At 61.3% G+C, this 57,671-nt stretch carries 36 protein-coding genes and 2 pseudogenes (1 of these 38 running past the window's edge); 12 read left to right on the forward strand and 26 right to left on the reverse strand.

Going from position 1 to position 57,671, the window contains the following annotated elements; all coding sequences use genetic code 11:
• Nucleotides 1-275: 275 nt before the first annotated feature.
• Nucleotides 276-512 carry a glutaredoxin family protein gene (locus AC1AX7_RS04365; RefSeq protein ID WP_117759002.1) on the forward strand — a complete coding sequence of 79 codons (237 nt, stop codon included), beginning with the start codon at nt 276-278 and terminating at the stop codon, nt 510-512.
• A 112-nt stretch (nt 513-624) separates the two neighbouring features.
• Here the strand turns inward: AC1AX7_RS04365 and AC1AX7_RS04370 are convergent, their stop codons facing one another.
• From AC1AX7_RS04370 to AC1AX7_RS04395, 6 genes are all read right to left on the reverse strand, one after another.
• On the reverse strand, nt 625-1,329 hold the full coding sequence (locus AC1AX7_RS04370; protein WP_476508884.1) for a response regulator transcription factor: 705 nt from the start codon (nt 1,327-1,329) through the stop codon (nt 625-627).
• Between the two features lie 4 nt (nt 1,330-1,333).
• Nucleotides 1,334-4,177: an ATP-binding protein gene (locus AC1AX7_RS04375; protein ID WP_476508885.1), complete on the reverse strand. Its 2,844-nt coding sequence runs from the start codon at nt 4,175-4,177 to the stop codon at nt 1,334-1,336.
• Nucleotides 4,178-4,364: 187 nt separating this feature from the next.
• The gene (gene kdpC, locus AC1AX7_RS04380; RefSeq protein WP_476508886.1) at nt 4,365-4,973 is read right to left on the reverse strand and encodes a K(+)-transporting ATPase subunit C; all 609 of its coding nucleotides are present in this window, start codon (nt 4,971-4,973) and stop codon (nt 4,365-4,367) included.
• 24 nt (nt 4,974-4,997) lie between these two features.
• Nucleotides 4,998-7,136: a potassium-transporting ATPase subunit KdpB gene (kdpB, locus tag AC1AX7_RS04385; RefSeq protein ID WP_476508887.1), complete on the reverse strand. Its 2,139-nt coding sequence runs from the start codon at nt 7,134-7,136 to the stop codon at nt 4,998-5,000.
• A 1-nt stretch (nt 7,137) separates the two neighbouring features.
• Nucleotides 7,138-8,811: a potassium-transporting ATPase subunit KdpA gene (gene kdpA, locus AC1AX7_RS04390; protein ID WP_476508888.1), complete on the reverse strand. Its 1,674-nt coding sequence runs from the start codon at nt 8,809-8,811 to the stop codon at nt 7,138-7,140.
• A gap of 402 nt (nt 8,812-9,213) precedes the next feature.
• A complete protein-coding gene (locus AC1AX7_RS04395; RefSeq protein WP_476509029.1) occupies nt 9,214-10,515 on the reverse strand; it encodes a putative ABC transporter permease in 1,302 nt (433 codons plus the stop codon).
• Between the two features lie 281 nt (nt 10,516-10,796).
• On the opposite strand from AC1AX7_RS04395, the gene AC1AX7_RS04400 reads away from it, so the two are divergent.
• Nucleotides 10,797-13,556: a YhgE/Pip family protein gene (locus AC1AX7_RS04400; RefSeq protein WP_476508889.1), complete on the forward strand. Its 2,760-nt coding sequence runs from the start codon at nt 10,797-10,799 to the stop codon at nt 13,554-13,556.
• Nucleotides 13,553-15,721: a YhgE/Pip family protein gene (locus tag AC1AX7_RS04405; RefSeq protein ID WP_476508890.1), complete on the forward strand. Its 2,169-nt coding sequence runs from the start codon at nt 13,553-13,555 to the stop codon at nt 15,719-15,721. The genes AC1AX7_RS04400 and AC1AX7_RS04405 overlap by 4 nt, the downstream gene beginning before the upstream one ends.
• Nucleotides 15,722-15,749: 28 nt before the next feature.
• Here the strand turns inward: AC1AX7_RS04405 and AC1AX7_RS04410 are convergent, their stop codons facing one another.
• Nucleotides 15,750-16,790: a LacI family DNA-binding transcriptional regulator gene (locus tag AC1AX7_RS04410; protein WP_476508891.1), complete on the reverse strand. Its 1,041-nt coding sequence runs from the start codon at nt 16,788-16,790 to the stop codon at nt 15,750-15,752.
• A gap of 126 nt (nt 16,791-16,916) precedes the next feature.
• On the opposite strand from AC1AX7_RS04410, the pseudogene AC1AX7_RS04415 reads away from it, so the two are divergent.
• Nucleotides 16,917-18,105, forward strand: a pseudogene (locus AC1AX7_RS04415) (IS30 family transposase).
• Nucleotides 18,106-18,343: 238 nt separating this feature from the next.
• On the opposite strand, the gene AC1AX7_RS04420 reads toward AC1AX7_RS04415, so the two are convergent.
• From AC1AX7_RS04420 to AC1AX7_RS04435, 4 genes are all read right to left on the reverse strand, one after another.
• Nucleotides 18,344-20,191 carry an ABC transporter ATP-binding protein gene (locus AC1AX7_RS04420; protein WP_476508892.1) on the reverse strand — a complete coding sequence of 616 codons (1,848 nt, stop codon included), beginning with the start codon at nt 20,189-20,191 and terminating at the stop codon, nt 18,344-18,346.
• Nucleotides 20,192-20,204: 13 nt separating this feature from the next.
• Nucleotides 20,205-22,058 carry an ABC transporter ATP-binding protein gene (locus AC1AX7_RS04425; protein WP_476508893.1) on the reverse strand — a complete coding sequence of 618 codons (1,854 nt, stop codon included), beginning with the start codon at nt 22,056-22,058 and terminating at the stop codon, nt 20,205-20,207.
• Between the two features lie 135 nt (nt 22,059-22,193).
• Nucleotides 22,194-22,667, reverse strand: a complete 474-nt coding sequence (locus AC1AX7_RS04430; protein WP_476508894.1) for a MarR family winged helix-turn-helix transcriptional regulator — start codon at nt 22,665-22,667, stop codon at nt 22,194-22,196.
• Nucleotides 22,668-22,826: 159 nt separating this feature from the next.
• Nucleotides 22,827-24,371 carry an amino acid permease gene (locus tag AC1AX7_RS04435; protein ID WP_476508895.1) on the reverse strand — a complete coding sequence of 515 codons (1,545 nt, stop codon included), beginning with the start codon at nt 24,369-24,371 and terminating at the stop codon, nt 22,827-22,829.
• A 750-nt stretch (nt 24,372-25,121) separates the two neighbouring features.
• Between AC1AX7_RS04435 and AC1AX7_RS04440 the strand changes: the two genes are divergently transcribed.
• Nucleotides 25,122-25,841, forward strand: coding sequence for an ATP-binding protein (locus AC1AX7_RS04440; RefSeq protein WP_476508896.1), 720 nt, complete (start codon nt 25,122-25,124; stop codon nt 25,839-25,841).
• 79 nt (nt 25,842-25,920) lie between these two features.
• On the opposite strand, the gene AC1AX7_RS04445 is transcribed toward AC1AX7_RS04440, so the two are convergent.
• Together AC1AX7_RS04445 and AC1AX7_RS04450 are read right to left on the reverse strand one after the other, a co-directional pair.
• On the reverse strand, nt 25,921-29,595 hold the full coding sequence (locus tag AC1AX7_RS04445) for an FtsX-like permease family protein (RefSeq protein WP_476509030.1): 3,675 nt from the start codon (nt 29,593-29,595) through the stop codon (nt 25,921-25,923).
• A gap of 9 nt (nt 29,596-29,604) precedes the next feature.
• Nucleotides 29,605-30,306, reverse strand: a complete 702-nt coding sequence (locus tag AC1AX7_RS04450) for an ABC transporter ATP-binding protein (RefSeq protein WP_476508897.1) — start codon at nt 30,304-30,306, stop codon at nt 29,605-29,607.
• 335 nt (nt 30,307-30,641) lie between these two features.
• On the opposite strand from AC1AX7_RS04450, the gene AC1AX7_RS04455 reads away from it, so the two are divergent.
• Both AC1AX7_RS04455 and AC1AX7_RS04460 read left to right on the forward strand, forming a co-directional pair.
• The gene (locus AC1AX7_RS04455; protein ID WP_476508898.1) at nt 30,642-32,147 is read left to right on the forward strand and encodes an amino acid permease; all 1,506 of its coding nucleotides are present in this window, start codon (nt 30,642-30,644) and stop codon (nt 32,145-32,147) included.
• 291 nt (nt 32,148-32,438) lie between these two features.
• Nucleotides 32,439-33,038: a DUF1648 domain-containing protein gene (locus AC1AX7_RS04460; RefSeq protein ID WP_476508899.1), complete on the forward strand. Its 600-nt coding sequence runs from the start codon at nt 32,439-32,441 to the stop codon at nt 33,036-33,038.
• A 79-nt stretch (nt 33,039-33,117) separates the two neighbouring features.
• Here the strand turns inward: AC1AX7_RS04460 and AC1AX7_RS04465 are convergent, their stop codons facing one another.
• The 4 genes from AC1AX7_RS04465 to AC1AX7_RS04480 all read right to left on the reverse strand — a co-directional run bounded on the left by AC1AX7_RS04465 (nt 33,118) and on the right by AC1AX7_RS04480 (nt 38,823).
• Nucleotides 33,118-34,041 carry a DUF4928 family protein gene (locus AC1AX7_RS04465; RefSeq protein WP_476508900.1) on the reverse strand — a complete coding sequence of 308 codons (924 nt, stop codon included), beginning with the start codon at nt 34,039-34,041 and terminating at the stop codon, nt 33,118-33,120.
• 12 nt (nt 34,042-34,053) lie between these two features.
• Nucleotides 34,054-35,232 carry a DNA cytosine methyltransferase gene (locus tag AC1AX7_RS04470; protein ID WP_476508901.1) on the reverse strand — a complete coding sequence of 393 codons (1,179 nt, stop codon included), beginning with the start codon at nt 35,230-35,232 and terminating at the stop codon, nt 34,054-34,056.
• A 242-nt stretch (nt 35,233-35,474) separates the two neighbouring features.
• A complete protein-coding gene (locus AC1AX7_RS04475; protein ID WP_476508902.1) occupies nt 35,475-36,620 on the reverse strand; it encodes a glycosyl hydrolase in 1,146 nt (381 codons plus the stop codon).
• 88 nt (nt 36,621-36,708) lie between these two features.
• Nucleotides 36,709-38,823: an alpha-galactosidase gene (locus AC1AX7_RS04480; protein ID WP_476508903.1), complete on the reverse strand. Its 2,115-nt coding sequence runs from the start codon at nt 38,821-38,823 to the stop codon at nt 36,709-36,711.
• 230 nt (nt 38,824-39,053) lie between these two features.
• Here AC1AX7_RS04480 and AC1AX7_RS04485 point away from each other — a divergent pair, with 230 nt between their 5' ends.
• Nucleotides 39,054-39,830, forward strand: a complete 777-nt coding sequence (locus tag AC1AX7_RS04485) for a hypothetical protein (protein WP_476508904.1) — start codon at nt 39,054-39,056, stop codon at nt 39,828-39,830.
• A gap of 61 nt (nt 39,831-39,891) precedes the next feature.
• Nucleotides 39,892-40,524, forward strand: a complete 633-nt coding sequence (locus AC1AX7_RS04490; protein ID WP_476508905.1) for a YesL family protein — start codon at nt 39,892-39,894, stop codon at nt 40,522-40,524.
• On the opposite strand, the gene AC1AX7_RS04495 is transcribed toward AC1AX7_RS04490, so the two are convergent.
• The 6 genes and pseudogenes from AC1AX7_RS04495 to AC1AX7_RS04520 all read right to left on the reverse strand — a co-directional run bounded on the left by AC1AX7_RS04495 (nt 40,502) and on the right by AC1AX7_RS04520 (nt 47,904).
• Nucleotides 40,502-41,329, reverse strand: coding sequence for a LacI family DNA-binding transcriptional regulator (locus AC1AX7_RS04495; protein ID WP_476509031.1), 828 nt, complete (start codon nt 41,327-41,329; stop codon nt 40,502-40,504). The two genes, AC1AX7_RS04490 and AC1AX7_RS04495, sit on opposite strands and share 23 nt — an antisense overlap.
• A 117-nt stretch (nt 41,330-41,446) precedes the next feature.
• A pseudogene (locus tag AC1AX7_RS04500) lies at nt 41,447-41,545 on the reverse strand (LacI family DNA-binding transcriptional regulator); the annotation flags it as partial.
• A 111-nt stretch (nt 41,546-41,656) separates the two neighbouring features.
• Nucleotides 41,657-44,335: a glycoside hydrolase family 2 protein gene (locus AC1AX7_RS04505; RefSeq protein ID WP_476508906.1), complete on the reverse strand. Its 2,679-nt coding sequence runs from the start codon at nt 44,333-44,335 to the stop codon at nt 41,657-41,659.
• Nucleotides 44,336-44,428: 93 nt separating this feature from the next.
• Nucleotides 44,429-45,325 carry a carbohydrate ABC transporter permease gene (locus AC1AX7_RS04510; protein ID WP_476508907.1) on the reverse strand — a complete coding sequence of 299 codons (897 nt, stop codon included), beginning with the start codon at nt 45,323-45,325 and terminating at the stop codon, nt 44,429-44,431.
• Nucleotides 45,322-46,371, reverse strand: a complete 1,050-nt coding sequence (locus AC1AX7_RS04515; RefSeq protein WP_476508908.1) for a carbohydrate ABC transporter permease — start codon at nt 46,369-46,371, stop codon at nt 45,322-45,324. The genes AC1AX7_RS04510 and AC1AX7_RS04515 overlap by 4 nt, the downstream gene beginning before the upstream one ends.
• 141 nt (nt 46,372-46,512) lie before the next feature.
• A complete protein-coding gene (locus AC1AX7_RS04520; protein ID WP_476508909.1) occupies nt 46,513-47,904 on the reverse strand; it encodes an ABC transporter substrate-binding protein in 1,392 nt (463 codons plus the stop codon).
• A 400-nt stretch (nt 47,905-48,304) separates the two neighbouring features.
• Between AC1AX7_RS04520 and AC1AX7_RS04525 the strand changes: the two genes are divergently transcribed.
• Nucleotides 48,305-50,131 (forward strand): ABC transporter ATP-binding protein, encoded by a 1,827-nt coding sequence (locus AC1AX7_RS04525; protein ID WP_476508910.1) that lies wholly within the window; start codon nt 48,305-48,307, stop codon nt 50,129-50,131.
• 166 nt (nt 50,132-50,297) lie between these two features.
• Here the strand turns inward: AC1AX7_RS04525 and AC1AX7_RS04530 are convergent, their stop codons facing one another.
• The gene (locus tag AC1AX7_RS04530; RefSeq protein ID WP_476508911.1) at nt 50,298-51,665 is read right to left on the reverse strand and encodes a GH1 family beta-glucosidase; all 1,368 of its coding nucleotides are present in this window, start codon (nt 51,663-51,665) and stop codon (nt 50,298-50,300) included.
• A 287-nt stretch (nt 51,666-51,952) separates the two neighbouring features.
• Here AC1AX7_RS04530 and AC1AX7_RS04535 point away from each other — a divergent pair, with 287 nt between their 5' ends.
• Nucleotides 51,953-53,011, forward strand: a complete 1,059-nt coding sequence (locus tag AC1AX7_RS04535; protein WP_476509032.1) for an electron transporter RnfD — start codon at nt 51,953-51,955, stop codon at nt 53,009-53,011.
• Between the two features lie 160 nt (nt 53,012-53,171).
• Complete coding sequence (locus AC1AX7_RS04540; protein WP_476508912.1) at nt 53,172-55,019, forward strand: sialate O-acetylesterase family protein; 1,848 nt, start codon at nt 53,172-53,174, stop codon at nt 55,017-55,019.
• A 366-nt stretch (nt 55,020-55,385) separates the two neighbouring features.
• Here AC1AX7_RS04540 and ilvC read toward each other — a convergent pair whose 3' ends face one another.
• Together ilvC and AC1AX7_RS04550 are read right to left on the reverse strand one after the other, a co-directional pair.
• Entirely contained in the window at nt 55,386-56,456 is a 1,071-nt protein-coding gene (gene ilvC / locus AC1AX7_RS04545; RefSeq protein ID WP_476509033.1) for a ketol-acid reductoisomerase, read from the reverse strand.
• Between the two features lie 212 nt (nt 56,457-56,668).
• Nucleotides 56,669-57,671: the 3' portion of an MFS transporter gene (locus tag AC1AX7_RS04550; RefSeq protein WP_476508913.1), read on the reverse strand. 350 nt of this gene lie beyond the right edge of the window; 1,003 of the gene's 1,353 nt are visible here — the last part of the coding sequence; its start codon lies beyond the right edge, outside the window; the stop codon is at nt 56,669-56,671.

Raw genomic sequence — 57,671 nt, forward strand, 5'->3', positions numbered from 1 at the left:
GAGGGGGGGGGGGGGGGGGGGGGGGGGGGGGAGAAGACTGACCGACAGGTGAGACGAAGGATGTGGTTTAGGTCACATCCGGACGGTCCGCAAAGGTGCTAGAATGGTCGAACATGTGTTCGAATAGCTTGAATTCGAGGCGTGTCGAACACTACATCTAGTGAATAGCCCTACGACACACCACTACAAACAGTGGGTACACTAGAGGGAGCGGATTTTACGCCCACGCCGACTGACAACCGCATATCGACTACGCGCTTTAAGGAGGATGCCCGATGACGGTCACGGTCTTCACGAATCCCAGCAATCCACAGTGCGAAGCCACCGAACAGGAACTCACCCGTTTGGGCGTGCGATATGTCGCCGTCGACCTGACGCAGAACCCGTCCACCTTCGAGCAGATCAAGGACGCTGGATTCAAGCAGATTCCTGTCGTCATCTCCCCGAACGCATCATGGAGCGGCCACCAGCCGGACAAGATCCGTCAGCTTGCGCAAAACCTCGCGGCCTGAATCCGGTACCGGACCCCACCCGCAGGCGCAGACCCCGCCCGCAGATGCAGGTTCCGAACGGATTAGACGCAGGTTCCGGACGGACGCCTCCGCCCGCCCGGAAGACCTATTCCTATTCGCCGCCGCCCGCAGACGGCAGGTCCAGACGGTACCCCATGCCCTGCTCCGTTTTCAGATACTTCGGATGCGACGGGTCGTCCTCTATCTTCTTGCGCAGCTGCGAGACATACAGCCGCAGATAGCCGGAGTCGTTCACGTGCTCCGCGCCCCAAATGCCGGTCAACAGATCCTTACGGGTCACGAGCCGCCCGGCGTTGCGCACCAGGATCTCCAGAACCTTCCACTCCGTCGGCGTCAGGCGCACACGCACCTTCCGCCCGTGGTACACGCGGAACACGGCATGCGCGGACAGGTCGACGGTCACGTTCCCGAACGAGACCATCGGAGTCTCCGTCTCCTGCGGGATACGGCGGGCCAGCGCACGGATACGCGCCAGCAGCTCGTCGATCGACACCGGTTTGGTCACATAATCGTCGGCGCCGGCGTCCAGGGCCGCGACCTTCTCGCGCGCATCGGTGCGCCCCGACACCACCAGGATGGGCGCGTCCGTCCAGCCGCGCACGCCCTGGATCACGCCCATGCCGTCCATTTTCGGCATGCCCAGATCCAACACCATCAGATCGGGATGATGCTCCACCGCCGCCGAAATGCACTGCACGCCATCCGATGCGGTCACGATCTCGTAGCCCTGCGAGCGCAGAGTGATACGCAACGCCTTCAGGAACTGCGGGTCATCATCGGCAATCAGGATTTTCATGCGTCTATTCTCCCCTCTCAGCAGCCGTCACGTCGGCGACGTCGGTATGCTCGTCCGCGGCGGCCGTGTCATCGGCGACCGCGATATCGGATTCGGCGTCGGCGAAGCGCCCCAATTCGCCGTCACGCGATTCGTCCACGCTCAGGGGCAGCATCACGCCGCTGACTGCGGCGGTCACGTCCCACATGTCCGAGTCCAATGCGGTGGCGCAGGCGCGCGCGTCCTCTTCGGACAACGGCTCCCCGATCGTATAACGCTCGTCCGCCGCACGCAGCGTGATCACCATGGTCAGGCCGCCGCCCGGAGTGTCCTCCGCGTCGATGGCACCGCCCATCGATTCGATGAATCCCTTCGACAGCGCCATTCCCAGGCCGAGGCCCGTGGTGTTGTCCGTGTCGCCCAGACGGTGGAACGGCGCGAACAGCTCGTCCTTGCGGTCGTCGGGCACGCCCGGGCCGTAGTCCACGACGCGGATCTGCACGACGGAACGGAACGTGGAGACCGCGATGCGGATGCGATGGTCCGGCGGATTGTAGCGTTGCGCGTTGGCAAGCACATTGTGTATCGCGCGACGCAGCAACGGCGGGTCGGCGACCGCCAGCGGCAGGTCCACGGGCAGGTCAAGGTTGATGGAATTCGGTCCGGCATGCAGCTCGTCCAGCGTCTGCATCACGGCTTCCGCCACGTCGGCCGCCACCAGCGATATCGGCAGCGCGCGTTCGTGCAGACGGGACACGTCGAGCAGGTCGGTGACCAGTCGGGTCAGATCGCGCAGGCCGACGTCGGCGACGTCGAGCAGGTCGCGTCGGCCTTCTGGGCCGAGGGCGTCGCCGACCTGTTTCAGGCCGGACACCGCAGCCGTGGCGGAGGCCAGCGGACGGCGCAGGTCATGGCTGACCGCGTTGAGCAGGGCCGTGCGCAGCTTCTCCGCGGCGGCCAGCGGCTTGACTTCGTCGGCCTTGCGCTGCAGCACGTCGTGTTCCAGCACGGTCTGCACCTGGGAGACGATGGCCTGCAGCAACCGCTGGTCGGCCGCGTCGATTTCGCTGCCGTACAGTTCAAGGTGGATCGGCTCCGTTTTCCGCGGCGTTCCGGAGGATGCGGCATCACGGGAGGCGGAGGCCTGCCCGTCATGGGATTCGCCGTTCTGATCGATGCCGTCGGACGGCGGCGTGATGACCGCGTCAAGGTCGATGACGTCCGGCTCCTCCCCGGTGGGACATACGCCGCTGACCGCGACGTCGACGCCGTCATGGGTGAGGCGCACGCAGGTGAAGCCGAACGCCTCGCGGGTGCGGTCAAGAATCGCCTGCAACGGATTGGAGCTGCGCAGCACCGCGTCGGATACGCTGGCGAGCACTTCCGATTCCGCGGTCGCGCGTTGGGCCTGCCGCGCCTTCTCGTCGGCCCGGTCGACGACGAAGGACACGATGATGCCTATGAGGATGTACAGCACGATGGTCATCACGTCCTGCGCCCTGAGCATGTGCAGCGACCCCACCGGCTGGATGTAGACGTAGTCGAGCACCAGGCCGCTCAGCAACGCGCACAGCGTGGCCGACGAGACGCCGCCGATCAGCGCGGCGATGACGACGAGCAGCTGGAAGAACAGGGAATCGCGGGACAACGCGTCCACGCCGCTGTATTGCATGAGCAGCCAGCCCAGAAGAGGCACCGACAGCAGTGCGAATATGCAGCCCGCGACGCGCCGGCGTATCGTCATGGTGCGTTTCATGCGCGGCAGGCGCATGCCTTTCGCCGCGAACGTGTGGGTGACGACGTGCACGTCGATGTCGCCTGAATTCGCGATGATGCCGTTCGCAGACGACGGCCGGCCCAGCCACCGGGCGAGGGGCGGGCGCCGGGAGACGCCCACGATGATCTGCGTCGCGTTGTTGGCGCGGGCGAAGGAGATCAGCGCGTCGGAGATGTCTTCGCCGACGATCTGATGGTATGTGCCGCCCAGTTTTTCGACGAGTTCGCGTTGCTGCACCAGCAGCCCCGGGCTGGATCCATGCAGCCCGTCCTCGGCCGTGACATGCACCGCGATCAGATCGCCGCCGCCGGACGCCCTGGCGACCCTTGCGCCGCGCCGCAGGAGCTGTTCGCCTTCAGGACCGCCCGACAGCGCGACGACGACGCGTTCGCGGGCCTCCCATTTCGCGTTGATATGGTGTTCGTTACGGTATTCCTGCAACGCTTCGTCGACGTTGCCCGCCAGCCAGAGCAACGCCAGCTCGCGCAATGCGGTCAGGTTTCCCACACGGAAGTAGTTGCTCAACGCGGCGTCCACGCGGTCCGCCGAATAGATGAGGCCGGCGGAAAGTCGTTCGCGCAGGTTCTTCGGCGGCAGGTCGATCAATTCGATGCTGTCGGCGGAACGCAGCACCTTGTCGGGAACGGTTTCGCGCTGTTCGCTGTTCGTGATGGACCGCACGACGTCGTTCAACGATTCGATATGCTGCACGTTGATGGTGGTGATGACGTCGATTCCCGCATCCAGCAGGTCGACCACATCCTGCCAGCGTTTTTCGTGCGTGCATCCGGGAATGTTCGTATGGGCCAGCTCGTCGACGAGGGCGACCTGCGGACGGCGCGCGATGACGGCGAACAGGTCCATTTCGCTGAACCACATGCCGCGGTACTTCATGCAGCGCCGAGGCACCGTCTCCAGGCCTTTGGCGGCGTTCTGCGTGGCTTTGCGGCCATGGGTCTCCAACAGGGCGATGACGACGTCCTTGCCCTCTTCGACCAGCCGTCTGCCTTCGGACAGCATTGCGTACGTCTTGCCCACGCCGGGCGCCGCACCGAGCAGAACCCTCAGCGTCCCCCGCTTCGCCACCGCCATATTCCCTCCATTCCGATGTTCCGGCGCATGTCCACGCATTCCGCGGCCGCGTGCCATACGGATGCGGCACCGCCGCGCACGACGATGCCGCATCCGTCCGGGATGTCCTTCACCTATGGATTATCCCAGTTTTTGGCCTGATGACATCTGAGGCGCACCGTATCCGATGCGCCCCCAGAGTCCGGATTCACTCCATGTCGTCCAACGCCAGGTTCAGGGTGACGACGTTGACCACGGGCTCTCCGATGAAGCCCAGACCGCGGCCGGTGGTGTGCTCCTTGACAAGCTGTTCGACGTCTTCGACGTCCATGCCACGGGCTTCAGCCACACGCTCGACCTGGATGGCCGCATATTCGGGACTGATGTGCGGATCCAGTCCGGAGGAGGAGGCGGTCGCCGCGTCGGCGGGGACCTGCTTCGCGTCCACGCCTTCGCGTTCGGCGATGGCGTCGCGACGTTCTTCGATGGTCTTGAGATATTCCTCATCGGAATGTCCCTTGTTGGCGCCGCCGGACGCCGCCGCGTCGTATCCGTCGCCGGCGGCGGACGGACGGGGCTGGAAATACTTGTCGATGGCTTCGCCGTCGGCGTCGGAGAAGGACTGTCCGATCAGGGACGATCCGACGATCTGCCCTTCGGAGTTCGTGATCATCGAGCCGTTGGCCTGCTCGGGGAATCCCAGAGCGCCGATGCCGGTCATCAACGCCGTGTACACGATCACGGCGAGCGTGCAGACCAGCACGGCCTTCAGGCCGGCCCAGTAGCTGCGCAGATTCAACGACAATGCGGATTTCATAATCGTTTCCCTTACCTAATTTCCTTAGAATCCCGGAATCAGACGCACGAACAGGTCGATGATCCAGATGCCGATGAACGGGGCGACCACGCCGCCCAGACCGTACACGGACAGGTTCCTGGACAGGATCTTGTCGCTGGACTCGGCGCGGTACTGCACGCCCTTGAGGGCCAGCGGGATCAGGATCACGATGATGATGGCGTTGAAGATGATGGCGGACAGCACCGCGGACAACGGACTGTGCAGTCCCATGATGTTCAGCGTGGCAAGACCGGGGAACTTGTCCATGAACATGGCCGGGATGATCGCGAAGTACTTCGCGATGTCGTTGGCGATGGAGAAGGTGGTCAGCGCGCCGCGGGTGATGAGCAGCTGCTTGCCGATGCGGACGATGTCGATCAGCTTGGTCGGGTCGGAGTCGAGGTCGACCATGTTGCCGGCTTCCTTCGCCGCGGCGGTGCCGGAGTTCATGGCGACGCCGACATCGGACTGGGCCAGGGCGGGGGCGTCGTTCGTGCCGTCGCCGGTCATGGCGACCAGCTGTCCCTTGGCCTGTTCGGCCTTGATGTAGGCGAGCTTGTCTTCCGGCTTGGCTTCGGCGATGAAATCGTCGACGCCGGCCTCTTCCGCGATGGCCTTCGCGGTCAGCGGGTTGTCGCCGGTGACCATGACGGTGCGGATGCCCATCCTGCGCAGGTCGGCGAAGCGTTCGCGCAGGCCTTCCTTGACGACGTCCTTGAGCTGGACGACGCCCAGCACCTTGACTTCGCCGGAGGACAGCTGTTCGGCCACGACCAGCGGGGTGCCGCCTTGCGCGGAGATGGTGTCGACACGGTCATGCAGGGCGTCGCGCACTTCGATGCTCATGACGCCGCCTTCGCGTTCGATCCAGGCTTCCACCGCGGAGGTGGCGCCCTTGCGGATGCGGTCGCCGTTGGGCAGGTCCAGGCCGGGCATGCGGGTCTCGGCGGTGAATTCCACCGCTTCCGCCCCTGGCATCATGTCGAAGTGATGGCCTTCGCGTTCGGCCAGGGCGATGATCGACTGGCCTTCCGGCGTGGAGTCGGCCAGGGAGCTCAGCGCCGCGGCGCGGACCATGTCGTCATGGTCGATGCCCGGCAGCGCATGGAATTCGGATGCCTGACGGTTGCCGTACGTGATGGTGCCGGTCTTGTCGAGCAGCAGCGTGGTCACGTCGCCGGCCGCTTCGATGGCGCGGCCCGACGTGGCGAGCACGTTGCGCTGGACCAGACGGTCCATGCCGGCGATGCCGATGGCGCTCAGCAGGGCGCCGATGGTCGTCGGGATCAGGCAGACGAGCAGCGCCACCAGCACGGTGAGGCTGACGGAGGTGCCGACCGCGCCGGCCTGCGGGTTGAGGCACATCACGACGATCAGGAAGATGATGGTCAGCGAGCTCAGCAGCACGTCGAGGGCGATTTCGTTCGGGGTCTTCTGACGGTTCGCGCCTTCGACCAGCGCGATCATCTTGTCGACGAAGGATTCGCCCGGCTTCTGGGTGATGCGCACGACGATGCGGTCGGACAGCACGCGGGTGCCGCCGGTCACCGCGGAGCGGTCGCCGCCGGATTCGCGGATGACCGGGGCGGATTCGCCGGTGATGGCGGATTCGTCCACGGAGGCGATGCCGGAGATGATGTCGCCGTCGCCGGGGATGAGCTGTCCGGCTTCGACGACGACCACGTCGCCGAGTTTGAGGTCGGAGGACGGGACTTCGATGATGGCGACGGACGACGAGCGTGCGTCGGGATCGCCTTTTTCATCGTATCCGTGGACCAGGTGGGCCGGCGTGGCGGTGCGGGTCTTGCGCAGCGCGTCGGCCTGGGCCTTGCCGCGCCCTTCGGCGACGGCTTCGGCGAGGTTCGCGAACAGCACCGTGGCCCACAGGCATACGGCGATGATCCAGGTGAAATACACCGGTTCGCCCGCGCGCAGTTCCGGAATGAACAGCTGGAACACGCCGAGGAGCGTCAGGAACGCGGCGCCCACCCACACCACGAACATGACGGGGTTGTGCCGCATCTTGGCGGGACTGAATTTCTTGAACGCCGCCGGCAGACTCTTGCCCAGCATCGCCGGCAACGATGCGTTGTTGCTGGTACGCACGTCGTTGATGACGTCGTTTGCGGTCGCGGAAGACATGTTATGCCACCAAACCTTCTGCCAACGGTCCCAGAGCAAGCGTCGGGAAGAACGTCAGCGCGGAAATAATGAAAATGACGAAAACGAGCAGGCCAACGAACAGCTTGTTGTCGGTCTTCATCGTGCCGGCGGTCTCCGGCACCACATCCTGCTTGGCCAGCGAGCCGGCCAGACCCAGCACCAGCATGATCGGCAGGAATCGTCCGATGAGCATGGCCAGGCCGATCATCGTGTCGAACCACGGGGTGTCGGCGGACAGGCCCGCGAATGCGGAGCCGTTGTTGTTGGCGCCGGACACGAACGCGTAGACCACTTCGGACAAACCATGGTTTCCGCTGTTGTTCAGGGCCGCGAACGTGTCTTCGCGGATGCCCGGGACGGCGAAGCTCAAAGCCACGAACAGCACCACGGTGACCGGCATGACGAGGAAGTACAGCGAGGCCATCTTCATCTCGCGCGGGCCGATCTTCTTGCCGAGGTATTCCGGCGTGCGGCCGACCATGAGGCCTGCGATGAACACGGCCACGACGGCCATGACGAGGATGCCGTACAGGCCTGCGCCGACGCCGCCCGGGGAGACTTCGCCCAGCATCATGTTGAACATGTACATCATGCCGCCGAGCGCGGTGTAGGAATCATGCATGGAGTTGACCGCGCCGGTGGACGTGCTTGTGGACGTGGTGCCGAACAGCGTGGACCAGACGATGCCGAAGCGATCCTCCTTGCCTTCCATGGAGCCTCCGGTGAGGGAGGTGAGCGGATCGTCCATGAAGGATTCGAAGCTCACGACGGCGAAGAAGGAGATGCCGAACAGGACGACCATGGCGCCGAGCAGCGCGTAGCCCTGACGGATGTTGCCGATCATGCGGCCGAACGTGCGGGTCAGCGCGACGGGGATGGCCAGCATCAGCAGGATCTCGATGAGGTTGGTCCATATGTTCGGGTTCTCGTACGGATGGGACGAATTGGCGTTGAAGAAGCCGCCGCCGTTGGTGCCCAGTTCCTTGATGACCTCCTGGGAGGCCACCGGGCCGCCCATGATGGTCTGTTCGCCGCCCGCCACGGTGGTGACGGTGGTGAAGCCCGAGAAGTTCTGTGCGACGCCCAGCGCGATGAGGATGGTGCCCATCACGATGGCCAGAGGCATGAGGATGCGGAACGTGCCACGGACCAGGTCGACCCAGAAATTGCCGATCGTGTCGGAACGGCGCAGCATGAAGCCGCGCACCAGCGCGATGGATACGGCGATGCCGACCGCGGCGGAAACGAAGTTCTGCACGCACAGGCCTGCGATCTGGACGGAATAGCCCAACGTCTGGTCAGGCGAATAGGACTGCCAGTTCGTGTTCGTCACGAAGGACGCAGCCGTGTTGAACGCCAGCGGAGCCGGCACGTTGTCGAAGCCCAGCGAGAACGGCAGCCAGGACTGCACGCGCTGCAGCAGGTACAGGACCAGCAGGCTCATCACGGAGAAGCCGAGCACTCCGCGGAAATACGCCTTCCAGGACTGTCCCTTCGAGGAATCCACGCCGATGATGCGATAGATCCACTTTTCGAAGAACAGATCCTTATCGGTCGTGTACACGCGATACATGTAATCGCCCAGCGGCCGGTATATGGCCGCCAGGATCAAGGCGATCAGACCGAACGCCATAAAAGCATAGAGATATACCATTTCGGAACCTTAAGACTCTTCCCCAGCCCTCAGAACTTCTCCGGGCGGCACAGGGCGACCCCCATATACACCACACCGGCGATTCCCAATACGACGCCGATGGCGCAGAAAACAGCCGTCATAGACGATCCACCGCCTTCGCAATCAGGTCGAAGACGATGAACAGCGCCACTACGCCCACAACATAGGCGGCATCAACCCACCAAGGCATGTTGCTCTTCTCCAATCATCAGATGCACGGCCCGGCCGCCGCCGCGTTCGCGGGCATGGACGGACCGATTTCCAATAAGCATCTTGATGATATGGCCCTGGGCGAAGTCATGCCCCGAACCTAACGGAACACATACGCCCGCAGACGGATTGTTAACGGTTTCCTAACACAGGGCGCGGCCGTCCCGAACGTCACGCGCGGCCGGCCTTGCCCGGATCCAGCGACATCGTCTGGAAACGTTCCGCCATGAAGTCATCGTTGAAATACGTGTTGAAGAACGACATCACCGGTGAGTCCGGCTCGAGGCCGGCCATGCGCGAATACCATGCGTCCAGCGCCATCAGGGTCATCGTCGCGTCGACCAGCATCAGCACCAGGCACACGGCGGTCAGCGAATAGCGGATCTTCCACGGGATGCGCTGGATCAGACGCAGCAGCCATGGCAGCATGAGCTTGACCCATGCCAGGCCGAGCACGCCCCAGAAGAACATGTATTTGCCGGAGGTCCGTCCGTCGATGGACAGCCACTGCCCCGTGTAGTCCCATGCGGTGATGCCGAACGCGACTTCCATGAACCAGCTGGTGAAGTATTCGAACGCGCCGCCGATCATCGCGCTGGCGCAGAAGATCAGCAGCCAATGCGAGCGCCACAGGCGGTTGAGGCAGGCGGTCAGGATGACCGCGCCGCAGCCGTAGATCGGCGAGAACGGGCCCCACAGCAGGCCGGCGCGATCCTGATATTCGCCGTAGACGATGAAATGGTAGATGGTTTCGATGACGAGGCCGAAGACGCATCCGACCATGAACAGCCAGAACACATTGAACACGTCCAGTTCGATGTATCCTTTGCCGCTCATGTCGCGGCCGGCCATTCCCTTGGAAAGCGCCGCCTCATAGTCGCTGCGCTCGTCCATGCGTTTGAGCGCGCGATGCAGCGCACGCTCCTGCGCCAGCGTCGGATCGGCGGTGATGGACAATGCGATGACGATGACGAGCTGGATGGCCGGTTCGATCAGGTTCATGCCCAGGCCGTTCAGCGCGAGCGACAGCATGCCGCCCATAAGGGTGAGCGGAATCAGCCGGTATGCCCATCGGGCGGTGTTGCGGCGGTGATTGCCGATCAGCGCGATGCCGAACACGATCAGATATATGGCGTTCAGGAAGTATACGGCGACCTGCAACGCGGTCAGGATGGCGGTCAGATTCAGCGGGTTGTCGCCGAGACGGCCCTGCATGAACGCGGTGAACCCGTGGACGCCGTTCAACGCCGACGAGACCAGCGTGGCGATGCCGTCGATGAGGATGATCGCGCCGTAGATGCGCGCGATCAGCGGGAAACGCCACTGGGCGGAATCATTGCCGTCGGGGGTCTGCGGATCCGGCGAGACGCGGGAAGCGGCGTCCGGGGACTGGACCGAAGATGGATCCGCCGCCGAACGCGACGCGGAGTTCGGCTGACCGTCCGGCCAGGGCGGCCCGAATCGTTCGGCCATCGGGGGGCACGTCGCTTCGTTGTCTGTCTTTTCGGCCATATGACCGCTCCTTCATTCGGGGTCACAGCGCATTCACACCGTGGACACCCCACCTTACCAGCACGACGGGTAATGCCGCGGCATATGCGGGAACCTGCCCGATATCGCCATACCACGGCCATGCATATGCTGTCCGCGCAATATTGACAGCATGACAAATTCTTGTCCGAATGCGGGTATTAGGCTGGATTCATCACAATGCCGATCCATTCACACCGTGCCGAGCATAATCGAGGAATCACATGGCCAATGTGTGCAGAATCCTGCGCCGCGACATACTACGACTGCTGAGGGTCCCCGTCTCATGGGTCATCATCATCGCACTGATGGTCCTGCCATCGTTCTACGCGTGGGTGAACATCCTGGGATTCTGGGACCCGTACGGCAACACCGGCGGAGTGCGCGTATCCGTGGCCAACGCCGACAAGGGGGTCGACGACGGTCCGCTCGGAGCCCTGAACCTCGGCGACCAGATAGAGGACCAGCTGCACGAAAACCACGACATCGGCTGGACGTTCACCACCTCCGACCAGGCGATGGAAGACGTGCGCTCCGGCGACAGCTACGCGGCGATCATCATTCCGGCCGATTTCAGCGGCGACCTCGTGCGCATGCTTTCCGGCGACGGCGACCGTCCGACGCTGGAATACTACGTGAACGAGAAAGCCAGCCCGATCGCGCCGAAAGTCACCGACACCGCCGCATCCACCGTCGAACGCGAAGTGAACTCCACCTTCGTCTCCACCGTCAGCGAAGTCGTATCGCAGGCGTTCAACCAGACCAACGCCGACCTCTCCGGCGCCGCATCGGAAGAACAGCGGCGGACGCTGGACGCCCTCCGACAAGTCGGCGACGGCATCGCCGACGCGACCGACCTCATCGACGGATTGGCCGCCGACCTGGGCGACGTGCCCGACACCACGCAGCAGGCCCGCCAGACATTGCGCAACGTGCGTCAGGTCGCCACCGACGCCAGCAGCGGCCTGGCCGACATGTCAGGCATCATCGATTCGGCGCGGACCGGATTGGACACGTTCATCCGCAATACATCATCCTCCCTGGATGCCGGCTCGTCGCTGATATCGCAATCCACGGCGCAGGCGGCCACCGGCATCGCCGACGCCGGCAGCGCCATCATCACCGCCAACGGGCACGTATCCGGCGCACTGGCCAATCTGCAGGGCATCAACACCGCCACCGACGGCATCATCGGCCAACTCGACGAATTGGCCAAGCAGAATCCCGCCATCGCCGACATCATCGGCGACGACATCAATACCATACAGAACATCAACCAATCCCTGGGAACCGTCATCGACGACCTGACGCAGCTCAACAGCGGGCTCACCCAGACCGCCGACGACACCAGCGCGCTGGCCGGCGGCATCAACACCGCCACCCAGCAGTCGCTGGCCTCCATCGACGACGCCCGGCACGCCATCAGCGACCAGGCGCTGCCGCAGATCAACGCGTCGCTCAACGGCCTGGCCGTGACCGGAAGCACCCTGTCAGGATTCATCACCTCGCAGGGCATGCTCATCGACCAGGCCGACGCCGTACTCGACCAGCTCGACAGCGTCGCGGCAAGCGCGGCGACCGCATTGTCCAACACGGCGACGGCGTTGGACGGCGTCACCCAACGGATCGACACCATCTCCACCGACATCAGCGCACTGTCCATCTCGAATCAGCTGTCGACGCTGTTCGGAGGCGACGGCACGCTCGACGTCGACCGCATCGCCGATTTCATGCTCTCCCCCACCGTGATCGACACGGAAACCGTATACCCCGTCAATTCATACGGCTCAGGCATGGCGCCGCTGTTCACGAACCTCTCGCTGTGGGTGGGCGCGTTCATGCTCATGGTGCTGATGAGGCTCGAAACCGACGACGAAGGCATCGAGGGATTCACCGTCACACAGGGCTACCTGGGCCGCTGGGCCCTGCTGGCGATCATCGCCGCCGCGCAGGGCGCGATCGCCGTCATCGGCGATCTGTTCATCGGCGTGCAGACCGTCAACGCTCCGATGTTCATACTCACCGGCGTGCTCGTCTCGTTGGCGTATCTGAGCATCGCCTACGCGCTGTCGACCACGTTCCTGCACGTCGGCAAAGCGCTGTGCCTGGTGCTCATCATGGTGCAGATCCCCGGCGCGACCGGCATGTATCCGATCGAAATGATGCCGTCGTTCTTCCGCGACATGTCGCCGTTCTTCCCATTCACCTACGGCATCAACGCGATGCGCGAGACCATCGCGGGATTCTACGGCGGCACCTGGGCGCATGAAATGGCATACCTGCTCGGATTCACCGTACTGTCGTTCGCGCTCGGACTGCTGCTGCGCCCGCTGATGGCGAACACGCATCGCCTGTTCGCGCGCGAAATCGAACAGGGCGATCTGCTGACCGGCGAGCCATCGCGGCTTCCGGCGCGCGAATATTCGATCTCGCAGGCGCTGCAGGCGTTGACCGACCGCGACGAATACCGTTCGCAGATCGAATCGCGCGCCGCCGAATTCACGCGGATATACCCGAAGCTGCGCCGCGGCGCGCTCATCGTAGGGCTTGCCGCACCGGCGATCATGGCGATCGTGTTCTCTCTGACGAACAGCGAAAAGGCGTTCGTACTAGGCGCATGGACGGTTTTGGTGCTGCTGGTCATCGCGTTCCTCATGGCGATCGAGCTGATTCGCGACCGCATTTCACGACAGATCCGCCTGGGCGGACTCGACGATGAGAGCGTGCGGGCATTCCTCGCACTGAGCGAAGTGGACAGGCTGCGCGCGAAGGCCGCGAAGCGCCGCCGCGCCGCCGCCCGCCGCGAAAGGCACGACGGGCCGCATGGCGGACATGACGGGCACGGCGTGACGTCAGCCGGCGGACGGGCCGCCGACGACGACGCACGGCATGAAGGCGGCATACAGGATCTGGCCGATATCATCGCGGCCGCCACACAGACCCCGGCACAGCCCACAGCGCACGACGAAAGGAACGCGGCATGAACGCCATCCGACGCATCTTCCTCGACGACCTGCGCCGCATCACCGGCAACATCGTATCCATCATCATCCTGATCGGCCTCGTCGCCATCCCCAGCCTGTTCGCATGGTTCAACATCAGCGCCAACTGGGACCCGTTCGGCGACATGGGCAATCTCAAATTCGCCGTGGCCAACGTGGACGAAGGCTACGAATCCGACCTCATCCCCGTGAAAATCACCGTCGGCGACCAGGTCGTCAACGAGCTGCGCGCCAACAGCGAACTCGACTGGACCATCACCGGCAAGGACGACGCCATCGAAGGCACCAAATCCGGCGAATACTACGCGGCGATCGTCATCCCGAAGGATTTCAGCCGCAACATGATGACGTTCTTCTCCGATGACTCGCGGCACGCCTCGGTCACGTACTACCTCAACGAAAAGAAGAACGCCATCTCCCCGAACCTGACCAACGAGGGCGCCGACGAAGTGACATCGCAGGTCAACGAGGAGTTCGCGTCATCCATGACCAGCGTGGCGCTCAACATCGCATCATCGCTGTCCGAACGCATCTCCGACCCGGAATCGCAGCAGATGCTCGCATCCTTCAACGCGAACGTCAACGACTTCGCCAGCCGTCTCACCGACACGGCGGCCTCGCTCGACTCATACGCCGCAATCACCGATTCGACGGCGACGCTGCTCGACGGCGCATCCTCGCTGCTCACGCAGACCCTACAGGCCGTCGGCGCCGCGGACACGCGGCTTGACGCCGCAAGCGGCGACGCCACCGACCTGGCCGGCGCGCTCGACGGCACCGTATCGGCATTGAACGCCGCATTGCGCGACAGCAGCGCCAGTTTCACCGCGCTTGACGGCGCCATCGCCGGCGTCTTCGACGACGTGAAGGGCAACGTCGACGACACCGCGCAATCATTGCAGTCGCAGGCGGACGCCATCGGCACCCAGGCCGACGCATTCGAACAGATCCGGGACACGCTGCTGACGCTGCCCGGCATCAGCCAGGATTCCGCCGTCATCACGTCGCTGCAGAACGTCATCGACCAATTGGATGCGCTGCAGACGACGCTGAATCAGGCCGCCGCCGATGTGCGGACCGCCGGCGACGACGCCGACGCTCAAGCCGACCAGGTGAGGCAGCTCGCCCAGCAGGCCGCGCAAAGCATCGCGGACGTCTCCGCCGACTTCGACCAGACGATACGCCCGCAGGCCGCGCAATTGGGCGATTCCGTGCGCGACATCACCTCGCTGTTGGATTCCGGCATGAGCGGCCTTGACGACGCCGTCGCCGACGTGGGCACGACGTCGGACGACATCCATGCACGGCTCGACCAGATCCAGCGGATAATCGGCGACGTGTCCTCGCAATTGTCGGATGCGGGGCAGGAGCTGGGCGGCTTCGGCGGCAAGCTGTCCGCGGCGTTGAACGGCGGCGACATGGACGCCGTGCGCGACCTGCTCAACGGCGACACCACGTCGTTGGCGGCATCGCTGGCGGCCCCGGTCGCGTTGGAACGCAAGGCCGTGTTCCCCGTGGACAATTTCGGCTCTTCGATGGCGCCGTATTACACGTTCATCCCGTTGTGGACGGCTTCGCTGCTGATCGGCATGGCGATCCGCACGTCGGTGTCGCGCCGCCGGCAGGAGATGCTGGGCAATCCGAAGCCGCATCAGATTTTCCTCGGACATTTCGGCATATTCGCGCTCGTCTCGCTGCTGCAGACCACGGTGAGCTGCGGAGGAAGCCTGCTGTTCCTCGGCGTGCAGGCCGTGCACCCGTTCCTGTTCATGCTGTCGGGGTGGGTCAGCGGCCTGGTGTTCGTGCTGTTCGCCTACACGCTGGTGGTGAGCTTCGGCAATGTGGGCAAGGCCATCGGCATGCTGCTGCTTGTATTCCAGGTGTCGGGTTCGGCGGGATCGTATCCGGCCCAGACGCTGCCCGATTTCATGCAGGCGTTGAGCCCGTGGCTGCCGATCACGCATTCGATCAATGCGATGCGCGCCGCGATCGCCGGCGTCTACGACAACGACTATTGGCGTGAACTCGGCGTGCTGCTGGCCTTTGTGCCGCCGCTGCTGCTGCTCGGATTGCTGTTGAGGAAGCCGTTGGTCGGGTTCAACCGCTGGCTGGATGAGAAGTTGGAAAGCACGAAGCTGATCGGATAGACGAAACGGGACCGAATCATCTGCGACATCATGCGGCCGGCAGCGTCGTCCCCCGTTCGATGATGCTGAAATCAGTCACATAAGTGCGCGCCGGCCCCTCATATCCATTGATCCGCTCGATGAGCATGTCGACGGCATGCCGGGCATACTCTTCGACATGCGGATTGATGGTGGTCAACGCGGGAAGCGCGTATCGTGCCTCAGGCACATCATCGAATCCGATGATCTGCACATCGTCCGGCACTCGCAGGCCACGCTCATGCAACGCATGCATCGCGCCGAGGGCCATCGCGTCGTTCAGACAGACGAGCGCGTCGAATGGCGCACCTGAATCCAACAGCACCGACGTCGCCTGCATGCCGCCCTCCTGATCCCATTCGGAAGCGACACGGACCAAATCCCAGCCGACGGCCACCCCATGCTCGCGCAGCCCCTGCACATAGCCTTGGGTACGCAGCATCTGACTGCCCTCCACCGCCGTCTGGAACTTGTTCTGCGCCCATCCCGGCTCAGCGCCCACCAGAGCGATGCGTCGGCAACCGCTTGATATCAGACGCCCGACGGCAGCCGCTACGGCCGGAGCATTGGGCATCGTCACCAGATCGGCCTTGCCGTACGACAGATAGTCGCCGGCCATGACGACCGGATACGGCTGCCGCAGCACTTCACCCTCGTTCTCCAGCGGACGCTCGGTGAAGAAAATCCATCCGTCGGCCCCCAACCGGTACGTATCCTCGATGATGTCAGGAATGCCGCGTCCTCCCTGGCCATACGTGCTGATGATCACCCAGTACCGTTGGCTGCGGGCATGGTCGATGACGGCATCCGCCAGAAACGGCGCGAACGGCTGGGTGAAGTCAAAAATCGCCAATCCCAGCAGCCTTGTGCCACAACCGCGCATCGCACGCGCAGACACGTTCACGGTATAGCCCAGCCTCCTGATGACGGAGCCGACACGAGCCCTCGTCTCCGGGCGCATGCTTCCCGTATCATTCAGCACATTGGACACCGTCTTGATCGACACACCGGCCTCACGGGCCACATCCTTGATTGTCACGCGTCCAACCATGAGTCCCCCCCTGTCCCGTGTGCCGGCTGGTCGGGTTCTAATGAACGTCGCAACACCATGGGCACGGGAAAGGACCCGGACATGGCATACGAGTTCGACGGAAAGAGCTACGACAGGCTCCGTGACATGCAGCGGGCACGAAGGGAACGATACCTGGAACTGGTCAAGGCCGGCATGAACTTCACGAGGGCCGCGGCCGCGGTCGGCGTGAGCAGACGCACCGGCAAGGTCTGGCGCAACGGACGCACCAGAACGGACGGAAGGAACGAGAGACCGCTCATCGACTGGTATCGTGGCGACATGGACACGCCGAAGACGATCCACGAACGCTACCTGAGCCGGGACGAGCGCATCACCATCGCCGACATGCTCCTGCATGGCGCCGGCGTGCGCGAGATCGCGCGGAGACTGGGCGGGAGCCCGAGCACGGTCAGCCGCGAGCTGCGGCGCAACCGCGAGCCGATCGGCGGCGGATACGGGCCGAACCGCGCCCAGCAGATGGCCACGGCGCGGCTCGGACGCCCGAAGGAACGGAAGATACGGCCCGGGACCGCATTGCGGGACGAGGTCAAGGCCGGCCTCGACAAGCATTGGAGCCCGGAGCGGACCGGCGGCGGGCTCAGGGCGGACCATCCGGATAATGAAGACATGAACGCATGCCACGAGACCATCTACCAGGCCATCTACGTGCAGGGCGGGGGCGAGCTGCGCCTCCAGCTCGCGAAGGCGCTGCGCCGCGGGTCCGCGGGTCCGCAGGCCGCGCGGGGACGGCGGGCGCAGGCCCCGCTTCCGCGATCCGATGGCGATGACCGGCGAACGGCCCGCGGAGGTGGAGGACCGCGCGGTGCCCGGCCATTGGGAGGGCGACCTGATCTGCGGGGCCGGCAACCGCAGCGCCATCGGCACGCTCGTGGAACGATCCACGAGGTTCACGATCCTGCTGCGCCTGCCCGACGGCCACGACGCCGGGCACGTGCAGGACGCCATCGTCCGCAAGATGCGGGACCTGCCGAAGCTCCTGCGCAACAGCCTGACCTGGGACCAGGGCAGCGAGCTCGCGCTGCACGCGAGGATCGGCGCGGCGCTCGACATGCAGGTGTATTTCTGCGACCCGCACAGCCCGTGGCAGCGCGGCGCCAACGAGAACACCAACGGGCTGCTGCGCCAGTACTTCCCGAAGGGAACGGACCTGTCGTCGTATGGCGAGGACTATCTCGACGTGGTCGCGGAGGAGCCCGACGACAGGCCGCGCAAGACGCTCGGGTTCATGAAGCCCAGCGAGAAGATCATCGAACTGCTCGAGGGGGCCGGCTAGTCTGAAGCACGATTGACGACGAAGGTGTTGCAACGACCGTTAGAATTCGCCCCCAACCGGCGGCCCAACCCCAACCATTTTCCGGTTCGCCCCACCGAACCGCGCCTGCCGCACTCGTCCTAGCCGCATCCAATCGCGCCGGTCCAAATCCAAGCCCACCATACCAGGCCGGCCCCGGCCCGCCCGTATTCGGGCGGGCCGGGGCCGGCTTATCGGATCGGACGACAGTCAATTCAGACTAGTCCGTCAGCGCGAACTGCGAGTTGTAGATGTCGGCGTAGAAGCCGCCCTTGGCGAGCAGTTCGTCATGCGTGCCCTTTTCGACGATGTCGCCATGGTTCATGACCAGGATCATGTCGGCGTCACGAATCGTGGACAGGCGGTGGGCGATCACGAAGCTGGTGCGGCCGACGGTCAGCGCGTCCATCGCCTTCTGGATCAGCTCTTCGGTACGGGTGTCGACCGACGACGTGGCCTCGTCCAGGATCAGGATCGGGGCGTCCTGCACCATCGCGCGGGCGATGGTCAGCAGCTGCTTCTGGCCCTGCGACAGCGAGGACTTATCGTCCAGCACGGTGTCGTAGCCGTCCGGCAGCGAGTTGATGAAGCGGTGCAGGCCGACGGCCTTGCATGCGGCGACGATCTGCCCATCGGTGACGCCGGGCTTGGAGTAGGCGATGTTTTCGCGCACCGTGCCGCGGAACACCCAGGTGTCCTGCAGCACCATCGAGAACTGGTCGTGCACGTTCCAACGCGGCACGGACTTGGTGTCCACGCCGTCGATGGAGATCGAGCCGTCGGAAATCTCGTAGAAGCGCATCAGCAGGTTCACCATGGTGGTCTTGCCGGCGCCGGTCGGGCCGACGATGGCGATCTTCTGCCCGGATTTCACCGAAGCGGAGAAGTCGTGGATGATCGTCTTGTCGGCGTCGTAGCCGAAGCGCACATGGTCGAACCGCACGTCGCCGCGCACGGCGACGGCCTTGCCGGAGGCGTCTCGTCCCAGCATCGGCCGCTTGGCGGTTTCGTCCTCCAGTTCCGGTTCGTCGAGGAATCCGAACACGCGCTCGGACGCCGCGGCGCAGCGCTGCAGGTTCTGGAAGGCCTGCGCGAACTGGCTCAACGGCTGCGTGAACAGGCGGATGTACATCATGAACGCCACGATCACACCGAATTCGATCTGCCCGTCCATGGCGAGCGCCGCACCGACGACGCAGACCACCACGTAGCCGAAGTTGCCGACGAAGTTCATCAGCGGCATCATCAGGCCGGACAGGAACTGGCTTTTCCAGCCGGAATCGTACAGGTCGTTGTTGTAGCGTTCGAAGCGGCGGATCGAGTCGGCTTCGCCGTTGTACGCCTTGACGATGATGTGGCCGGCGTACATTTCCTCGACGTGCCCGTTGACCTCGCCCAGCGCGATCTGCTGCCGGCTGAAGTATTTCTGCGATACGCCCATGATGACCATCATGACGACCATGCCGATGAGGCTGGCGCCGATGGCGCACAGCGTCATGATGACGTTGTTGTAGAACATCATGACCAGCGCGCCGATGAACAGCGTGAGCGAGGTGATCAGCGAGCCGACGGACTGGCCGAGGGTCTGGCCGATGGCGTCCACGTCGTTGGTGATGCGGCTGAGCACGTCGCCGTAGCTGACCTTGTCGAAGTATTTGAGCGGCAGCTTGTTGATTTTGACGCTGATCGCCTCGCGCAGGTCCTGTGCCGTGCGCTGGGTGACGGTGGCCATCAGCCAGCTCTGCACGTAGTTGAGCAGGGCGTAGCCGACGTACAGCGCGACGAGCGTCCATGCGATGTGGCTGACCGCGTCGAAATCGATGGCGCCGAGCACCGGCTTGCCGTTCACGAGGGCCGGCAGGCCTTTGGTGATCTCGTTGGTCATGGTCTTCAGCTGGTCCGGGCCGACGATCTGGCAGACCGCGCCCGCGGCGCCCAGGATGAGCGCGATGATGACGGCTGGCAGCCATTTGCGGCAGAAGCGGACGAGCTCGCCCATGACCTTGCCGAAGTTTTCGGGTTTTTCGACGGCCCCGCGGGCTCCATGCCCCATTGGTCCTCTTGGCATTGGTTTCCCTTCCTTACGCGTTCAATTCGTCTTCGCTCAGCTGGGACTGCGCGATCTGGCGGTAGACTTCGCAGCTGTCGAGCAGTTCGCGGTGCGTGCCTTGGCCGACGACTTTGCCGTCGTCGAGGACGATGATGAGGTCGGCGTCCATGATGGTGCCGATGCGCTGCGCGACGATCAGTTTGGTGGAGTCCTTCGCTTCTTCGGCGAGCGCGTCGCGTACCGCGCGGTCGGTTTTGAAGTCGAGCGCGGAGAAGGAGTCGTCGAAGATGAGGATTTCCGGATGCCGGTAGACGGCGCGTGCGATGGACAGACGCTGCTTCTGGCCGCCGGACACGTTGGAGCCGCCCTGCGAGATGGCCGCTTCGTATGTGCGCTCCATGTTGCCGACGAATTCGGATGCCTGCGCCACGTCGCATGCGGTTCTGACGTCGTCCATCTGCCGTTGCGTCAGTGCGCGGTCGTTTTCGGCGGCGAGCAGCAGGGCTTCGCGCTTGCGGCCCGCGGCGGTGGAGGTGTCCGCCATTTCGACTTCGTCGCTGTCGCCCGGCTGGTCGCCGTAGGAGACGTTGGATGCGACGGTGCCTTTGAACATGACGGATTGCTGCGGCACGTAGCCGATTTTGTCGCGCAGCGTCTTCAGCTTGTAGTCGCGTACGTCGACGCCGTCGACTAGGACCTGCCCTTCGGTGACGTCGTAGAAGCGCGGCACCAGGTTGATGAGCGAGGATTTTCCGGAGCCTGTCGATCCGATGAAGGCGACGGTCTGGCCGCGGGTGGCCGTGAAGTTGACGCCTTCCAGCATGGTGTCGCGTGAATCGGGGTAGGCGAAGCTGACGTTGCGGAATTCGATGTCGCCGCGCCTGCCGGCCTCCCCGTTTTCACGGGTGCCGCCGGTGACGAGCGGCTTGGTGTTCAGCACTTCCATGATGCGCTGCGCAGAGACGTCGGCGCGCGGCCACAGCACGAAGACCATGCTCATGAGCAGGAAGCTCATGATGACCTGGATGGAGTAGCTGGAGAAGACAACCATGTTGGAGAAGACGGTGAGCTTGTCCGCCGCCTCGGCGGCGTCGATCAGGTATGCGCCGATCCAGTAGACGGCGAGCATCAGGCCGTTCATGACGGTGTTCATCAGCGGCATCATGATGGCCATGGAGCGGTTGGTGAACAGCTGGGTGTCGGTCAGGTCCTTGTTGGCCTGGGTGAATTTGCGCTCCTGGTAGTCTTCGGCGTTGTAGGCGCGTACGACGCGCAGGCCGGTCAGGTTTTCGCGTGAGACAAGGTTGATGTTGTCGGTCAGCGTCTGCATGGCGCGGAACTTCGGCATGACCAAAGCCATGAGTATGGCGATGGTCGCCAGCAGGATGACGACGGCGATGCCGGTCGCCAGCGTCCACTCGAAGCCCTTGTCGGCGATCTTGACGACGGCCCAGACCGCCATGATGGGCGATTTGACGATGAGCTGAAGGCCCATGGTGATGAACATCTGGATCTGCGTGATGTCGTTGGTGGAACGCGTGATGAGGCTTGCCGTGGAGAATCGGTTCATCTCGGCCGGCCCGAAGGATTCGACCTTGCGGAATTCGAGCGAACGCAGACGCTGTCCGAACGAGGCCGCGATGCGCGCGGAGAAGTATCCGGTGACGATGGCGCAGGCGACGGACCCAAGCGAAATGAGCAGCATCTTGCCGCCCGCGATCCAGATATCGTGCATTTCGCTGCCGGGGGTCTCCACCAATGTGGTGATCTCGGACATGTAGTCCGGCAGCTTCAGGTCGAACCAGACTTGGCCGACGATGGTCACCAGAGCGATGAGCATCTGCCCTATCTCCGCTTTGGAGAGGTATTTCAAGATGCGTAGCATTGATTCCCCTTGCTGTTGGTGTTATTTAATTTCCATTATTGAATTTCTTACGGTGTAAGATATTACGCACAATGCTGAGCGAATACTGAAAGCACGTCGATTTTCCCGACGGCAGAATTCCCCGCTGCCAGCGGCTTACTTTTCGAAGGCCTCTTTGATCTGTTCCGGCGTGGGCTCCGGGCCGCCCGGCTCGCGCAACGCCATATAGGTGAGGAATTCCTCTGCCAGATCGACGAATTCGCGGGTACGCCGCTCCCCCATCTGCGAGAAGATCCAGCAGATGGATTCCTTCATCGCCTCATGGTCCCGCCGGGCTTGCTCGGTTCCGGCCTCGGTGATGGTCACAATCACATTGCGGCGATCATCGGGATCGACTTGTCTGGAGACCAGACCCTTTTTCTCCAACGAGCCAAGTATGGTGGACACTCGGCCCGAGCTCACCCGCATCGCATCCGCGATCCGCGAAGGCGACAGCGCACCGCGCTCCCGCAGCTGACGCAAGGCGAAACGCTCCCCCTTCGATGAGCGCATCATCCACTGCTCCATTTGCGAACGATGGACCATGGAGGCGTGAATCAACGCCTGCAGCGCTTCCTGCTCAAACCCCATAAATCGCGCCTCCTATCGCGTCAATCATTATGCGGACTCCCATATTAGCTCACACCGTCAACTATTCATACCACAAAAGGAATGCGGCGCCGCACAGCGCAGCACCGCATTCCTGCAAATCAGCCGACATCGGTCATCAGCCGGCATCAATCACCGACGCTATTCGCCAACGCCTTTCAGCGACGCCTTCAGATCGCGGCTCTGCCAGCGTTCGTGCAGCAGACAATAGCCGCCGAACACGGCCAGCCAGGCCAGGCCCGCGATGGCCGAGCCGCGCGTATCGGCCCCGATGAACAGCGTGCAGTACACGAACACGAAGAACACGATCGCCAGCGTGTTCGTCACCTTCCAGGCCGGCATCAGGAAACCGTCGGCGATGAAATCGGAGGAGCGGCGGTAGCGGCGGTGCGCGACCATCGTCAGCACATAGATGAAGATGATGACCGCGCTCGAAGCCGACGAAAACAGCACGAACGCATCGGACATGCCCGGGATCGCATTGATGATCGGAGACAGCAGGATCAGCGCGGCGGATGCGACGATCGCCCTCGCCGGCACCTTCCGGCTCGAGACCTCACCCAATTTCGAGAACGTCGGCGACTTCGACTCCGAGGCCAGCTGATACAGATGGCGGCCCGCCGAGTACAGCAGCGAGTTCAGCGCCGAGGACGCGGCGGTGATCACCACGAAGAACACCAGCGCTGCGGCCCAGTCGAGGCCCGCATATTTGAACACCATGATGAACGGGGACGCGAACGAGCCGTCCGAATTCGGCTGGAACACATCCCACGGCACGATCACCATGATCGCGGCCAGCGCGCCGACATAGAAGATCAGCACGCGCACGATGATCTCATTGATGGCCTTCGGCAGCACCTTGCGAGGATTCTCCGTCTCCGACACGGTGACGCCGACGAATTCGATCATCTCATAGGCGAAGAACACCATCTGGAAGCTCATCAGAAAATTCAGCCAGCCGTTCGGCGCCAGCGAAAAGCCGTCGGTGATGTTATCGATCCCGGCATGGCCCGCCGGCGAAATCGCGTCCTGCCCCGGAATCCGCACGGCGTCGTAATGGTAGCCGACCACCACCATGACGACGGCGGTGGCGATCATCGCGCAGATCAGCGTGATCTTGATCATCGAAAACCAGAACTCCGCCTCGCCGAACGCTTTGACCGCGATCAGGTTGATCGTGGTCAAAGCGACCAGGAAGCACAGTTCGATCAGCCATTTCCAATGCGAAAGGTCGATGCCGAACGTGCTGAAGAACGTGATGAAATACGTGCTGACCGCAGTGATCTCGCTCATGCCGATGAGGATCAGCACGATCCAATACGACCAGCCGGCGAATCTGCCCCAGCCGTTGCCCAGATAGCGGGTGATGAAATTGATGAACGTATGCTGGCTGGGGTCGCGGTACATCAGTTCGCCGATGCCGCGCATCAGCAGGAACATGATCAGGCCGACGCCGATGTAGACGAACATGATGCTCGGTCCGGTCAACGCGATCGACTTGCCGGAGCCCAGGAACAGGCCCGTGCCGATGGTGCCGCCGATGGCGATGAACTGCACGTGCCGGTTGTTCAGGCCGCGGGCCATGTCGTTGCCGCGGTCGAGCGATTCGACGGAGGCGAGGCCGCCTTGCGCGCCCGATCCGCCGTCGGACTGCGTTTGATGGGAGGGTTCAATGTTGTTGCTCATAATGCTGCCTTAGCCTACCCGCACCCCAACCACGTCATGTTACGAACATGGCAAACTTGGACAGCAGACACTGATTTCACTTTCGTCAACAATACTGTGTTCGTAAACAAGATGTCCATAAGCACAGTAATCGCAAGCACCTTGCTTACGAACACAGTAGAATAACGAATTGCGGTCATAGCCAAGGACACCCGGAAAAAGAGAACACCCATGTTCGTAGGCAGAGCCCGGGAATTGCAAATCCTCGAATGCCATTATTCACTCAACAAATTCCAAATGGTGGTCGCATATGGCCGTCGTCGCGTTGGAAAAACGGCTCTCATCAACCAATTCCGCAAGTAGCGCAGCGCATTATGGTTCACGGCCAAAGAGCAAAGCGACGCCGCGAATCTGCGTGATTTCCCGCAACGCATTTTCGAATTCTTCAACGAGCCCGCTCCATCCACAGGATTCGTCAACTGGGACGAGGCCTTTTCTTTCATCGTCAAACGCACCAGCGAAAAGCCGGCACAACCTTTTATTTTCGTCTTTGACGAATTCCCCTACGCGGCCATTGCCGACCCCCCTCGCCACCGTCAACACTGCAAATCGCCATCGATCATCATTTCAAATCGACCAACGTGCTTATGGTGCTGTGCGGCGCTCGGCGGCACTCCATATTATTGGGAACAAGTCGACGCCAACCTGTCATTCCAAGACAACATCGCCGCCCGCTGCTTCAACCAATCCGGCATTCTCTATGAAGAGCCGATGATGCCGATGCGGCAAGAATTACGCGAACCTGCATTGTACAGTTCAATTCTTGACGCAATCGGCGCCGGACGCACCAAGCCAAAAGAAATCGCGGAATATGCAGGTGTGGAATACAACACCGTCGGCTCGTATTTGCGGACATTGGATCAATTGGGAATCGCCGAACGGATCGTGCCATTCGGCGAAGATCCGACGCATTCCCGTAAAGGGCTGTGGAAAATCAAAGACCCTTTCTTCGCATATCGGTACAAATTCGTAAGCCCCGCACGCGCAATCATCGACACCGGACGCGGTGATCTTGCGGCGAGAACAGCCGTCGGAGGAGCGGTTTTCGACACGTATGTCGGACAGCAATTCGAAGACATGTGCACGCAATGGATTCTCGCGCATCGCGATGAGGAATCGTTCGGATTCCCGCCCACGGCAATCGGCAAATGGTGGGGCAATGATCCGCTGGCGCGCGAACGCACCGACATCGACGTGGTCATGGCGGATTCCATCAATCACAAAGTACTGCTCGGCGAATGCAAATGGCGGGAGCACGTGAATGAAACCGAAGCCATTGACAGGCTCCGGGCACGGTCGGCGTTAATCAAAAACAAAGGCGAACGCGTGTTTTACCTATTCACCAGGCATCCCTCCAGCGAGGCAACGCAGGCAAAGGCAGACGCAGATCCGCAATTATTCCTTGTAGACGCCGAGCATATGTTTGCGTAGTGCCGCGCAGACCATAATGTTTGCACAGACCAGGCTCAAAACCGTTACAGCCATATGGTTTTGACGGTTTTGAGCCGTGCTACTCCACGCTTTTCAGCGAGCTGACGGGATCGATGCGGTCCAGCACCGGATTGGTGAACAGGTGCACGATGATGGCGAAGGCCATGGTGACGGCCGCGGCGATCAGGTAGCTCCACGGCTTGACCTCCACTTCGAAATACAGCGACGGCATATTCAACGCCGCAGTGAGCAGGCCGCCTATCCAACGACCCAATGGCAGGCCCATCAGCATGCCCACGGCCGTCAGAATCAGCATTTCCTTGTTCACATACGTGTGCACTTCGCGATCGTAGAAGCCCAACACTTTCAGCGTGGCCATTTCGCGCACACGCTCCGACACATTCGTATTCGACAGCGTGAACAGCACGACCAGCGCGAGACCGCCCGCCAATCCCACAATCAGCACGACCACGGCGCTCATCAGATCGAAGCCGAAGCTTTCACGCATATCATCCGTGCTGAGGGCGCTCAATACGGCAGGCTCGTCGCTCAACTGCCGCACGTAATCGATTTTCTCCGCATCCGTGCCCTTCAGCGTGGCCAGCATCGCATTCCATGTCAGTGGCGCGGATACGCCGAATGCGCTGCGATACAAGGATTCGCTGATATACACGTCCGAGCCGATGAGATTGCGTGATATTGCGGCGACCTTCACGTCGGCATGCCGCATTGCGCCGTCGCGCAGCGTAATCGTATCACCGGCGTTGACGCCAAGCGCATTCGACGCGGATTGCGCCACAATCACACCGGAATCACCCAACGACAATGTGTCATGCTTGCCGCTCGCGTCATTCAACGTGACCATCGTGTTCAATTCGGCGTTCTGCCCGTCGGGAATAATCATCAACTGCACGGTTTCACCGGCATTGTCGTATGCCATATCGCCGCTGTCGATGCGCAGATCCATGGTCTGCTCGGTTTTGCCGTCCGCGGCGATCATGCCACGCATCGCATCCGCATCCGTATCGCCGCTGACCACCATCATGTCGTACTGGTAGATGTCGCCATACTGTTTGACGCCCAACGTGTCGACGCTGTCGTTGATGGCGAAGCCGCATACGATCAGCGCGGTGCAGCCGGCGACACCGCCCACCGTCATGATCAGGCGGCTCTTGAAGCGCACGATGTTGCGCACGGTCACCTTGTTGAGGAAGCTCAAACGATTCCAGATCGCCGGAATACGCTCCAGCAGCACGCGCGCGCCGGCCTTCGGCGCTTTCGGCCGCATCAGCGCGGCCGGCGTCTGCCGCATCTCGCCCACGGCGGCGACGATCGTGGCCGCGACGACGCCGACGACGAACAGGGCGATGCCGCCGCTGCCCGTCAGCAGATCGTATTCGAGCCTCACGTCAGGGACCACATACAGGCCGGAGACGACGGTCAGCAGAAAGGCCGGGATGCCGAGGAAGCCGACCAGCAGGCCAAGGCCGCCGCCGATCAGGCAGGCGAGCGCGGCGAACAGCACGTAGCGCAGCGCGATGGCGACATGCCCGTAGCCAAGGCCGGTGTATGTGCCGACCAGGCCGCGTTCTTCTTCGACCATGCGCGTCATCGTGGTCAGGCTCATCAGCACGGCGACGATGAGGAACACGACGGGGAATGCGCGGCCGATCGCCTCGATGGAGGTCATGTCGGATTCGAAGGAGCTGAAACCGCTGATCGAAGACCGTGTCTGCACGTACCAGGTCGCATCGGCGACGTCGCCGATGCTCTGCTGCTGTTCGGCGAATTCGTCGTCGGCCTTTTCGCGTTGTTCGTCCAGCTGCCGCTGCGCGTCGTCAAGCTGCGTCTGACCGTCGGCAAGCCGCCGGCGTGCGTCTTCCAATTGCGCCCGGCCGCTCTCCAATTGGGCTTTTCCGTCCGCCAACTGCGCGGCCTCGGCCTCCAATCGCGCGGATTGCGTTTCCAATTGCGCCGCGTTCGCTTCCAAGGTCGCGGCCTGCGCGTCAAGCTCCTGCTGCGCCGCCGCGGATTCCTGTTCGCGTGCGGTCAGCTGCACGTCCTGCGCCGCAAGCTCGTTTTCGGCCGGAATGATGGTGGTGTCGAGGGTGTTCTGCAATTCGTCGCGCTGCCGCTGCAGGCCGGCGCGCCGTTCGGTGAGCTGCTGCTGCAGCAGTGCGGCGTCGGGCGGATTGGCCGGGTCGATCTCGATGCCGAACGGCGCGAGCAGTTGCGCGACCTGCGACCACAGTGCGGCGGCGTCGCCATCGGCAGGCTCCTCATCTGGCACGTTGTTGATGACACCGATATCGGCGGCATTCCCGACGGCTTCGCCGACGGCGACATCGTTTGCGGCCTCATCGACGGCGACGTCGCCTGTCGCGGCGCCATCATCCGTCGCCGCACCGCTTTGCTGGATCCGATCAAGCAGTGCCATCGCCTGATCGAGGACGCCGATCGAAGCGTCCAACGAATTCAGACCGTCTTCGACTTGCGCTTTATTCGCCGCCAGTTCGTTTTTCGCCGCTTCAAGCTGCGCGCGCCCGCTTTCCAGCTGCGCCCGCCCCGCTTCAAGCTGCGCGCGGGCGTCCTCCAATTGCTGACGGCCTTGCGTGATCTGCACGCGCCCCTGTTCGATCCGCGCACGCCCGTCGGCTATCTGCCGTTCGCCGTCCAGCAGTGTCGCTTCGGTGGCGTCCAATTGGCTGCTGTTTTCTTCGACGGTCTGCCGATTGGCGTTGATTTCAGCTTGATTGCCGTCCAATTCGGCCTGCGCGTCGTCAAGTTGCCGGTAGGCGTCGGTCTTCGCCTCAGCCAGCGCATCCTGCGCTGCTGCGACGATCTGATCGCGCCGCGCCTTCTGCCGTTCGTTCTGCAGCTGTTCGCCGATTCGATCGGCCACTTCGTTGACGATGCGGTCATATTCGTCGGAGAACGAGTCCAGGTCGGCGGCCCCGTCGACGGTCAGATTGATGGCCGTATACACATTGCCGGTGACACCGTCGGAAGGCGCGAAAAACGTGTAATCGGAGGCCACGGATTTGCGGAACGCCGCCGAACTGTACCCTTCCGGATTGCTCAGATCCTTCGGGTCGAGCACTTGCCCGACGATCGTCAATTCCGTGGGGAATTCCGGAGAGGATTCGGCGCCGCTGTCCGCATTCCCCGCAGAAGCATCGGCATTGTCGGCGTCATCATCGGAAGAGACATCCGTCAGACCGGCGATCCCATCCGATTCGACAGGCGTCACCGTCAGATCGTCGCCGATCTCATAGCCGCTCTCCACCAGGAATTTCGCCGTCACCGCGACTTCGCCGGCCTTCTTCGGCATACGGCCTTCCTGCAGATACGGCCTGTCCATGCCATCATCGGCGATTTCGGTGATCGTCACCGTCTTGTCGGTGCCGTTCACCTTCGTTTCCACGCTCTGACTGCGTTCGGGCTGCACATCGACGACGCCGTCGATATCACGCAGCGCGGCCACATCATCATCCGTCAAACCGTAAGTGGACAACACCTGAATATCATGCAAGCCCTGCGCCGCATAAAAACGGTCGGCCGCCAGCAACGCGTCGCGACAACCCGCGTAGATGCCCGTCAATACGGAAACGCCCAACATCGAAATCGCGGCAATCGAAACGAAACGCTTCCAACCATGCAGCCAGGAGCGCAGCGTATCCTTCACGAACGCGGCAGACATGCCGGGCGCATGCGACCGGCTGCGCGCCGCATCATGCTTCCCGCCGCCAATCATCGTCCTCACCTACCATTCGATATCAGCAATCGGCATCGGCGACGGATTGATCTCCTCACTGGTCACCTTGCCGGAACGGAAATGCACGACCTTGTGCGCCATCGGAGCAAGCGCGGAATTATGCGTGATGATCATCACCGTCATGCCCTCGGAGCGGCAGATGTCCTGCAGCAGCTGCAGCACTTCCTTGCCTGTCTCATAGTCGAGCGCGCCGGTCGGCTCGTCGCACAGCAGCAGTTTCGGCTTCTTCGCGATGGCGCGGGCGATGGACACGCGCTGCTGTTCGCCGCCGGAAAGCTGTGCGGGGAAATTCTTCAGACGGTCGCCCAAACCGACCTTGCGCAGGGTCTCCGCGGGATCGAAATGGTCGACGCAGATCTGGGACGCCAATTCGACGTTTTCCAACGCGGTCAGATTCGGCACGAGATTGTAGAACTGGAACACGAAACCGATATCCGTACGGCGATATCCGATCAGGTCCTTCTTGCGCAGGCCCGTGATGTCACGGCCGCCCACGACCACACGGCCGGAAGTGGCCGTATCCATACCGCCCAGAATATTCAACGCCGTGGTCTTGCCGGCGCCGGACTGGCCCAGGATCACCGTAAGCCGCCCCTGATCGGCGGTGAAACTCGCTTCGTCAAGCGCACGGATCACCCCGTCGCCGGACGGATATTCCTTGACCACATGGTCGAATTCGATATACGCCATTGCACACCTCCTCGGCCACACATCCCTTGTGCCGCCGCGCGCCGGCACAGGCCGCGGCGATCGCTTACCTCCATGGTAGATCAGCAGGCCTGAAGGAATCCCGAAAGCCTGCGGCGAGTCGCAGCATGTGTCCTGCAACCGGCGTCCTCCCCTCACAAGATCGCAGACGCCGTCGACCGGAATCCTGCGCCGCTATGTCATCCCATATACTGGCCCGACATGTGGGACTTCATCTTCGGCCCATACAATACGGTGATACCGCACGGAAAACCGGCGGCGATTCCGCAGCCTCCGGCGAAACCGTGCGGCGAACATCCACAGAAGAGGGGGATATCGTGACCGCCACGGCACACACATCCGACCAAACCGCAGCAGACGGCGCCAAGCTCGCCTCAGCGCATGAGGCCGCCAGCGACGATACGCCGGCAGCGCTGCGCAAATCCTTGAAAAACCGCCATATTCAGCTGATCGCACTCGGCGGCGCCATCGGCACCGGCCTGTTCTACGGTTCCAGCGAATCCATCCAGCTTGCGGGCCCCGCGATCCTGCTCGCCTACCTCATCGGCGGCCTCGTCATCTTCCTGATCGTACGGGCGCTGTCCGAAATGAGCGTCGAAGAGCCTCGCGCAGGCGCGTTCAGCTACTACGCCACCAAATACTGGTCGAAGCGCGCAGGCTTCATCTCCGGATGGAACTACTGGTTCAACTACGTGCTCGTCTCCATGGTGGAACTGTCCGTCGTCGGCTCGTTCGTCAACTACTGGTTCCCCTCGATCCCGCAATGGGCGTCGGCCGCGTTCTTCCTCGTCGTCATCATGGCAGGCAATCTGCTGGGCGTGAGCAAATTCGGCGAATTCGAATTCTGGTTCGCGATCATCAAAATCGTCGCCGTCATCGCCATGGTCATCGGCGGCCTGTACGTCATCATCGCATCCGTGCCGACCGCGTCCGGCGTGGCCGCATCATTCGCCAATCTCATCAACATCGACGGCGGATTCCTGCCGAACGGCCTCATGACACGCACCGCGGACGGCCAATGGACAGGCCTGCTCATGGCATTGGTGGTCGTCATGTTCAGCTTCGGCGGCACCGAGCTGATCGGCGTGACCGCAGGCGAAACCGAAAACCCGCGCGCCACCATCCCGAAGGCGACCAACGGCATCATCTGGCGCATCCTCGTGTTCTACATCGTCGCGTTGGGCGTCATCATGGCCGTCATGCCGTGGAACACCATCGACGGCACCTCCAGCCCGTTCGTGCAGATCTTCGACTCCGTCGGCGTGCACGCGGCCGCGGGCATCCTCAATTTCGTATGCCTCACCGCCGTGATGAGCGTCTACAATTCCGGCCTGTACGCGAATTCGCGCATGCTGTACTCCCTCGCCAGGCAAGGCAACGCCCCCGCATATCTGGGACGGGTCAACTTCCACGGCGTGCCGATGGCCGGCGTGCTCACCTCCGCCGCGCTGACCGCGGTGGCCGTCGTCGTCGTATTCGTCTGGCCGGAATTCGCGTTCAACTATCTGATGAGCATCGCGACCATCTCCGCGATCATCAACTGGACCATGCTGATGATCACCGAACTGAAATTCCGCAAGAAGGTCGCCGCCGGCGAGGGTCCGGGCGAACTGGCAGGCCTGAAGGGGCGAGAGGCGCTTGACCGCATCCAATTCAAGCTGCCGTTCGCTTCCGTGACGCCGTATGTGGTGATCGCGTTCCTCGCGATGATCGTCGTGCTGATGTGCTTCTCCCCCAGCTACCGCATCGCCGTCGTGGCCGGCGTGATCTGGCTGGCCGTGCTGTTCGCGGCGTATCAGCTGACGCAGCGGAAGAAGGCGTAGGCCGGCAGTTGCGGACGGGACGGCCGGGTGACGGCCTATTCGACGTCACCCCTTCACTCAGCTGCTGTACATGACGACTCCCGTCGGCCCTGCAGGCTTCATCGTAAGTCTGCGGGGCTTTTGCTTGCCCTGTGCACGGACGATATCGGAACGAAAACCGATGGAACAACTACTCAATCTCACACAGAGCCGCAAAACAGCCATCTGCGACAAACAATTGCATATAATATATCGCAGTGGAATTGTGGAAGAGGAAAGTGGAATGCGCCCTCGCATTCAGAGGCGACTCCAATGAAGCAACACATCACCGCCAGATTCATCAGAACCGTTCTATTGATATTTGCGGCATTGCCGGCGATGGTTTTTGCCTACTGTTACCCCTATCTTCCCGACGCTGTGCCCATGCATTACGGCAGCAGCGGAAGCATCGACCGATTCGGCAATAAGTGGGAAATCCTGATTCTTCCGGCATTCAATCTGATGATGGCGCTCGTGTGGATTTTCCTGGAATACGCCTCCATCCGGCGCCATAAAAAGCCGACGGAAGGTCTGGAAAGATCAGCCAGGCAATTTTTGATTGCAGGCATCATTCTCCAAATATGCTACAGCCTGGCCAATTACTATTTTCTCTATCGCGCTTTTGACTATCCCAGCAATAATCCGCCGAAAATCGGCATAATAGTAATTCTTCAAATAATTTTTGGAATCACAGCAATCCTTATCGGCAATTGCCTGGCTGAATCTTTCGGCACGCCGCATTCCATATTCATAACTGCATACGGCGCTGCCGTAATACTGCTATCGCTATCAATGCAGAACAAGGCATTGCTCATCAACATGGCGCTTTCCATTATTGTCGCCGTTGTTCTTGTAATTAGGCGACGGAAATAAGCGGACCGGATAGCACATATTGTCGCCATAGACATCCCTCTCTCTCTTCTATTAGACACACAGGCCCACCAAGTAAGGGCTAGCCGCCGTATTCGATGCGCAGGCTGGGATCGCTCTCATGCTCATCAATGATGCGGTTGTATGCTTCAACGAGACGCGAAAGAGTTTCACGCCGTGCCGCGCTGGTGAAGTGACCGTGCTCGTGCACGTTGCTGGAAAGGAAGGATTGCAAATCCCAAACTTCAAGGCGGTTTTCAAACCCCATATCAGAGGCTAAATCCCATGCGGTTTTGACACGGTCCCGCACAGTGATGATGATTGGATGCAGCCCAGCTTTGATGTTGCGCTGACATTTATCCATAAGCAGAGACGCAGGAGCGGTAGTGCAATGGATGGCAGTATCACCGATATTGAAATCGCCTCCACGCCCAGTCGGGTCGTCGGCGACAGATGCGCCATTGATTTCTACTTCTGGCGCAACAATGGTGAGTTTTGCTGCAACAAGGTGCTGAAGAACGGTACCGACATACATGGTGCCGGGATTTTCCTTCTGCCGCTGTGCCGCCTGCTGCAATAGATGCTCCACCGCCGCATCGACGGAAAGTGAGCTATCGGCTTCCAATTTGAACGGTTTGCCGGTGAAAAACGCTTGGATTCGTTTAATCCAGTATCGTTCGATTTCCGTGAACTGCTCCGCGGTCGGGTTCAATTCGTTGATGAGTTCGGCATAATCATGCATCAATGCCATAGTGCCGCGGCTGGTACGTCCGCCCTCTGCCGCAAGAAGCCGTGTGATGCCATACTCCGCGAGAATTTTCTGGCAATTTTCTTTGCTAATTCCCTTGACTTGGCCTTCCTTGTTCGTGCGATAGTCATCGGCATCAATGGGAAGCGTGTCTGAGGAAAAGGAGCGATTCAGTTGGATAGCCGCGGCCAAAGCTCCCTTAGTTTCTACTTTGTGAGACTTCCGGAAGTCATCGATAGGAGTCAGATTCATTTCCATCAATTGCCTCACTTATGCAACGCGATTCGTTTGCAGAATTTGTTCAGCAGACAGGTTCTTGCCGAGTGTACCGTTCAGCGCAGGCATGAAATAGTGTTTGCCGAGCCATTCCACGACAGGGACGGAAACAGCATCGCCAAAGCCAAACATCACCTGATTTGGACGAAGCCCGTCAATGTTGTAATGCGCTGCTCCCATAAGAGCAGCGTATTCGCGCGGGGTCATCCAACGAACAGAGGCTTTGCCATTGCCCAAGCGGATGACCGCCTGGCGCGACGAGCCACCACGAGCAGTACGCAGGCAGCCGGAAACATCGTCCGCACGAACTTCCCAAACCGCCTTGCCATTGCGGGTACGACGATAAGCAGTTCGATAAGAATCAGTCGCATCTCCGCGCATCGCTTCTACACGGGCTGCCTGGACAGGCGACAACGAATCTAAGAATTTTGCGGTCTTTCCTGCATCCCACCAACGTTCGTCGTCATCCTCCATGTTTTCGACGTACATACTGAGCCCAGACATCAAAGGAGATGGTGGTTCAGGCAAAGGCGCACGGTGTGTACGAAGAGAAGTATCGGCAAAGACCTGCTGCAACCAGTCAGGACGCAAAGGAGAATCGCGCTGCTCTACAGTCGGCGGGTCCTGCAAACCCACCAAAAAGAGTCGCGGACGAGACTGAGGAATAAAACGACGAGTGTCTATGGACAGTACGTCCACGGAGTATCCCAGTCCGTTGAAAGCGCGCACGGCTGCGGCAAGATCCTCTCCCGAATGGGAAGTGGCCAATCCGTTCACGTTTTCAAGAACTGCAATGGGAGGACGACTTTCCCCAAGTTCCTCAAGAATCCTCACATATTGCCAAAATGCACCAGATTGCTTGCCGTTCAATCCCGCGCGAGTGCCTGCAAGAGACAAATCAGTACAGGGAGAAGAACCCCAAGCAATAGAAGCATCATGAGGCAAATCGCTGCCAGAGAGTTCGCTCATGTCCCCTTCGATAAGCGTATGATTTGGCGCATCTCCGAAATTATTGCGGTACATCTCGCATTTGGCGGCATCGATGTCGTTCGACCATTCGACTTGAAAGCCGGCTTCTTCAAGACCGAGTCGCGCAAGACCTATTCCCGAAAAGAACTCGAGCGCTCGTGGACGATCCACGCAGGTAGCCGCATGCATGCGATCATCTTCCATGATTCCACCTTACCTTGCGCCTAATCATTGTCGTATCACGATACCACACACGTAGAACATATGTTCGATTTAAGTGTCATTGCTTAACGCAACTTGCACTATGCCAACTCCACAATGATTTCAGGAAATCGCATGAGGCCGACATCCACAACCGTGCACGAGCAAAGACCCCGCAGATGCCAATCTACAGGGTCTTTTTCACGGCTAAAATCAGACAAGCCGCCACGCGACGGGCCGATCAATCATTCCGCGCGATACATGTCGGGCAGGGTGTCGGCCAGCCGCATGAAGTCGTCGCGGACGAAATCGCGGAAATCGGCTGCGTACGGGGAATCCGGGGCCGGAGTGCCGTAGGCGCCGCCTCCGACGGCTTCCGCCGAATTACGCCAGGGCAGGTACCACAGCACGCGTCGGGTCATGTCGTTGGCTTTGGCCGCGGACAGCAGGTAACCGGTCCATGGGCGGGCCTCGTCACCGGCGTAGGCGGCGGCGAATTCCTTCGGCGATCCGTTCTCCGTGGCGGCGGCCAGCTTGCCGCGCTCTTCGCCCAATGCGCCGACCAGGCTCAGGATATTCACCAGATCCGCGTGGCGGTCGGCGGGATCCACTTCGTTCAGGTCCTGGTCGATATCCCAATAATCGTCCAAGCCGAGCACGTCCACATAGCCGTCGCCCGGATAACCGAACAGGTAGTCTGCGCGACGAGTGGCGTCGTCGGTCATGTCGATGCGGCTGCGGTCCGGCGAATAGGCGTAGAGCGCATTGTGCACGCCGCGGGCGTCGCGCAGATATTCAACGGTCATGCGCCACAGTTCGGCGTACTGTTCGGGCGCATTATCGGTCGTCTCGACCGAGGAGCCCGGGCACCACCAGAACCAGGTGCCGGTGTGCTCATGGTAGGGGCGGAACACGATCGGGATCGGCGTGCCGGCATCGTCCTTGACGGAGGTCAGGAAATCGGCGACGCGATCCAGCCAGCCCAGATACTTGCCATGCAGTTCACCGCCCGGCAGCACTGCGGCGACGGAGCCCGGCGCCATGTTCTCGCCATAACCACGCTCGGTGATCGGGTTGACCGAATGCCAGCTGACGGTCACGATCGCGCCCATATCGTAGGCGCGGCGCATTTCGCGGCGGATGTCCGAGAACGGGATGCGGTCGATGTTCCTGTCCCAGTCCAATTCGATGCGGCCCATGTCGAAGCCCCAGACGGCGGGGTATGCGCCGGCGACGGCTTTGATGTCGGAGTCGCAGTCGGCGGCATGCCTGCAGAATGTGTCGTCCTGATGGCCGAACATGGAGAATTGCCCGGTCGCCTGATGCAGCGCCTCGAACAGGTCCTGCGCGGTGGGCGTGAGATTCGGGTCGACGGGTGTCCAAGTGTTCATAAACGTTTGCTCCTTTGCCTGCGGGCCGGAATGCGACGTCGCTTCCGGCCCGTTCTGCTTATTGCGTTGACGGTCGTTGAGGATTGCGTCAGATTGCGGTCACTTCCAGCACGATCGCCTGCATCGGCCACAGATTCGGCGTCTGCAGGCCGATTTCCGCAAGCAGCAGACCGCTTGCGACGAATCCATCCTCGCTTTGCGCCGCGGTCAGCCATTGCGGCGTCACCCAACCCCAGTGCGATTCGCCGATGTCCCGACGCAGGCGGACGCGGTATCGGCGGTCGGCGTCAAGGCCGCCGATGCGCAGTCGTTCGGCGAGCACGTCGCGAATGTTGTCGACGGTGGCCACGACCCATACCGCATGTGTGCGGTCGGCATTGGTGACTCCGCGCGCACGCAGGGACGGGTCGTTGAAATCGGCGTGGCTGACGCGCCCCGTGTGCAGCAGCCCCCGCAGCTCCTTGTACAGAGCGACGAAGGATTTCAGCTGCGCGACTTCCTCGTCGGAGCATTCGAGGATGTTCCATTCGAAGCCGGAGCAGCCCTCCAGCGAGATGGCCGCGCGGTAGCTCAGGTCGGCGGCGCGCCATGTGGAATGCGCCGGGGACGGTCCGACGTGTGCGCCGATCATTTCCGGCGGCACGATGAGCTCGGTCCAGCGTTGGATGTCGACGCGGTCGCGCGGATCGTTCGAATCAGAGCCCCAGATGCGGTCGGCGTGCTGTAGGATGCCGGCGTCGGTGCGGGCGCCGCCGGACGAACAGCTTTCGATTTCCAGACCGGGGAACTCGCGTTTCAGATCGTCGAAGAGACGATAGCAGGCTTCGGTCTGTTCATGAAGGCCGTAGCGCCCGTCGCGCACCGGCTCGGTGACTTCACGGTTGTGGTCCCATTTGATGTAGTCGACGCCCAGCCGTCCGATCAGCACGGCCATCTGATCGCGTACGTGCCTGTAGGCTTCCGGATTGGCCAGATCGAGCACGTATTGCGTGCGGTAGGAGATGTCTTCCCGGCAGGGAACCGCTTCGGGCGCGGCCAGGATCCATTCGGGATGCTCGCGGGCGCAGTCGGAGTCCAGGTTGACCATTTCCGGCTCGAACCACAAGCCGAATTCCATGCCCGACTCGTGCACGTGCCGCGCAAGTCCGTCAAGGCCGTTCGGCCAGACGGCGGGGTCGACCTCCCAGTCGCCCAAGCCCTTGGTGTCGTCACGGCGCAGGTGGAACCAGCCGTCGTCGAGCACGAAACGCTCCACGCCGACTTCCGCCGCACGATCGGCCAAACGCTTCAGGGTGGCTTCGTCATGGTTGAAATACACGGCTTCCCAAGTGTTCAACGTGAACGGGCGAGGCTTGGCGACCGGGTCGACGTGGCCGGGCATGGCGCGCAGCCACGTGTGGAATCGCGCCGCGATGCCGTCGAGTCCTTCATTGCTGTAGGCGAAGCAGACTTCCGGCGCCGTGTACCGTTCCCCGGCAGCGAGACGGATCTCGCCGGGGCCTAGCAGTTCGCCCGCGCCCAGCACCGGTTCGTGGGCCGGCAGATTGTCGATGCGATACGTCTGGTTGCCGCTCCATGCGAGATGGCAGGCCCATGCTTCGCCGTCGCTCCAACGAGGCTCCCCTACGGAGGCGATGAACATCCACGGCGTATCGTGGCCGGTTTTGCCGCGACGGCAGTCCCGCGTCATGGACCCGACCGGCAGCGGCGTGGTGGCCGGTTGCTTTTCGAGCGGCCAACGGCCGGTGAACTGGGTGAGCCTGTTGACGCGCTTCGGCATCGGCAACGTGGAATCCAGCCAGTTGACGGTCAGAGGCTCCGCGACGGCGTCCGAAGTATTGGTCACTGTCTGCCGCACGACGGCAAGGCCGCCCTGTTCCATCGACAACGTCATTTCCAGCTTCAACGCGTTGACGGCGTCCTCGGCCACGATGCAAACGCCAACAATCGCGTCGGCGTCGGCATTAATCGTTTCAGTCGCGACCGAAGTCCACCGCGCGAACACCGGAGCCTCGCCGCGATGCGCCTCCAGTCCCGGGCGGCCGGCCCACGCCTCGGCGCCCTGCGGGAGCAGGGACGGGCGCCACGCGGCATCCGGCTTGTTCGGCGGGGTATCCTTCAACGTCATCGCGTCCAACGCGACCAACGCGGATTCCTCGGTGCCGACGCCGAAGTCGCGACCCCAATATTCCACTTGCGGCATTTCATTTTCCGGCGTTTTCAGAATGATGCATACGCCGTCACGACGCATTACGAGATGTGGCCCCTGGTCGAACATCGAACCGCCTTTCGTTGTGTTACCTTCCTTGGTGAAGCCCCGACCCGTGATCGTCACCGGACGGGCCGCGCAAACACACCATCAATACTGTACCTTAATCGGTTAATGAACACGCAGAATTCACGCTATGATGGTTATGCAAGCAAGGAGGCGCAATGGCACATACTTCGCGCACGGGCCGCGGCGGCGGTGAATTCAGCGAACGTCAGGCGCAGGCGCTTGATGCGCTGAGCGAACCGATCGCCTTCCATGGCAAATCACGGTTCGCCACGCTCCGTGCCCTGCCTTGGAACCGCAAATGGGCATATTTCAAGGATGAGCTGCTGCTGCGCATCGTCATCACGGTCACGGCTGCAGCGGTCGCCGTCTTTTTGGCCGTACACATCGCAACGCCCACGGAATCACCGAAGCTGTATGTCGCGGTGGTCAATGGCGCGATCGATTCGCATGATGCCGAACAGCTTCAGTCGCAGGCCGCACAGGCGCTGAAACTGCCGGAAGGCCGCGAAGGCGGCATCGTCGTCGACCCCTATTTCAATCTGCAGACCGACGGCCTGTCGAAACTGCAGACCATGCTGGCCAACAAGGAAATCGACGTCATCATCGCACAGCCGGATGATTTTGCGACGTTGAGCGGCTACGGGTACTTCGCTGAGGCGACGTCCCCATTGGACGACGCGCAGAAGGATGCGCTTGCCGACGACATCGTGTCATATCCGGGATTCGACGATTCGAATTATGACGATCCGGAATACAACGGTTCCGGCAAAGGAACCAGCGCGGGGTACGGCCTGACGCTTGACGACAGCAAGAGGTGGGACGATTTGGACACCGCCGACGACGACGCGGTGGTCGGCTTCACCGCGAATTCCACGAACACCGACGCCGCACGACGTTTCGTCGGATACCTGTACGGGGAACCGGCGGAATGAACGCCTTGCCGCACAATCCGCATGTCAGCGGCCGATCGCATACAACGCCCGAGGAGCACTCATGAATATCGCCAACGAAGATAACCCGTACAACGCCTTCATGTCACATTTGGGTGATTTGGCCATGCTCAATGTCACGTGGCTGATCTGTTGCCTGCCTGTCGTAACGATCGGAGCATCCACCGGAGCGATGTTCGAAGTCATTCGTTGCATGCACGAAGGCGACGACGCGCACGTCATCCGTCATTTCCTGCGCGTGTTCAAGCGCCGTTTCGGGGTTTCCGTGGCGATGACCGCCATTCTGATCGGTTTTCTCGCCATCGCGACGATTGACTTGTGGTATCTGAGCCATGTGGCCGCCAACACCAACGCCAGCGCCATCGTGTACGGCATATGCTTGGCGGTCATTTTCGTCGTGCTTGCCGGTGCCGGATTCGTGTTCCCGCTGATGTCACGCAGCAAATTGTCCATCCGCGAACAGATCACGCAGTCCTTTGGCGTGGCCTTGCGCTATCCGACCATTGCGATTGCCGCGCTGGCATTGAATCTTCTGCCGGTCATCCTTGCGGTGTTCGTTCCCGGCGCGTGGCTGCCCGTCATTCTGCTGTGGAGTGTAATGCTGACCGCCTGCAGCGGATGGATGCTGATTTGGCTGATGCTGCGCCGTGGCATCATTCAGCGCCGCGATATTTGACGGGGGCAGGCCCCGACGATTCGCGGATGATCAGCTCGTATGGGGTTTCGACGGCATCCTGGATATGCTCCCCCTCGATCTGGCGAAGCAGCATGTCCGCGGCCGTGCGGCCGATGCTGACGACGTCCCGGGAGAGCGAGGTCAGCGGCGGATTCACCGACCGACACAGGAATGAGTCGTCCCAGGAGAAGATCGAAAGGTCATCCGGGATTCGCAGGCCGCGCTCCTTGGCCGTGCGCATGCCGCTGATCGCCATGGCGTCGCTGTCATAGATGATCGCCGTCGGAGAGTCGGAGAAGGACAGCAAACGCGTCGTGTAATCAGCGCTTACCGTCGGAGAGTAGTCGCTGTGCAGGCAGTCGCAGCGGATGCCGAGCTCGGAGGATTCCTCCATGAACGCTCGATCGCGGATGAAGGTGTGCGCGTACCGTTCCGGGCCGGCTATACGAGCGATATGGCGATGCCCGAGCTCGGCGAAGTAATCGACGATCTGCCGTGCCCCGCTTGCCTCGTCGCTGCTCAGCGTGGGCAGTCCCTTGGTCACGGACGCATCGGCGATGCCCAGCACCGGGAACTGCGGATATTTGGAGAACAGGTCGACGCGGGGATCGCCGATTTCCACGTTCAAGACCAGTGCCGCGTCAATGGTTCCGGAGGCAAGCCACTCCTGATACACGTTGACAAGATCGTTGGGGTCCGGCAGGATGCGCAGCAGCAACGCATAGCCGTTGCGTTCCAGTTCCGTTCCGAGACCTGCCAACAATTCGAAGATGTACGAATCGACGCTGACCGCTTCGGTGGACATGGATATCGCCAGCCCAATCATTCGGCTGCTGGCGTCGGACAAGGCCTTTGCCGCGCTGTTCGGCTTCCACCCCAACGAATTCGCCGCGTCAAGAATACGCTTGCGTGTTTTTTCGGATACGCCCGCCTTCCCGTTCAGCGCATACGAAACGGCGCTGTTCGACACACCCGCGGCTTGGGCGACATCAGTGATGGTGATTTTTTCCTTAAACGTCATCGTAACCTCTCGCCACTACCTGAATGCATATATTAAAGGCTGGTGTCGCCATTTGGCAACACCAGCCTTTGACGGCTTCCCGCGGCGCGTGCCGTAACGGGGACGACCGGATCAGCGCTTCAGATCGTTGGCGCAGCGCAGCACATTCGCGGCGGCGAAATTCTGCGGTGCGGCGATTTCAGCGGTGCTGGCGATATGCCAGGTCAGCGATTCGCCCGGCAGCAGCGTCGTCATGCCGCCGTCGATGCGGGCTTCGGCATCGACCTTGTCGGCCATGCAGAACACGTCGCGGGCGTAGGCTTTGGCGGTGACCGTGATGTCGTAGCCGCCTTCCACCGCTGCGACCGTCGCTTCAAGCGGCTGCGGGTCAAGCCGCTGGTCGATGACTTCGGCCGCGTTGTAGATGACGCGGGCGAAGACATCATCGCTCGGCGTGGCCACGATGATTTCGTTGGAGGCATCGCCGAAGGAGGCGACTTCATCGTTCAGGCGCAACGTGGTGTGCGACACCGGTGCCATATCGACGTCGAAGACTTCGGAAGCGAGCACTTCGCCGGCCAGGGTCATGCGCTGAACCGTCCACGTGCCCTTCCAGGCTTCGCGGGTATCGTTCAGCACGACCAGACCGAGATAATCGGCGGCGACGCGCTTGCCCTCCCAGCTCTTGTCTTCACGGGCCTTGTCGGAGGTACGCGGCTGGATCGTGGCGAGACGCGGCGCGAAGAAATCACGGGAGGCATGCCACAGCGGCTTACGCTGACCGTTGTAATCGACGGCGGCCCAGGAGACGACCGGCCAGTCGTCGTTCAGCTGCCAGATCAGCGCGCCGGCGTTGACCGGTTCAAGCGAGCGCATGTGTTCCACGCCGAAGCGGATCGCCTGCGCCTGCTGCAACTGGCAAGCCCAGTGCCAGTCTTCGATGTCGCTCCAATTGTCGGTCGGAATCAGCCAGTTGCGGCTGCCGTCGGCGTTGTAGCTGACATCGTCGATGTTGCCCGGCGTCAGGTGGGAGCGCATGCCACGGGCCAGCTTGTAGTTGCCGCCCATGGCCTTCTGATGCACCAGCATCTGCTCGCCGAACGGGTCGAGAGGTTCGTCATGGACCACACTGGTCAGCGTGCTCCATGCCGGCGGCGCCTGGTAGCCGAATTCGTCGGCGAAGCGTGGCGTGTAGTCGGCGTAGACGCGGTAGTCGACGCGGTTCCACACATCCCAGATGTGCATGGTGCCGTCGACGTCCTTGTTGGCATCGACGAACTTGGTGAAGCTCATCGGGGAGCTCGGCAGGTAGACGTGCGTCGGATCGAGCTCGGCGAGCAGCGCCGGGAACAGTTCGGAGTAGTAATAGTCGCCCCAGCCCTTTTCGCCGTAGCCGTATTCGTTGGCCGGCTTGTCGTCGTCGCGCAGCGCCTGCTTGACGCCACCCCACTCGGAGTAGGCGACGTAGTTTTCATTGGAGCCGTTCCACACGGTCAGGCTCGGATGAGGGCACAGGCGCACGATCTGGTCATGGGCTTCCGCTTCGATCTCAGCCTTGGTTTCGGCGTCCTCCGGGTAGGCTGCGCAGGCGAGCATGAAGTCCTGCCAGACCATGACGCCCAGTTCGTCGGCCAGATCGTAGAAGTCGTCGGACTCGTAGATGCTGCCGCCCCAGGCGCGGACCATGTTCGAATTGGATTCGACCAGGTCGCGGAAGCGGCGCTCGTAGAAGGCGCGGTCGCCGCGCGTCATGAAGGCGTCGATCGGCACCCAGTTGTAGCCGCGGGCGTGCACCGGCACATCATTGACGTAGATCTGGAACGGTCGTCCGATTTCGTCGGCACGGGTGTCGACATGCACGGTCCGGAAGCCCACATGGCCCGTCCATTCGGCGTCACCGTTCTCGCCGGCGACGACGGCCACGTCGTATAACGGCTGTTCGCCGTAGCCCAGCGGCCACCACAATTCGGCGTTCGGCACGCAGGCGGTCAGTGTGGCGGTATCGCGCCCCTGCTCCACCGTGCCTGTCACGGTGATGTCGGCACCGTGGCCGCGGACCTTCACGGTCACGGGCACCGGGGTCTGCCCGGCATGGGCGTCGGCGCTGGTCATGATACGGCCTTTGCCTTCACGCTCGAGCCGGACGGTGGTGGTCAGCACGCCGGTGCCGTCCGACAGCACGTCGACCAGCGGCCGGACTTCCGCGAAGCGCACGTCGTTCCAGGAATCGATGCCGATGGCCTGCCAGATGCCCGCATTGGAAACGTCGATGCCCCAATCCCAGCCGAACTGATAGGACGGTTTGCGCAGCTGGTTGAACGCATGATGCTCGGTGTGCGGATAATAGCCGAGCTGCTGTTCACGACGGTCGGATTCGCGTACGGAGGAGGCGAAGGTGACGACGATTTCGTTCGTGCCTTCGCGCAGGGCGGCGCGCGCGTCCCAACGATAGGTGCGGTGATAGTTCTGGGCGAAGCCGATGAGCTGGCCGTTGATGGTGATGGTTGCGACGGTGTCCAGGCCGTAGGCGACCAGATCGTGGCGGTTCCTGCCGTCCGCGTGCCATTCGAACGTGGCGGAGTACTGCCAGTCGATGTCGCCGATCCACTGCTGATGGTTCTCGTTGTCGCCGTCGAACGGTTCGGCGATCAGGCCTGCACGGACCAGGTCAAGCGTCACTTCGCCCGGAACGGTGGCGGGGATGCCGGCGGCTATGGTTTCACGCAGTTCTTCAGGGGCGGCCTGCGGGTTCAGTGCCTTGACCGTCCAGCCTTCGGTGAGAGAACGGAACGTCTTAGGAGTGTGCGTCATAATAATCGCTCCCTGTGTAGATGAATGGAGGAAATTCAAGCTGATGTGCGTGTGGCCGCGTCAAAAACGACGCGGCCACACCGGAGATACCATTTATTCCTTGACTGCGCCCGCCGCGATGCCGCTGTAGATCTGCTTCTGGAAGATCAGGAACAGGATCAGCATCGGCAGCAGCGTAATGATCACGCCTGCGCAGATCAGGTTGTATTGGCTGCCCATCGGGCCCGTGAACGAATACAGCGCGATCGCGACCGTCTTCAGGTCGGAGCTTTGCAGGTATAGGTTCGCCGCATAGTACTCGTTGTACACGCCGACGCCCTTCAGGATCAGGCAGGTCATGATCGCCGGTTTCAGCAGCGGCAGCAGGATGCGCGAATACACGGTGAAGTAGGAGGCGCCGTCCACGATTGCGGATTCGTCCAGAGAGACCGGAATGTTTTCAAAATACTGGATGAACACATAGATCGAAATGACGTCCGTGCCGCACATCATCAGGATGTAGCCCCACATGGTGTTGACGGCGCCCAAATTGACCATCATCTTGTACAACGGAACCTGCATGGCGATGCCCGGCAGCAGCGCCGCCATGGTGAACAGGCCGCGGATAAGACCGTTGCCGGGGAATTGGAAACGGCTCAGCACGTAGGCAAGCATCGTGCCGATGATGGTGGTGACGCACAGAACGACAGCCAGCACGATCAGCGAATTACGGAAGGCGATGCCCATATCCGAAACCTTGAAGGCTTCGATATAGTTGTCGAAATTCAGCCAATTGGCAGGCATGTCCATCACACTGGTGGACTGGTATTCCCCCTTGGTCTTCGCCGCCGTCACGAAACAGCTCACCAACGGAAGAATCATCCAGAAGGCGAAGAATACCAGGCTGAAATACTTCAGGAATGTGAAGACTCCGATTTTGATCTTGTACCAAGGAGAAACGCTTTTGCGCATCGTACGTTCCTTGGCCACTGCGACTGCATCAGTCATCATGCCACCGCCTTCTTGTTTGCATTGGTACCATTGCGGAACATCGGAGCGTTCTTCGCAGCCAGCTTGCGGCGTTTGCGTTCCGCCTTACGGGCCTGCTTCTTCGCTTTGGCCACGCCATCATCGGCGTCCCTGAACACGTAAGTGAAGAACAGCTGCTGCAGCAAGGCGCATAGCAGGATGATGCACAGCAGGATCACGGCCATTGCGGAGGCCAGACCGACCTTCTGATTGACGTGCGCCAGCTGATCCATCAACACGAAGAACGTTGCAGTGCCGTTGGCGCCAGTGGTAATGACATACGGAGCTTCGAAGGCGCTGAGCGAACCGGTGATCGCGAGGATGATGTTCAGTACCAGGATGGTCTTGATGCCCGGCAGAATGATGTGACGGAACTGCTGGAACTTGTTGGCGCCGTCGATTTCCGCGGCTTCATACAGGCTCTTGTCGATCGACATGATGGCACCGATGAACAGGATGACGTTCTGGCCGAGGTACCGCCAGATCGAAGAGCCCACCAGAGACCAGTTGTTGATGGATTGATCTTTCAACCAGTACGGCAGATTGTTCAGGTCGAACCCGCACCATGACAGCACGGTATCGAACACGTAGCCGCGGGTGTAGAAGAACTTGAAGATGAAGCCGACGGCGATGCCGTTGATCAGATACGGGAAGAAGTAGATGGCCTTGAAAGCGCCACCGGCGCGCACCTTGAAGGCAAGCACCGTAGACAGGTACAAAGCAAGACCGACCTGAATCAGGGCACCGGCCATGTAGTACAAACTCAGCTTCAGCGAGGACAGGGTGTCCGGACGGGTGAATACGTCGACGTAGTTCTGCAGACCGACCCAGTCGCGATCGCCGATGTATTTCATTTTGTAGAACGAGTAGCCGATCATATTGACGAACGGCGTATAAGTGAAGAAAATCAGCAGGGCCAGCGGCACGGCGCAGAATCCGACGATCAAACCGATCTTGCGCCAATCCCGAGGTTGCTTGTTCTCAGGGATGTCGGACAACGCCGACATTCCCGTTTCAACTGCGGTCATTGCATTCCCCTTGTATATGCCTCTACAGGCAATCTGTGTTTCAGCCCCGGCATGTGCCGGGCAGGAGATGCCGCCGCGTTCCGACTGCGATTCGCAAAACGCGGCGGCATCGGGATTCAGCGATTACGCTGAGCGATGGGTTCAGTCAGTGGTGTCATACTGTACTTCCACGCCTTCGGTCTCCAGCGCGGCGTTCCACTTCTCGTTCCATTCCTTGACCATGTCGTCATACGACATGTCTCCGTTGGAAGCGTGTTCCACAATGGCTTGGACACGGGCGTCGCCGCCGGCGTTGATGGCCAGTTCGGAATCGGAGTTCAGATCGTTGTACAGGTCCTCTTCTCCTTCGACCGCCGGTTCGTCTTCGACGAATTCCACATCAGAGAACAGGGAGTAGACCTCAGGCAGCTCAGTATCGCCCTGAGCCACCGGCAGGCCGCCTTCGTTGACGGAGAAGCCGGATTCCTCGGTCATCCACTTGACGAAGATCATTGCCGCTTCCTGATTGTCGACTGAAGCGTCCTTGTTGATGCCATAGGCATAGTCGCCGGTGGAGGAGGTGTACTGCGTGCCATCGACAGTGATCGGGAACGGCATGTATGCGATGTCATCGGCGTGGTCGCCGGCACCCTTGATCTGGGAGACGGCCCAGGAGCCCAGCACCATGGTGGCGATTTCGCCGTTGTTCATCATGGTCTTGGAGCCTTCCCAGTCGGTGGTGGAGAAATCATCTTCAATCAGGCCACCTGCAACCGCGTCGTACAAAATCTTGTACACGTTGTAGGCATGGGTGCCATCACCCGGATCAGAGAACGGGTTCTTGGTGTGCAGCAGCTTCTGGTTCATGTATTGCGCATCACCGGTAGCAGAGCCACCCACGTAGGCGTCCCAGGCCCCCATCGTCCAGCCGGCGGCATAGTTCGTATACAGTGGGATGGCGTCGGTCTTATCCTTGACGGCCTGCAGATCAGCAATGAATTCATCCGGGGTCTTCGGCAGTTCGGCGATGCCGGCCTCTTCAAACACCTTCGTGTTGTAGACGATACCAACTGCGTTACCGGTGGAGGAGATGCCGTATACATTGCCGTCATACTGCTGACCGTAAGCGTAATGAACCAATTCCTTCAGCGTGTCCACATCACCGTACGACAGGAAGTAGTCGCCAAGTTCCGAAGCGTCGACGGTCGGAATCATCATGATGTCGCCCCAGTCGCCGCCCTGCAAACGGGTCAGCGCGGCATCACCGTAGTTGGTGCCACCTTCGACTTCAACCGTGATGTCCGGATACATCTTATTGAACTCAGCGATATAGTCATCCCAAGTCTTGCCGTTGTAGTTGTCCTGCAGCATATCTGTACGCTGGGTGAACAATTTGATGGTGGTCTTCAGGTCCTTGCCTGTGGTACCCAGCTCGATCTTGTCATAGGTCAAATCGGTCGTCTCGCCACTGGAAGCGTTTCCACCGCATGCGGAGAATCCCAGCGCGCAGGCGGCGACGGTGCCCACTGCAATAATCTTCTTCAATGCCTTCATTGCTATCCTCATTTCTTCAACCGAACAGGCGAAAAGTCTCCTTCGGTCCTTTCGCCCTGTCGATGGCGCCCCGTCAACAAGTCGTCATCGCCCCTCATACAGCCAAGCCATCAGGCCAATCCGTATCGGTAATAGCAATATAGCATTACTTGACCAAGTTTGTCAACCGATTAAGTAACGCAGTTAATATCCCAACCCCCGGAACAAAATGGCGGTATAACGCTGTCTTTACGATATCCCACCCTCGTTTAAGCTTTTTCACATGTCCAAAAGATGACGTGCGCCCTCCGGGGACACCCATCATCCCCGAATAAAGCAAAATCGATTAAGCTATTGCATCTAGACGGCAACAGCAGCCGTCATCCGACACAATGAGGTACAGAAAACACAGCGAGGTCACATGCAAGAGCAAGCCCCAGCCAAGGAAACTTCCCAAGGCGACGCCATACCGCCGGACACGCCTTGGTCCTTCACCGAATACATCGCCGCATATCGCAAGAACGCCGGACACCCCATCCGCATACTGCTCGATTTCTTCAAAGGCAGCGGCAAGAACCTCACCATCTCGACGATATGCCTCATCGCCAAACAGTCGCCGGTATGGGTGATCCCCGTCGTCACGCGCAACATCATCAACATCGCGACGTCACCGGAACAGCACACGGCCGGCGAATTCTGGATCAACATCACGGTGGCGCTGGTCTTCATCCTGCAGAACATACTCACCACGTGGCAATATTCACTGCATTTCGGCATCGTCAACCGCAATATCGAACGCACGCTGCGAGGCAGTCTCGTCGTCAAATTGCAGCAGCTGTCCATTCGGTTCCATAACGAAACGCAATCCGGCCGACTGCTTTCCAAGGTCATACGCGACGTCGAAAACGTCGAAATGCTCATCGACCAGACATACCGCAGCCTGCCGCTGATCATTCTCGACATCGCCGTCGCCATCACCGTCACCGCCATGTCCAGCCCCAAGGTCCTGCTCTTCTTCGCGCTGGCCGTGCCAGTAGCGGTGGTCGCCATCTACGCGTTCCGCAAGCCGATACGGGAATCCAACCACAACTTCCGTTCCCAAATGGAACAGACGCAGGCCGCGGTCGCGGAAATGCTGGAAATGATTCCGGTCACCCGCGCCCACGGCCTGCAACGCGTGGAAATCCACCACATGAGCGAACGGCTCTCCCGCATTCACGACACAGGACTGCGCCTTGACATCGTCAACGGCCTCTTCGGAGCGACCAGCTGGGTCGTGTTCCAGGTATTCCAAATCGGATGTCTCGCGTTCACCTCGTATCTGGCCATGACCGGACAGATCCAAATCGGCGACGTGGTGCTCTTCCAGACCTATTTCGGGCAAATCGTCGGCAGCGTCTCCGGTCTGGTCAACCTCTACCCTGTACTCACCAAAGGCATTGAATCGGTCTCATCCATCGGCGAAGTGCTGCAGACCGACGACGTGGAGCGCAATGCGAAAGGCACCGATCCAGGCGCTGTGCGCGGCGACGTCGATTTTCGTGATATCCGTTTCCGTTACGCTCCCGAATATGCTCCGGTGCTGCAGAATTTCTCCCTGCATGTACGGGCAGGCGAATCACTGGCATTGGTCGGCGATTCAGGTTCCGGCAAGTCCACGCTGTTGAATCTGCTGATCGGATTCGCCGTTCCGGAACACGGATCCGTGTCGGTCGACGGCATCAATCTGGCGGACATCGATCTGAACGCCTACCGCAACCAAATCGCCGTCGTGCCGCAGAACACCATCCTGTTCTCAGGCACGCTGCGTGACAACATCACCTACGGATTGGACGATGTCGACGACGCCGAAGTCGACAAGGTCATCGCCGACGTCGGTCTGCAAGACGTCATCGACGCATTGCCCGACGGCCTCGACACGCGGCTGGGCGAACATGGCAGCACGCTGTCCGGCGGGCAGCGCCAGCGCATCGCCATCGCACGCGCACTGATCCGGCATCCGCGCATCATCATCTTCGACGAAGCCACCAGCGCGCTCGACTCCGTTTCCGAACGGCAGGTGCAGGCCGCGATCGACAACATGATGGGCCAATGCACCACATTCATGGTGGCCCATCGCCTGTCCACCATCCGCAACGCCGACCGTATCGTCGTCATGGAACATGGACGCATCGTCGAAGAAGGCACGTACGACAAGTTGATGCAGCAGCAGGGCAAGTTCTACTCGCTGAAGAAGCTGCAGGAATAAGCAGAAAACATGCGATAAGAAGCGTGCCCCTTATACGGCATACAATGAGGGCCGGCATACAGATTGCTTGTATGCCGGCCCTTGCTACTGATTTTCTTGTTGCAACGTCACGCCCCTATCGCGACTTCACACCACGGAATCGGCGCTTAAGCGTTTCATTTGCATATCACAGCTCGGGCAGCTCACGACCTGCGATCAGATTCTTGTACCACTTGAAGCTGTCCTTCGGGGTGCGTTCAAGCGTCTCGTAATCCATGTAGGTGATGCCGAAACGTTTCGAATATCCGAAAGCCCATTCGAAGTTGTCGAGCAGCGACCAGACGAAGTAACCCTGCAGCGGCACGCCTTCGTTCATGGCACGGCCGGCGGCCGCGAAGTGACGGCGCAGATAGTCGATGCGGTCGGCGTCGTGCACGGCCTTGGAACCGTCGGCGTCGACGACCAGTTCGTCCTTGCACGCCATGCCGTTTTCGGTCACCACCATCGGCAGGCGGTATTCGTCGTACGTGCGCACCAGCAGGTCGTGCAGGCCGTCCGGATCGATGTTCCACCCCATTTCGGTATGCGGGCCTTCGGTCGGCAGCCAGTCGATATCGCTGGCGCCCGGCGCAGTGGAGGTTTCGGTGGACTGCGGGAACTGCGGACGGTCGCTCATCGCGACCAGACCCGTGCTGTAGTAGTTGATGCCGAGCACGTCGATCGGCTGGTGGATCTGTTCCAGATCGCCGTCCTGGATGAATTCCCAATCGCAGATGCCGCGGGTGATGGAGAACAGTTCCTCCGGATAGTAGCCGCGCAGCATCGGATCGAGGAACGCGCGGTTGGCGATCAGGTCGAGACGATGCACCGCGTCGGAATCGCCGCGGTTCATCTGCAGGTTCAGCGTGACCGACAGCTTGGAGCCGTCGCCGACCTCGCCGCGGATGGCCTGCGTCATCAGACCGTGGGCCAGGTTGAGATGATGCACGGTCGGGAAGGCCTTCGGGCCGCCGCCCATGCCCGGAGCATGCTCCGTGCCGCCATAGCTCAGGTAAGAGGAGCACCACGGCTCGTTCAGCGTGGTGTACGTGTTCACGCGGTCGCCCAGACGCTTGGCGACGATGCCGGCGTATTCGGCGACGCGATATGCGGTGTCGCGGTTCAGCCAGCCGCCCTTATCGCCTAGGTACTGCGGCAGATCCCAGTGGTACAGCGTGACGATAGGCTGGATGTCGCGCTTCAACAGCTCGTCGACGATCATGTCGTAGAAGTCGAGACCGGCCTGATTCGGTTCGCCGCCGTCGACCGGCATCACACGAGGCATGGCGACCGAGAAACGATAGGCGTCGACGCCCAGATCTGACAGCAGATCCAGGTCTTCCTTCCAGCGGTGGTAGGAGTCGCAGGCGACGTCGCCGCTGTCGCCGTTCATCGTATGGCCGGTGTGGCTGAACGTATCCCAGATCGAGGGGCAACGTCCGTCTTCGTTGACGGCGCCTTCAATCTGATAGGAGGCCGTGGCCGTGCCAAAGAGAAAACCATCGGGGCACTTCATTGGGATTTCCTTTCCTAGATAGCTCGCAATCGTCGTCGATGACGTTGGCCTCCATGGTCCAACGCCGTCATACGGGGGCGGCCGCCGCACTGTTGCGACGTGCCGTCACCGGCAGACACCAACGAGTGTATCATGTATATGAATCGGTTAAGTTGTCGTTTCGGAAAACTTCAACGACCTTTTCGGGAAGCATCCGAACGACCTCTTCCATCGAAGACGAAACCAAAGGAAGAACCATGCCAGACACGACAACCAACACGGCAACAGACGGCGCCGCAACCGCAGCCCTGCGCCTCATCTCCCCCAACGACCCGTCCATCCGCACCATGGGCCGCATCGACGACGACACGCCGAACAGGCAGGTCTGGGTCTTCCCGTACACGCAGGCGACATTCCGTTTCACCGGCACCAAGCTCGGCGTGCGCGTCATCAATCGCTGGAATTACGGAGACAGCCACTTCGGGGTCATCATCGACGGCGCACCGGCCAAAGCCCGCGTCTCCGTCAACGACACTGCCGTCGATGTGATGCTCGCGGACGACCTTCCCGACATCGAACATGAAGCCATCGTCTACAAACGTCAGGACGGTCAGCATTACTTCGAAATCCTCGGATTCCTCGTCGAACACGACGCGCAGATCCTGCCTCCCGCAACCCCGGCCCCCGAACGCCGCATCGAGGTGTTCGGAGACTCCGTCTCATGCGGGGAACGCAACGAAGCCGTACTGTACACAGGAAAAGCGGACCCCGACGTCGATCTGAGCTCCTACAGCAACTCCTGGTACTCCTATGCGGCCATCACCGCACGCAATCTCGCAGCCGCCCTTCACGACGTATCCCAAGGCGGCGCGGCCCTGCTGGACGGCATCGGCTGGTTCGACGGCCCCGACTACACCGGTATGGAAAGCATCTGGAACAATATCGAATACAACCCGACACTGGGAGGCAGCAAACCGTGGGACTTCTCCCGCTACACGCCGCACGTCGTCATCGTCGCCCTCGGGCAGAACGACGCCAATCCGAACGATTTCATGAAGGACGACTACGACGGGGAGCAGGCCCGGCATTGGCGCAGCCGCTATGTTGATTTCGTGCATGCGCTGCGCACGAAGTATCCGAAGGCGCACATCATCCTGACCACCACCGTGCTGCAGCACGACGCCAATTGGGACAAGGCCATCGATGAAGCCTGCAACGCAATAGGCGATCCGAAGGTCACGCACTTCCTGTACACGCGCAACGGTTCGGCGACGCCGGGCCACCCGCGCATCGCCGAGCATGAAGAAATGGCCGCCGAATTGACCTCCTATATCGAAGCGCTCGGCGACTGCATCTGGCAGGACTGACGGAAGCGCGAATATCGCAACCCGTCAATCGCAATACATAAGACACACATACAGCATGTTGGTGATGTTTCATGTGAAACATCACCAACGACAACACCAGCTCACACGCCGCCAACGGTGCGGCCACACGCGGCGATCGCACACGGCAAAGAAAGGAACAATGATGTCCGAAATCGTCACAGGCCCGGCCCCGGGCTCCGCCATCGCAACGGGCCCGGCCCCGGGCTCCGATATGAGCGCGCCCGCCACCGCCAGCGCCGCCGAAGACCGCACCGCCCGCGGCGCACTGCACGTCGCCGCGGTCTTCAGCGACCATATGGTCTTGCAGCGCAATCGCGATATCACCGTATTCGGCACCGCAGCCACCGACGCGACCGTGAATGTGACACTCCTCGACGCGGACGCCGAAATCGCGTGCACCGCCACCAAAGCCACCACCGGCGGCGCATGGACGGCCCATCTTCCGGCGATGCCGGCCGGAGGTCCGTACACACTGCGCATCACCGCCAACGACGCGCCAAACACCGACGTCATCGAATTCCATGACGTGCTCATCGGCGAAGTATGGCTCGCCGGCGGCCAAAGCAACATGGAGCTCGAACTGCGCAACAGCGAGAACGGAAAAGAGGTTGCCGCCGACACCGACGACCCGCTGCTGCGTTTCTACAACACGCCGAAAACCGGCATCATCAATCCGGCCGCCGAAGCCGAATCCGGTTGGACCGCGGCCAACGCCGAAACCAGCGGCTACATGTCCGCGGTCGGCTACTATTTCGCCCGCCGTTTACGGGAACGACTGGGAGAGGACATTCCGGTCGGCATCATCGACTGCTATATCGGCGGCACCTCCGTCACCGCATGGATGAGCCGCGCCAATCTGGAAACCTGCATGGCGGGACAAGACTATCTGGACCGCTTCAACGCAGCGATCGCCGGAAAAACCGACGAACAGTTCCGACAGGAAACCGAAGCGTGGCAGACGCGTTTCAACAAGTGGAACGACGATATCGCCGCCGCCCGCGAAGCGGAATCGGACATCACATGGGACACGTTGAACGCACGCTACGGCGAATGCCCCTGGCCGCCACCGGTGACACCGACCTCGCAGTATCGCCCGGCCGGACCATTCGGCACGATGATCGAACGCGTCGCGCCGTACGGCATCGCCGGCTTCCTGTGGTATCAGGGAGAAGAGGACGAAGCATACTGCGGCTCCTACCGCGAACTGCTGGGCATGATGATAGACGAATGGCGTGCGCTGTGGACCGCGCCCGCCACCGGCGTCGAAGCCTCCGCCCGCGATGCCGCCGATCCGCTGCCGTTCCTCATAGTGCAGCTGCCGCAGTGGATCGACAAAACCACGTATGCCAATGATGCGGATCCGCTACACTGGCCGGTTCTGCGGGAGGCCCAGTGGAATGCCGCGAAAACCATCGACGGCGTGTATGCAATCACGACGATCGACTGCGGTGAATTCGACAACATCCATCCTGTCGACAAAAAGACGCCCGGCACGAGATTGGCTGACTGCGCGCTGCACAACGTGTACGGATATGATGACGTCGCCGTTGACGGCCCCGCTCCCGTATCGTGCCGTCAGGATGCCAACGGTACGATGCTGCTGTTCTTCCGCCATGCACACGGCCTGCATTTCCGCGGCACAACGCCGGGATCCGCCGTCTCCGGTTGCGACGCGAATGATGTTGCGCTGATTCGGATGGCCGGCGATTCCGGTTTTGAAATCGCCGGACCGGATGGCGTCTTCCACCCGGCGACCGCCGCGATCTTCGTGAACTGCGATGTTGATGGCGGCTCCGACGCCGATTCACAGACGGCCAATGACACTGTTGCCGGCTGCAACGATTTGGGCACCATTACGCTGGCCTGCGACGCTGTGACCGATCCGGTCGCCGTCCGCTACGCATGGCGCAGCTGGGGCCCGGCCCCGCTGTTCAACGGCGATAACATGCCGGCCGCCCCGTTCCGCATCGCGTTCAAGCGCGCATAACAAGCATTCCGTGCCCATAGCGACGTTTTGCGGAGGCTAACACGCAGGCATGCTCCGTGTCGCGTCGCAAAAAGACCGTTTTGCGACGCGACACGGAGCACAGGGGCGTGTCACACTCCGCAAAACGTCGCTAAGAGAGAGAAAACGCCGACGCATGAAGCCGGATCGAACCGGCAGGAAATCTCAAACCCGCCACAAGGATATGCCCGCATACCCATGGCGCGAACGGGCGGCATCCAGACGACACGAACGGCCCAAACGGCCGCAACAACGGCGAGTGGCCGCCACCCCGATCGAGATGGCGGCCATTCGTTCTAAGAACCGGTATGTTCCTATGTCCCCTAAGCGACCAATACGGTCACAGGCTCACTGCACCTGGGCGCGGGCGATCTTGCCGGTGAAGGAATTGGCCTCGTCGGCGTCCTTGGCGGCACCGTTGTTCCAGGAGAACATGGCGCGCAGCTTCGGGCCGACGGATTCGATGCGGACGTTGGAGTACTTCTCCTGCAGTTCCTTGAACTTCGGGGCGCCGGCGTCCTGATCGTCAATGAACTCCTTGGCGAAGGAGCCGTCCTGGATGCGCTTCAGGTGGTATTCCATGCGCTTGCGGCAATCCTCGTTGATGACGGTGTTGGTGTAGTCGCCGTACTGAGCGGTGTCAGAGCAGGACCAACGAGCCTTGTTCAGACCGCCTTCGTTCATCAGGTCGACGAGCATCTTCAGCTCGTGGCAGACCTCGAAGTAGGCGATTTCCGGCTGGTAGCCAGCGTCGGTCAGGACTTCGAAGCCCATTTCGACGAGCTTGTTCACGCCGCCCATGAGGACGTTCTGCTCGCCGAACAGATCGGTTTCGGTCTCTTCCTTGAAGGTGGTCTTGATGGCGCCTGCGCGCAGAGCGCCCAGAGCCTTGGCGTAAGCCAGGCACATTGCCCAGCCGTCACCGCGCGGATCCTGCTCGACGGCCACGACGACCGGGACGCCACGGCCGGCGGCGTACTCACGACGCACGATGTGGCCCGGGCCCTTCGGGGCGACCATGAAGACCGGGTGGTCTTCGGTCGGCTTGATGTAGCCGTAGTGGATATTGAAGCCGTGAGCGAAGGCAACGGCCGCACCCGGCTTGATGTTCGGCTCGATGTCGTTCTTCCAGATGTTGCGCTGGAACTGATCCGGAGCCAGGATCATGATGATGTCGGCCTCAGCGGCGGCTTCCGGCACGGACTTGACTTCCAGGCCCTGTTCCTTGGCGAATGCGACCGACTTGGAGGTCGGGCGCAGGCCGACGACGACGTCCACACCGGAGTCACGCAGGTTCAGCGCGTGAGCGTGGCCCTGAGAGCCGTAACCGATGATGGCGACCTTCTTGCCCTCGAGCACGGAGAGGTCTGCATCGTTCTCGTACCAGATTTGTGCTGCCATTGTGGCACTCCTTTGAATTTGATTTCTGGGCTCCCCTAATCAAGAGTCCACGTTTCTGATTGTTCATATACGGACGGCCGTTCGCCGTCCGTTCGGGCGTTGCCCCGTTATTTTTTCGGTCAGGAGGATTTTGTCCTCAAATCTGGGGACCATCCTAACCATGGATTTTGCGTGTCACGGGCGCCCCGTCCAAAACGTGAACGCCCGCGCACAAACTTGTTGCTTGATGGTCACTTCGTGAAATCGACGTCCTTGGTTTCATGGCAGCTCACGACCGCTACCAAGCAACACACGGCCATAATGCCAAGGTACAGGCCGACGGAATGCACGCCCCAATTGGCGGACAGCCAGGTGGCGATGGTCGGCACGAAGGCCGCGCCGACGATGGCGGCCAGGTTGTAGCCGATGCCGGAGCCGGAGTAGCGCACGTTCGCGTCGAACAGTTCCGGCAGGAAGGCGCCGATCGGGCCGAAGGCGGTGCCCATCAGGGCGAAGCCGACGCACAGGAACGCCATGTTGGCCACGAAGTTGCGGGTGCCGACGATATCGGCGTTCAGCAGGAACGGAAACAGCGCGGAGAACACGACCAGCAGCACGGACGAGACGACGATCACGCGGCGGCGTCCGAAGCGATCGGCGTTCACGCAGGAGATCACGATGAACAGCGCGAACACGCACACGGCCAGCATCAGCATCAGCAGATATTCCTGATTGGTGAAGCCCAGGCCGCCGCCGCCTTCGCCCTGCTCCTTGGTGCCCCATGCGAGCGACCAGGTGGCCAGCGTGTAGAACAGCGTATAGGTGACGGCCACGAGGAAGGTGGCCTGCAGCACCTGCTTCCAGGATTTCTTGAACACTTCGACGAGCGGGGCCTTGACGACCTTGTTCTGTTCCTGCGCCATGCGGAAGATCGGGGTCTCCTCCATGTGCACGCGTACGACGAGGCCGACGATGACGAGGATTGCGCTCATCAGGAACGGCACGCGCCAGCCCCAAGCGAGCATGGCGGCTTCGTCGTTGAAGCTTTCCAGCACGAAATACGTGCCGTTGGACAGGAAGAAGCCGATCGGCGCGCCCAGCTCCGGGAAGGAGCCGTACAGCGCACGCTTGTTTTCCGGCGCGTTTTCGGTGGCGACCAAGGCCGCGCCGGACCATTCGCCGCCCAGGCCGATGCCTTGGATGAAGCGGCACAGGCACAGCAACGCGACCGCGGCCAGACCCCACTGGTCATAG

It is taken from the genome of Bifidobacterium sp. LH_449, from assembly GCF_056356755.1.

Coding starts and splice junctions, on each gene's coding strand:
- kdpA (WP_476508888.1), bottom strand. CDS start 8,811: ATGGTATATCTCTATGCTTTTATGGCGTTCGGTCTGATCGCCTTGATC.
- AC1AX7_RS04405 (WP_476508890.1), top strand. CDS start 13,553: ATGAACGCCATCCGACGCATCTTCCTCGACGACCTGCGCCGCATCACC.
- kdpB (WP_476508887.1), bottom strand. CDS start 7,136: ATGTCTTCCGCGACCGCAAACGACGTCATCAACGACGTGCGTACCAGC.
- AC1AX7_RS04490 (WP_476508905.1), top strand. CDS start 39,892: ATGAATATCGCCAACGAAGATAACCCGTACAACGCCTTCATGTCACAT.
- AC1AX7_RS04505 (WP_476508906.1), bottom strand. CDS start 44,335: ATGACGCACACTCCTAAGACGTTCCGTTCTCTCACCGAAGGCTGGACG.
- AC1AX7_RS04475 (WP_476508902.1), bottom strand. CDS start 36,620: ATGAACACTTGGACACCCGTCGACCCGAATCTCACGCCCACCGCGCAG.
- AC1AX7_RS04460 (WP_476508899.1), top strand. CDS start 32,439: ATGAAGCAACACATCACCGCCAGATTCATCAGAACCGTTCTATTGATA.
- AC1AX7_RS04420 (WP_476508892.1), bottom strand. CDS start 20,191: ATGCCAAGAGGACCAATGGGGCATGGAGCCCGCGGGGCCGTCGAAAAA.
- AC1AX7_RS04495 (WP_476509031.1), bottom strand. CDS start 41,329: ATGTCCACCGAAGCGGTCAGCGTCGATTCGTACATCTTCGAATTGTTG.
- AC1AX7_RS04510 (WP_476508907.1), bottom strand. CDS start 45,325: ATGATGACTGATGCAGTCGCAGTGGCCAAGGAACGTACGATGCGCAAA.
- AC1AX7_RS04395 (WP_476509029.1), bottom strand. CDS start 10,515: ATGGCCGAACGATTCGGGCCGCCCTGGCCGGACGGTCAGCCGAACTCC.
- AC1AX7_RS04445 (WP_476509030.1), bottom strand. CDS start 29,595: ATGATTGGCGGCGGGAAGCATGATGCGGCGCGCAGCCGGTCGCATGCG.
- AC1AX7_RS04435 (WP_476508895.1), bottom strand. CDS start 24,371: ATGAGCAACAACATTGAACCCTCCCATCAAACGCAGTCCGACGGCGGA.
- AC1AX7_RS04525 (WP_476508910.1), top strand. CDS start 48,305: ATGCAAGAGCAAGCCCCAGCCAAGGAAACTTCCCAAGGCGACGCCATA.
- AC1AX7_RS04365 (WP_117759002.1), top strand. CDS start 276: ATGACGGTCACGGTCTTCACGAATCCCAGCAATCCACAGTGCGAAGCC.
- AC1AX7_RS04440 (WP_476508896.1), top strand. CDS start 25,122: ATGATGCCGATGCGGCAAGAATTACGCGAACCTGCATTGTACAGTTCA.
- AC1AX7_RS04530 (WP_476508911.1), bottom strand. CDS start 51,665: ATGAAGTGCCCCGATGGTTTTCTCTTTGGCACGGCCACGGCCTCCTAT.
- AC1AX7_RS04410 (WP_476508891.1), bottom strand. CDS start 16,790: ATGGTTGGACGCGTGACAATCAAGGATGTGGCCCGTGAGGCCGGTGTG.
- AC1AX7_RS04430 (WP_476508894.1), bottom strand. CDS start 22,667: ATGGGGTTTGAGCAGGAAGCGCTGCAGGCGTTGATTCACGCCTCCATG.
- AC1AX7_RS04465 (WP_476508900.1), bottom strand. CDS start 34,041: ATGGAAATGAATCTGACTCCTATCGATGACTTCCGGAAGTCTCACAAA.
- AC1AX7_RS04375 (WP_476508885.1), bottom strand. CDS start 4,177: ATGGCGGTGGCGAAGCGGGGGACGCTGAGGGTTCTGCTCGGTGCGGCG.
- AC1AX7_RS04515 (WP_476508908.1), bottom strand. CDS start 46,371: ATGACCGCAGTTGAAACGGGAATGTCGGCGTTGTCCGACATCCCTGAG.
- AC1AX7_RS04485 (WP_476508904.1), top strand. CDS start 39,054: ATGGCACATACTTCGCGCACGGGCCGCGGCGGCGGTGAATTCAGCGAA.
- AC1AX7_RS04470 (WP_476508901.1), bottom strand. CDS start 35,232: ATGGAAGATGATCGCATGCATGCGGCTACCTGCGTGGATCGTCCACGA.
- AC1AX7_RS04400 (WP_476508889.1), top strand. CDS start 10,797: ATGGCCAATGTGTGCAGAATCCTGCGCCGCGACATACTACGACTGCTG.
- AC1AX7_RS04520 (WP_476508909.1), bottom strand. CDS start 47,904: ATGAAGGCATTGAAGAAGATTATTGCAGTGGGCACCGTCGCCGCCTGC.
- AC1AX7_RS04540 (WP_476508912.1), top strand. CDS start 53,172: ATGATGTCCGAAATCGTCACAGGCCCGGCCCCGGGCTCCGCCATCGCA.
- kdpC (WP_476508886.1), bottom strand. CDS start 4,973: ATGAAATCCGCATTGTCGTTGAATCTGCGCAGCTACTGGGCCGGCCTG.
- AC1AX7_RS04480 (WP_476508903.1), bottom strand. CDS start 38,823: ATGCCGCAAGTGGAATATTGGGGTCGCGACTTCGGCGTCGGCACCGAG.
- AC1AX7_RS04425 (WP_476508893.1), bottom strand. CDS start 22,058: ATGCTACGCATCTTGAAATACCTCTCCAAAGCGGAGATAGGGCAGATG.
- AC1AX7_RS04370 (WP_476508884.1), bottom strand. CDS start 1,329: ATGAAAATCCTGATTGCCGATGATGACCCGCAGTTCCTGAAGGCGTTG.
- AC1AX7_RS04450 (WP_476508897.1), bottom strand. CDS start 30,306: ATGGCGTATATCGAATTCGACCATGTGGTCAAGGAATATCCGTCCGGC.